This window comes from Actibacterium mucosum KCTC 23349 (genome assembly GCF_000647975.1).
Lineage (GTDB): Bacteria > Pseudomonadota > Alphaproteobacteria > Rhodobacterales > Rhodobacteraceae > Actibacterium > Actibacterium mucosum.
In genome coordinates this window covers 1-56,391 of the sequence record NZ_JFKE01000008.1, presented here as the reverse complement: position 1 = coordinate 56,391, position 56,391 = coordinate 1, and the positions used below count along the sequence as shown (strand labels likewise).

At 60.8% G+C, this 56,391-nt stretch carries 56 protein-coding genes and 1 riboswitch (1 of these 57 only partly in view); of the genes, 29 read left to right on the top strand and 27 right to left on the bottom strand.

The features are described from left to right. From ACMU_RS16285 to ACMU_RS16185, 22 genes are all read left to right on the top strand, one after another. A protein-coding gene (locus ACMU_RS16285) for an ABC transporter substrate-binding protein (protein ID WP_035261809.1) crosses the window boundary here: on the top strand, positions 1-439 show its 3' portion. Its footprint begins 821 nt before the window's first position; 439 of the gene's 1,260 nt are visible here — the last part of the coding sequence; its start codon lies off the left edge, out of view; its stop codon occupies positions 437-439. 67 nt (positions 440-506) lie between these two features. Continuing rightward, positions 507-1,418, top strand: coding sequence for a branched-chain amino acid ABC transporter permease (locus ACMU_RS16280; protein WP_035261688.1), 912 nt, complete (start codon positions 507-509; stop codon positions 1,416-1,418). Continuing rightward, positions 1,415-2,410 (top strand): branched-chain amino acid ABC transporter permease, encoded by a 996-nt coding sequence (locus tag ACMU_RS16275; protein WP_035261685.1) that lies wholly within the window; start codon positions 1,415-1,417, stop codon positions 2,408-2,410. The genes ACMU_RS16280 and ACMU_RS16275 overlap by 4 nt, the downstream gene beginning before the upstream one ends. Then, positions 2,397-3,161, top strand: coding sequence for an ABC transporter ATP-binding protein (locus ACMU_RS16270; RefSeq protein WP_035261683.1), 765 nt, complete (start codon positions 2,397-2,399; stop codon positions 3,159-3,161). Before ACMU_RS16275 ends, ACMU_RS16270 begins: the two co-directional genes overlap by 14 nt. Continuing rightward, positions 3,158-3,871: an ABC transporter ATP-binding protein gene (locus tag ACMU_RS16265; RefSeq protein ID WP_035261680.1), complete on the top strand. Its 714-nt coding sequence runs from the start codon at positions 3,158-3,160 to the stop codon at positions 3,869-3,871. The genes ACMU_RS16270 and ACMU_RS16265 overlap by 4 nt, the downstream gene beginning before the upstream one ends. Positions 3,872-3,880: 9 nt before the next feature. After that, on the top strand, positions 3,881-4,894 hold the full coding sequence (locus tag ACMU_RS16260; protein ID WP_035261677.1) for an NAD(P)H-quinone oxidoreductase: 1,014 nt from the start codon (positions 3,881-3,883) through the stop codon (positions 4,892-4,894). Between the two features lie 85 nt (positions 4,895-4,979). Continuing rightward, positions 4,980-6,023, top strand: coding sequence for a phosphotransferase family protein (locus ACMU_RS16255; RefSeq protein ID WP_035261806.1), 1,044 nt, complete (start codon positions 4,980-4,982; stop codon positions 6,021-6,023). A gap of 1 nt (position 6,024) precedes the next feature. Further along, positions 6,025-7,203: an acyl-CoA dehydrogenase family protein gene (locus tag ACMU_RS16250; protein ID WP_035261804.1), complete on the top strand. Its 1,179-nt coding sequence runs from the start codon at positions 6,025-6,027 to the stop codon at positions 7,201-7,203. A 2-nt stretch (positions 7,204-7,205) separates the two neighbouring features. Further along, positions 7,206-7,952, top strand: a complete 747-nt coding sequence (locus ACMU_RS16245) for an SDR family NAD(P)-dependent oxidoreductase (RefSeq protein WP_035261675.1) — start codon at positions 7,206-7,208, stop codon at positions 7,950-7,952. Then, entirely contained in the window at positions 7,949-9,139 is a 1,191-nt protein-coding gene (locus ACMU_RS16240; protein WP_035261673.1) for a CaiB/BaiF CoA transferase family protein, read from the top strand. Before ACMU_RS16245 ends, ACMU_RS16240 begins: the two co-directional genes overlap by 4 nt. 10 nt (positions 9,140-9,149) lie before the next feature. Continuing rightward, complete coding sequence (locus ACMU_RS16235) at positions 9,150-10,751, top strand: acyl-CoA synthetase (protein ID WP_035261670.1); 1,602 nt, start codon at positions 9,150-9,152, stop codon at positions 10,749-10,751. Then, positions 10,744-11,502, top strand: a complete 759-nt coding sequence (locus ACMU_RS16230) for a FadR/GntR family transcriptional regulator (RefSeq protein ID WP_035261668.1) — start codon at positions 10,744-10,746, stop codon at positions 11,500-11,502. Before ACMU_RS16235 ends, ACMU_RS16230 begins: the two co-directional genes overlap by 8 nt. A gap of 1 nt (position 11,503) precedes the next feature. Next, entirely contained in the window at positions 11,504-12,220 is a 717-nt protein-coding gene (locus tag ACMU_RS16225; RefSeq protein ID WP_152544655.1) for a nitroreductase, read from the top strand. Then, positions 12,217-12,996, top strand: coding sequence for an enoyl-CoA hydratase-related protein (locus ACMU_RS16220; RefSeq protein WP_035261665.1), 780 nt, complete (start codon positions 12,217-12,219; stop codon positions 12,994-12,996). Before ACMU_RS16225 ends, ACMU_RS16220 begins: the two co-directional genes overlap by 4 nt. After that, positions 12,993-13,760 (top strand): SDR family NAD(P)-dependent oxidoreductase, encoded by a 768-nt coding sequence (locus ACMU_RS16215; RefSeq protein ID WP_035261663.1) that lies wholly within the window; start codon positions 12,993-12,995, stop codon positions 13,758-13,760. Before ACMU_RS16220 ends, ACMU_RS16215 begins: the two co-directional genes overlap by 4 nt. Positions 13,761-13,961: 201 nt before the next feature. After that, positions 13,962-14,074, top strand: a riboswitch (guanidine-I (ykkC/yxkD leader). Positions 14,075-14,161: 87 nt separating this feature from the next. Then, positions 14,162-15,214, top strand: coding sequence for a putative urea ABC transporter substrate-binding protein (locus tag ACMU_RS16210; protein ID WP_035261801.1), 1,053 nt, complete (start codon positions 14,162-14,164; stop codon positions 15,212-15,214). Between the two features lie 42 nt (positions 15,215-15,256). Beyond that, a complete protein-coding gene (locus tag ACMU_RS16205) occupies positions 15,257-16,069 on the top strand; it encodes an ABC transporter permease (protein ID WP_035261661.1) in 813 nt (270 codons plus the stop codon). Continuing rightward, positions 16,066-16,833, top strand: coding sequence for an ABC transporter ATP-binding protein (locus tag ACMU_RS16200; RefSeq protein WP_035261658.1), 768 nt, complete (start codon positions 16,066-16,068; stop codon positions 16,831-16,833). Before ACMU_RS16205 ends, ACMU_RS16200 begins: the two co-directional genes overlap by 4 nt. Then, positions 16,814-18,058 carry an agmatinase family protein gene (locus ACMU_RS16195; RefSeq protein ID WP_035261655.1) on the top strand — a complete coding sequence of 415 codons (1,245 nt, stop codon included), beginning with the start codon at positions 16,814-16,816 and terminating at the stop codon, positions 18,056-18,058. The genes ACMU_RS16200 and ACMU_RS16195 overlap by 20 nt, the downstream gene beginning before the upstream one ends. Further along, entirely contained in the window at positions 18,048-18,476 is a 429-nt protein-coding gene (locus ACMU_RS16190) for a hypothetical protein (RefSeq protein ID WP_035261651.1), read from the top strand. The genes ACMU_RS16195 and ACMU_RS16190 overlap by 11 nt, the downstream gene beginning before the upstream one ends. Further along, positions 18,473-18,634 (top strand): peptidase M23, encoded by a 162-nt coding sequence (locus ACMU_RS19365; protein ID WP_152544653.1) that lies wholly within the window; start codon positions 18,473-18,475, stop codon positions 18,632-18,634. The genes ACMU_RS16190 and ACMU_RS19365 overlap by 4 nt, the downstream gene beginning before the upstream one ends. A gap of 65 nt (positions 18,635-18,699) precedes the next feature. Beyond that, positions 18,700-19,653, top strand: a complete 954-nt coding sequence (locus tag ACMU_RS16185) for an aminotransferase class IV (RefSeq protein ID WP_035261648.1) — start codon at positions 18,700-18,702, stop codon at positions 19,651-19,653. A gap of 97 nt (positions 19,654-19,750) precedes the next feature. Here the strand turns inward: ACMU_RS16185 and ACMU_RS16180 are convergent, their stop codons facing one another. The 8 genes from ACMU_RS16180 to ACMU_RS16145 form a co-directional block, all read right to left on the bottom strand. Further along, the gene (locus ACMU_RS16180; RefSeq protein ID WP_081805567.1) at positions 19,751-20,821 is read right to left on the bottom strand and encodes a DUF1513 domain-containing protein; all 1,071 of its coding nucleotides are present in this window, start codon (positions 20,819-20,821) and stop codon (positions 19,751-19,753) included. Beyond that, entirely contained in the window at positions 20,811-21,884 is a 1,074-nt protein-coding gene (locus ACMU_RS16175; RefSeq protein WP_035261642.1) for an imelysin family protein, read from the bottom strand. Before ACMU_RS16175 ends, ACMU_RS16180 begins: the two co-directional genes overlap by 11 nt. After that, positions 21,885-23,411 (bottom strand): di-heme oxidoreductase family protein, encoded by a 1,527-nt coding sequence (locus ACMU_RS16170; RefSeq protein WP_035261640.1) that lies wholly within the window; start codon positions 23,409-23,411, stop codon positions 21,885-21,887. A 6-nt stretch (positions 23,412-23,417) separates the two neighbouring features. Then, positions 23,418-24,662: an imelysin family protein gene (locus ACMU_RS16165; RefSeq protein ID WP_035261639.1), complete on the bottom strand. Its 1,245-nt coding sequence runs from the start codon at positions 24,660-24,662 to the stop codon at positions 23,418-23,420. A gap of 215 nt (positions 24,663-24,877) precedes the next feature. Beyond that, positions 24,878-26,443: a PhoX family protein gene (locus ACMU_RS16160; RefSeq protein WP_035261637.1), complete on the bottom strand. Its 1,566-nt coding sequence runs from the start codon at positions 26,441-26,443 to the stop codon at positions 24,878-24,880. A gap of 164 nt (positions 26,444-26,607) precedes the next feature. Then, positions 26,608-26,889, bottom strand: a complete 282-nt coding sequence (locus ACMU_RS16155; protein ID WP_035261635.1) for a c-type cytochrome — start codon at positions 26,887-26,889, stop codon at positions 26,608-26,610. A 104-nt stretch (positions 26,890-26,993) separates the two neighbouring features. Next, entirely contained in the window at positions 26,994-29,171 is a 2,178-nt protein-coding gene (locus ACMU_RS16150; protein WP_035261632.1) for a xanthine dehydrogenase family protein molybdopterin-binding subunit, read from the bottom strand. A gap of 3 nt (positions 29,172-29,174) precedes the next feature. Further along, a complete protein-coding gene (locus tag ACMU_RS16145; RefSeq protein WP_035261629.1) occupies positions 29,175-29,639 on the bottom strand; it encodes a (2Fe-2S)-binding protein in 465 nt (154 codons plus the stop codon). Between the two features lie 374 nt (positions 29,640-30,013). Between ACMU_RS16145 and ACMU_RS16140 the strand changes: the two genes are divergently transcribed. Beyond that, positions 30,014-30,907, top strand: coding sequence for an AraC family transcriptional regulator (locus ACMU_RS16140; protein WP_035261791.1), 894 nt, complete (start codon positions 30,014-30,016; stop codon positions 30,905-30,907). Positions 30,908-31,030: 123 nt separating this feature from the next. Continuing rightward, positions 31,031-31,915 (top strand): MBL fold metallo-hydrolase, encoded by an 885-nt coding sequence (locus ACMU_RS16135; RefSeq protein ID WP_081805566.1) that lies wholly within the window; start codon positions 31,031-31,033, stop codon positions 31,913-31,915. A 2-nt stretch (positions 31,916-31,917) separates the two neighbouring features. Here ACMU_RS16135 and ACMU_RS16130 read toward each other — a convergent pair whose 3' ends face one another. The 5 genes from ACMU_RS16130 to ACMU_RS16110 form a co-directional block, all read right to left on the bottom strand. Then, a complete protein-coding gene (locus tag ACMU_RS16130; protein WP_035261626.1) occupies positions 31,918-32,727 on the bottom strand; it encodes an ABC transporter permease in 810 nt (269 codons plus the stop codon). Then, entirely contained in the window at positions 32,720-33,487 is a 768-nt protein-coding gene (locus ACMU_RS16125) for an ABC transporter ATP-binding protein (RefSeq protein WP_035261624.1), read from the bottom strand. The genes ACMU_RS16130 and ACMU_RS16125 overlap by 8 nt, the downstream gene beginning before the upstream one ends. Before the next feature lie 57 nt (positions 33,488-33,544). Next, positions 33,545-34,555, bottom strand: coding sequence for an ABC transporter substrate-binding protein (locus ACMU_RS16120; protein ID WP_035261622.1), 1,011 nt, complete (start codon positions 34,553-34,555; stop codon positions 33,545-33,547). 23 nt (positions 34,556-34,578) lie between these two features. Next, on the bottom strand, positions 34,579-35,262 hold the full coding sequence (locus tag ACMU_RS16115; protein WP_035261619.1) for a GntR family transcriptional regulator: 684 nt from the start codon (positions 35,260-35,262) through the stop codon (positions 34,579-34,581). A 62-nt stretch (positions 35,263-35,324) separates the two neighbouring features. Beyond that, positions 35,325-36,701, bottom strand: a complete 1,377-nt coding sequence (locus tag ACMU_RS16110; protein ID WP_035261616.1) for an aminotransferase-like domain-containing protein — start codon at positions 36,699-36,701, stop codon at positions 35,325-35,327. A gap of 300 nt (positions 36,702-37,001) precedes the next feature. On the opposite strand from ACMU_RS16110, the gene ACMU_RS16105 reads away from it, so the two are divergent. Next, on the top strand, positions 37,002-37,841 hold the full coding sequence (locus ACMU_RS16105; protein WP_035261613.1) for a cysteine hydrolase: 840 nt from the start codon (positions 37,002-37,004) through the stop codon (positions 37,839-37,841). Positions 37,842-37,874: 33 nt separating this feature from the next. Then, positions 37,875-38,360: a YHS domain-containing (seleno)protein gene (locus ACMU_RS16100; RefSeq protein ID WP_035261611.1), complete on the top strand. Its 486-nt coding sequence runs from the start codon at positions 37,875-37,877 to the stop codon at positions 38,358-38,360. Positions 38,361-38,681: 321 nt separating this feature from the next. Here ACMU_RS16100 and ACMU_RS16095 read toward each other — a convergent pair whose 3' ends face one another. The 4 genes from ACMU_RS16095 to ACMU_RS16085 are packed head-to-tail and all read right to left on the bottom strand — an operon-like array spanning position 38,682 to position 40,932. Next, positions 38,682-39,227: an anthrone oxygenase family protein gene (locus ACMU_RS16095; RefSeq protein WP_236626285.1), complete on the bottom strand. Its 546-nt coding sequence runs from the start codon at positions 39,225-39,227 to the stop codon at positions 38,682-38,684. Between the two features lie 51 nt (positions 39,228-39,278). Further along, positions 39,279-39,422 carry a hypothetical protein gene (locus ACMU_RS19535; RefSeq protein ID WP_161635696.1) on the bottom strand — a complete coding sequence of 48 codons (144 nt, stop codon included), beginning with the start codon at positions 39,420-39,422 and terminating at the stop codon, positions 39,279-39,281. Continuing rightward, positions 39,412-40,038 (bottom strand): isochorismatase family protein, encoded by a 627-nt coding sequence (locus ACMU_RS16090; RefSeq protein WP_035261608.1) that lies wholly within the window; start codon positions 40,036-40,038, stop codon positions 39,412-39,414. Before ACMU_RS16090 ends, ACMU_RS19535 begins: the two co-directional genes overlap by 11 nt. A 27-nt stretch (positions 40,039-40,065) precedes the next feature. Continuing rightward, positions 40,066-40,932, bottom strand: a complete 867-nt coding sequence (locus ACMU_RS16085) for a pirin family protein (protein ID WP_035261785.1) — start codon at positions 40,930-40,932, stop codon at positions 40,066-40,068. 109 nt (positions 40,933-41,041) lie between these two features. Between ACMU_RS16085 and ACMU_RS16080 the strand changes: the two genes are divergently transcribed. Together ACMU_RS16080 and ACMU_RS16075 are read left to right on the top strand one after the other, a co-directional pair. Further along, a complete protein-coding gene (locus ACMU_RS16080) occupies positions 41,042-41,944 on the top strand; it encodes a LysR substrate-binding domain-containing protein (RefSeq protein WP_035261604.1) in 903 nt (300 codons plus the stop codon). Positions 41,945-42,231: 287 nt separating this feature from the next. Next, positions 42,232-42,516, top strand: a complete 285-nt coding sequence (locus ACMU_RS16075; RefSeq protein ID WP_035261601.1) for a hypothetical protein — start codon at positions 42,232-42,234, stop codon at positions 42,514-42,516. Here ACMU_RS16075 and ACMU_RS16070 read toward each other — a convergent pair. From ACMU_RS16070 to ACMU_RS16020, 10 genes are all read right to left on the bottom strand, one after another. After that, positions 42,495-43,436 carry a dimethyl sulfoxide reductase anchor subunit family protein gene (locus ACMU_RS16070; RefSeq protein ID WP_035261598.1) on the bottom strand — a complete coding sequence of 314 codons (942 nt, stop codon included), beginning with the start codon at positions 43,434-43,436 and terminating at the stop codon, positions 42,495-42,497. The genes ACMU_RS16075 and ACMU_RS16070 overlap by 22 nt on opposite strands. A 13-nt stretch (positions 43,437-43,449) precedes the next feature. Then, entirely contained in the window at positions 43,450-44,190 is a 741-nt protein-coding gene (locus tag ACMU_RS16065; RefSeq protein WP_035261595.1) for a 4Fe-4S dicluster domain-containing protein, read from the bottom strand. Further along, on the bottom strand, positions 44,187-47,045 hold the full coding sequence (locus ACMU_RS16060; protein ID WP_035261592.1) for a molybdopterin oxidoreductase family protein: 2,859 nt from the start codon (positions 47,043-47,045) through the stop codon (positions 44,187-44,189). Before ACMU_RS16060 ends, ACMU_RS16065 begins: the two co-directional genes overlap by 4 nt. 273 nt (positions 47,046-47,318) lie before the next feature. Then, positions 47,319-48,842, bottom strand: coding sequence for a tripartite tricarboxylate transporter permease (locus ACMU_RS16050; protein WP_035261585.1), 1,524 nt, complete (start codon positions 48,840-48,842; stop codon positions 47,319-47,321). A 6-nt stretch (positions 48,843-48,848) separates the two neighbouring features. Then, positions 48,849-49,424, bottom strand: a complete 576-nt coding sequence (locus ACMU_RS16045; protein ID WP_035261584.1) for a tripartite tricarboxylate transporter TctB family protein — start codon at positions 49,422-49,424, stop codon at positions 48,849-48,851. An 83-nt stretch (positions 49,425-49,507) separates the two neighbouring features. Continuing rightward, on the bottom strand, positions 49,508-50,506 hold the full coding sequence (locus ACMU_RS16040) for a tripartite tricarboxylate transporter substrate binding protein (protein WP_051588407.1): 999 nt from the start codon (positions 50,504-50,506) through the stop codon (positions 49,508-49,510). Positions 50,507-50,613: 107 nt separating this feature from the next. Next, positions 50,614-51,369, bottom strand: a complete 756-nt coding sequence (locus ACMU_RS16035) for an enoyl-CoA hydratase/isomerase family protein (protein WP_051588396.1) — start codon at positions 51,367-51,369, stop codon at positions 50,614-50,616. Between the two features lie 13 nt (positions 51,370-51,382). Then, entirely contained in the window at positions 51,383-52,534 is a 1,152-nt protein-coding gene (locus ACMU_RS16030; RefSeq protein ID WP_035261581.1) for a CaiB/BaiF CoA transferase family protein, read from the bottom strand. 33 nt (positions 52,535-52,567) lie between these two features. After that, positions 52,568-53,368: an IclR family transcriptional regulator gene (locus ACMU_RS16025; RefSeq protein ID WP_081805565.1), complete on the bottom strand. Its 801-nt coding sequence runs from the start codon at positions 53,366-53,368 to the stop codon at positions 52,568-52,570. Positions 53,369-54,153: 785 nt separating this feature from the next. Further along, a complete protein-coding gene (locus tag ACMU_RS16020) occupies positions 54,154-55,050 on the bottom strand; it encodes a LysR substrate-binding domain-containing protein (RefSeq protein ID WP_268870880.1) in 897 nt (298 codons plus the stop codon). A gap of 596 nt (positions 55,051-55,646) precedes the next feature. Here ACMU_RS16020 and ACMU_RS19360 point away from each other — a divergent pair. Further along, the coding region (locus ACMU_RS19360) for a GNAT family N-acetyltransferase (RefSeq protein ID WP_152544652.1) at positions 55,647-56,391 on the top strand (745 nt) is incomplete at its 3' end.

The following is a 56,391-nucleotide window of genomic DNA, read 5'->3' as shown; positions in this document are numbered from 1 at the left end:
CGACTATCCGGTGCTAACTGCGGTTGAGCAACTGCCCAACGGCATGCGCTCGGGCAGCCGCTACAACAAGGTTGTGCCGAACACGCCCGAGAACAACGCCTTCTACGACGCTTATGTGGCCAAATTTGGCACCCTACCGACCAACTGGTCGTGGGAGAACGCCACCGCCGCCACCTTTGTCATCGAGGCTCTGAAAGACGTGGGCACCGACGATCCGGTCAAGCTGGCCGAGGCCATCCGCGGCCGCACGATCGCCTCGCCCTTTGGTGTGGACGGCACGCTGACGATGCGCGCCGAGGACCACACCCTGACCGGTTACGCAGTGGGCTATGGTGTGACCACTGCCGAAGAGCCGTTCATGAAAGACTTTCACACCTCCTCCTGGGAGCAGATCCTGGAACTTGAAGCCGACTGGAAGAAACGCCAGGGCTTCGCCTGATCCAACCCAGACTGCCGGGATGCGTTCGCGCATCCCGGCCCCTTTTTACCAATAAAGCGAGAGGCTTATGGAACCCGCAGCCTTGCTCGACTGCCTGACATCTTTGTCCTGCGTCGTCACCCAAACCACCAGCGGCCTGATCATCGGCATGCTGTTCTTTCTGGTCGCCGCCGGGCTGACGCTGATTTTCGGCGTGCTGGGCATCGTGAACTTTGCCCACGGGGCATTCTATATGGTCGGGGCCTATCTGGCCTATTCTGCCTATCAGGTGACCGGCAGCTATCTGGTGGCCGTGCTGGCCGGCGGGTTCGGCGCCGCGATCCTGGGCGTATTGTTCGAGCGCTTTGCAATCCGGCGGGTCTATGGCGAGAACGTGCTGTTGCAGCTTTTGGTCTGCTATGGCTTCGTTCTGGTGGCCGATGACCTGGTGCAGATCATCTGGGGCTCGGAATACCTGTCGATGGGGATGCCGCAGGCGTTCCGTCTGCCGCCGGTCTTTATCGCAGGTGGCATTGTGCCGCCGTTCTATATCTTCATCATCACGGTGGCGGCTGTCTTTGCCGCGGTGCTGTGGTTCATCATCGAGCGCACCCAATACGGCCGCATCATCCGCGCCACCGCGGTGAACCCGACGATGGTGTCGGCGCTGGGGATCCCCACGCCGCTGATCTATCTGTCGGTCTTTGCGCTGGGCATGTTCCTGGCGGGTATGGCCGGGGGGCTGGCCGCGCCGATCCGGGCGCTGACGCCGGGCATGGGCTTTTCGGTCTTGATCGTGTCCTTCGTGGTCACCGTCATCGGCGGCATGGGCTCGGTCACCGGGGCGCTGGTGGCGTCGATCCTGATCGGGCTGGTGCGGTCCTATGGCTCCATCGGGTTCCCGTTATTCGTCGACGGGCTGATGTACGTGATGATGGGCCTTGTCCTTGTTTTGAAACCCAACGGCCTGTTGGGCCGTCAAGAAGCGAGCCGTCCATGACCCGTTCAACCACACGCAACGCGCTGATCGCGCTGGCCGCATTGGTGGTGCTATTGGCGCTGCCGCATCTGGGCGGTGGCGAGAAGCTGGCCGATTACATCATCTTCGCCGCGGCCTGGGGCCTGTTGGCCACCGGTCTGAACCTGCTGATCGGCTATACCGGGCTGATCTCGTTCGGCCATGCGATGTTCTTTGCCTCGGGCGCCTATTCCTTTGGCGCGATCATGCAGGCGCAGATCATGCCGGTGCCGCTGGCCATTGTGGCGGCGCTGATCATCACCGGGGCCATCGCGGCCCTGATCGGCGCCATCTGTGTCCGCCTGAGCGAGATCTATTTCGCCTTTCTGACGCTGGCGTTTCAGATGTTCTTTCACTCGATCCTGCTCAGCTGGGTGGATGTGACCGGCGGCGATAACGGCTTGTTGGGTGGCATCCCGACGCCGGTCTTTTTCGGCGTGGATCTGAACCAGCCCGAACATCTTTATGCCTTTTGCGTCACGGTCACGGTTCTGGCGATGTATTTGATGCACCGCATCGTGTCGTCGCCCTTTGGCTTTACCCTGCGCATGATCCGCGACAATGAGCGTCGCGCCATCTTCCTGGGCGTGAACGTCTTTGCCGTCAAGCTGACCTGTTTCGTGCTGTCGGCGGTGTTCTCGTCGGTGGGCGGCATCATCCTGGCGCTGTTCATCTCGGGCGCGTATCCCGACTTTGCCTTCTGGACCACCTCGGGCGAGGCGATCTTTATGGTGATGCTGGGCGGGTTGACCAACTTCTTTGGCCCGATCCTCGGGGCGCTGATCCTGACCGGTCTGAACGACATCGTGGTGACCTATACCGACCATTACGGGCTGTTTTTGGGAGGCATCATCCTGCTGTTCTCGCTGGGTCTGCGCAAAGGTGTGCTGGATTTCGTGAAACCCGGCGGGCGCAAGTCGACCCCCGCCCAACCCACCGCCGACGCAAAGGAGGCAACCCATGCTGACGCTTGATGCCGTGCACAAGAACTTTGGCGGGATCAAGGCCACGCGCGACGTGTCGCTGGATTTCCCCAAAGGCAGCCTGTCGGCGATCATCGGGCCAAACGGGGCGGGCAAGACCACCCTGTTCAACCTGATCAGCGCGCAGATCGCACCCAGCGAAGGGGCGATCACACTGGATGGCGCGTCGATCGTCGGGCGCTCGCGCACCGAGATCGTGCGCGCCGGCGTGGTGCGTGCCTTTCAGGTGGCCAGCCTGTTCCCCACCCTGACCGCGATGCAGGCGATGACCGCGGCGCGGGTGTCGTATCTGGGCAAAAGCTTTGGCATGTGGCGCCCGTTTGACGCCACGCTGCCGCCCGAACGCGCGATGGAGATCCTGGCCCTGCTGGATCTGGGCCACGCCGCCAATACCCAGGTCAGCGCCCTTTCGCATGGCGACCAGAAGCTGCTGGATATCGGGCTGGCGCTGGCGATGGAGCCGCGGGTGCTGTTGCTGGACGAACCCACCGCCGGGCTGGGCCCGCAGGAACGCTGGTCGATGATCGAACAGATCAAAGAAATCTGGCGCGCGCTTGGGCTGACCATCGTCTTTATCGAACACGACATGGATATCGTCTTTGCCACGGCCCAGCAGATTCACGTTCTGGTCAGCGGCGCAGTACTGGCCAGCGGCACACCCGATCAGGTGCGCGGCGACCAGCGCGTGATCGACGCCTATCTGGGCACCGCGCTGGACGAAGAAAAGGAGGCCGCGCAATGACCACAACCATGCTGAGCGCCCAGGGCCTGTGCAGCTATTACGGGCTGAGCCAGGTGCTGTTTGACATGTCGCTGTCGGTTGAGCGTGGCGAGACGCTGGCGCTGCTGGGGCGCAACGGGGCGGGCAAGTCCACCACGATGAAATCGTTGATGGGCGTGCTGAAACCGGCCCGCGGCGCCACGCAGTACGGCGGCAAAACCATCAGCGGCTGGCGGCCCGAACGGGTGGCGCGCGCAGGCGTTGGCTATGTGCCCGAAGACCGGCAGGTCTTTGCCGAGCTGACCGTCGAAGACAACCTGCTGATGGGCGCCAAGGCGGGCACCAAGGGTCAACGCGATTGGACGCTGGAGCGGATCTACGACACGTTCCCGATGCTGACCCCGCTGAAGTCGCGGCAGGCCGGGCTGTTGTCGGGCGGCGAACAGCAGATGCTGTCGCTGGCGCGCACGCTGATGGGCAACCCCGACCTGTTGCTGCTGGACGAACCGTCCGAGGGGCTGGCCCCGCTGATCGTCGAACAGATCGGGCACGTGCTGAAGGACCTGCGCGCCGGTGGGCTGACCATTGTTCTGGCGGAACAGAACATGCGGTTCTGCCTGGACCTGGCCACCAATGCGGTGGTGATCGACCACGGCACCGCGGTGTTCAGCGGCGCCATCGACGCGCTGATGGCCGATCAGGCGCTGATCGACAAATACCTCTCGGTTTAGGACGCTGTTATGACCCAAGATCTGCCCCAATCCATGCGCGTGATCTCGGCCCGGCTGGGCGGCGATGCGCACAGCCTGCTGCTGGAAACCCGCCCGGTGCCGCGCCCCGGCCCCGGGCAGGTGCTGATCCGGGTGGCCGCGGCCGGGCTGAACCGCGGCGACATCCTGCAACGCGACCGCAGCTATCCCGCCCCGCCGGGCACCGAATACGACGTGCTGGGGCTGGAAGTGTCGGGCTGGGTGGCCGAGACCGGCGACGGGGTGACCGGACTGACCGCTGGCGCGCCGGTCTGCGCGCTGCTGAAGGAAGGCGGCTATGGCGAATACGTGCTGGCCGACGCCACGCTGGTGCTGCCGGTGCCCGAGGGTGTGGCGGTGGTCGATGCCGCCGCGCTGCCGGAAACCTTTTTCACCGTGTGGGCCAACCTCTTTCAGCGCGGCGGGCTGCATACCGGGCAGACGGTGCTGATCCATGGCGGGTCCAGCGGCATCGGCGTGACCGCCATTCAGCTGGCCCGCGCCTTTGGCGCGCGCGTGCTGTGCACCGCCGGCAGCCCTGCCAAATGCGATGCCTGCCTGCGGCTGGGGGCCGATGCGGCGATCAATTACCGTGACCGCGATTTCGTCGCCGAGGTGATGGCCGAGACCGGCGGCCAGGGCGTGGACCTGATCCTGGACATGGTTGCCGGCAGCTATCTGCAACGCAACCTGGACGCGCTGGCGCTGGAAGGGACGGTGGTGATGATCGGCCTGATGGAGGGGATGGAAACCGCGTTCAATATCGGCAAACTGCTGACCCGGCGGTTGACGATCACCGGGTCAACCCTGTGGGCGCGCACGCCCGCGCAGAAAGCCGCCATCGGGGCCGAGCTGCGCACCGAGGTCTGGCCGCTCTTTGCCCAGGGCCGCCTGCAGCCGGTGGTTCAGGCCCGGTATCCGCTGGACCGCGCCGCCGACGCGCATATCGCGCTGCAACAGGGCGACCATATCGGCAAGCTGCTGCTGACGATGGGGGCGGAATGATGTTCAGCCCAACCAAACTGTGGCTGGTCGTGCGCGGAACTTTGGTCCAAGGTGTTTCAACGTGAATATGGTCGGACAGAATAATATGACGAAGCCCTTTGAACTGGATACCGAAATCCTGGCCCGGTATTTGGCCGAACAGGGTCTGACGCTGGACCGCGACGTGGCGCCCAAGCGCTGTGCCGGCGGGTTGGCGAACCTGAATTTCGAGCTGTCTGTGGATGGTCAGCGCGCCATTCTGCGCCGCGCGCCGTCGGGGCCATTGCCCAAAGGCGCCCATGACATGGCGCGCGAACACCGGGTGCTGTCGCGCCTGTCGGCGCATCTGCCGCTGGCGCCGCGCAGTTTCCACCTGTGCGAAGACGCCGCGGTTCTGGGCGCGCCGTTCCAACTGATCGAATTTCGGCAGGGCCGCGTTTTTCGCGGCGACGATTTGTCGGCGATGAACCCGGGCGAGGATATGGCCGCGGCCCTGCCCGGCCTTCTGGCCGGCGCGATGGCCGACCTGCACGCGGTGGACCCGGCGGCATGCGGGCTGGACACGCTGGGCCGGCCGGCGGGGTTTGTGCCGCGCAACGCCGCGCGCTGGTCGGGTGCCGTGGTCACCATGTCAGACGGCACACCCCACGCGGGGCTGGCGCGCGAGGCCGCCGATCTGGTGCAGGCGCGGTTTGATGGCTGGGCCGATGGCGACGTGACGCTGCTGCATTGCGACATCAAGCTGGACAACCTGATCCTGGCCGATGACGGGCTGCGCGCCGTGGCGCTGCTGGATTGGGACATGGCGACGCTGGGCGACCCGATCTATGATCTGGCGACGCTGCTGAGCTATTGGACCGAGCCGGGTGATCCCGAAGGCATGCAGCGGCTGCGCCAGATGCCCACGGGCCATGCCGGATTTCCCAGCCGCGACGACATGGCCGCCGCCTATGGCCGCGCCACGGGCCGGTCGCTGGACACGTTGGGCGCGATGCGCGCCCTGTGCCAGCTGAAACTTGCGGTGATTTTCCTGCAATTGCACGCGCGCTGGGTCGATGGCGCGCTGGGCGATGACCGCTATGCCGAATTTGGCACCCTGGGTGTCGAGCTGTTGGAATATGCGCGCGACGTGGCGCGTTTGGGAGGATAAATTGGACTTTTCGCACAGCCCTGAGATCACCGAACTGGCCGCCCGCACGCGGGCCTTTGTCGAACAGCAGGTGATCCCTTACGAGGATGACCCGCGCTGGGGCACCCATGGCCCCACCGACGAGCTGCGGGTCGAACTGAACGCGCTGGGCCGCGCGGCGGGTCTGTTTGCCCCGCACGCGCCCAAGGAATTTGGCGGGCTGGGCCTGAACCAGGTGGACCGGTCGGTGGTGTTCGAGGCCGCCGGATATTCGTTGCTGGGCATCGCCGCGCTGCATTGCGCTGCGCCGGACGAGGGCAATTTGCACCTGCTGGACATGGTCGCCAATGACGCGCAGCGCGCCGCCTATCTGGCGCCGCTGGCGCGCGGCGCGCGGTCGTGCTTTGCCATGACCGAGCCCGATGGCGCCGGCGCTGACCCGTCGATGATGCAGACCACCGCCGAGAAAACCGCCGATGGCTATGTGATCAACGGCACAAAGTGGCTGATCACCGGGGCGCGCGGGGCCAGTTTCTGTATCATCATGGCCCGCAATGTGGGCGGCGACCACGATGGCGGCGCCACGATGTTCCTGACCCCCCTGCCCCGCGACGGCATTTCGATCGACCGCGACATGGACACCATGGACAGCAGCTTTGCCGGCGGCCACTCGGTGATGCGCTTTGAAAACCTTGTGCTGCAAGAGGACGACATCCTGGGCGCCGCGGGCGAAGGGTTCAAATACGCGCAGGTCCGTCTGGCGCCCGCGCGTCTGACCCATTGCATGCGCTGGCTGGGGGCCGCGCAGCGCGCCCATGACGTGGCCGCGCGCTATGCCACCACGCGCCACGCATTTGGCAAGGCGCTGGGCGAGCACGAGGGCGTGGGCTTTATGCTGGCCGATAACGAGATCGAGATGCGCGGCGCGCGGTTGTCGCTGCAACAGGCGGCCTGGGTGCTGGACCAGGGCGGGCGCGGCACCACCGAAAGCTCGATGGCCAAGGTGCAATGCTCCGAGGTGATCTGGAACGTGGTGGACCGGTCGATGCAGATCCTGGGTGGGCGCGGCATCACCAGCGAAACGCCGGTGGAACGCATTTTCCGCGAGGTGCGCGGCTTTCGCATCTATGACGGCCCGTCCGAGGTGCACCGCTGGTCGCTGGCGCGCAAGGTGCTGAAGAAAGCAGGGGTAAATCAGTGAACATGCTTGACTTAAGCGGAAAAAACGCCGTCGTGACCGGCGGCAGCCGGGGCATTGGCCTGGCCATCGCAACGGCGCTGGCCGAGGCGGGCGCGCGCGTGATGATCACCGGGCGCAGCCTCGACAGCCTGTCAAAAGCGCTTGAAAGCATGCCGAAAGGCACGTTGAGCTACGCCGGCGACATTGCCGAGGCCGAGGCCGTACAGGCACTGGTATCCCACGCCGAAACCGCATTGGGGCCGGTGGACGTGCTGGTGAACAATGCGGGCGTGAACCCGTATTACAAGCCGCTGGAACGCACCACGGATCAGGAATGGAACCACATCGTTGACGTGAACCTGACCGGCACGTTTCTGTGCATTCGCGGGTTCGGGCAAAAGATGCTGGACCGCGCCCATGGCTCGATCATCAACATCACCTCGGTGGCGGCCAAAACCGGGCTGGCACGCACCGGCGCCTACTGCGCCGCCAAGGCCGGGGTCGAGGCCTTGTCGCGGTCGCTGGCCAAGGATTGGGGGGCCAAGGGCGTGCGGGTGAACAACGTGGCCCCGGGCTATGTGAAAACCGACCTGACCGCCGGGCTGTCGGCCAATGACGGCCTACGCAGCATGGTCGAAGACCGCACCCCGGCGGGCCGTCTGGCCGAACCGGCCGAGATGGCGGGCGCAGTGGTGTTTCTGGCCTCTGATGCGGCCAGCTATGTGACCGGCGCCACCATCGCCGCCGACGGGGGGTGGACAGCCACATGAGTATTCCTGCCAAAGGCGCGCTGGACGGGCTGCGCGTGCTGGACCTGACCCGCCTTTTGCCCGGCGCGTTTTGCACGCAGCTGCTGGCCGATATGGGCGCCGAGGTCATCAAGATCGAAGAACCCGGCCGTGGCGATTACAACCGCGAATTTGTGCCGATCAACGTGAAGGAAAGCGGCTCGTTCCTGCTGTTGAACCGCAACAAGAAAAGCGTGACGCTGAACCTGAAGTCAGACGAGGGCAAGGCGCTGTTCCTCAAACTGGTGGCCGGTGCCGACATCGTGGTCGAAGGGTTCCGGCCCGGCGTGATGGACCGGCTGAACCTGGGCTATGACCGGCTGGCGGCGGAAAATCCGGGCCTGATCTATTGCGCGATTTCGGGGTTCGGACAGACCGGCCCCTATCGGCTGATGCCGGGGCACGACCTGAACTATCTGTCGCTGGCCGGCGGTGCGCGGCTGTTTGCCGGGCGCGACGGGCGCCCGATTGTGCCGGGGCTTTCCATCGCCGATGTGGGCGGCGGCAGCCAGATGGCGGCCACCGGCATTCTGGCCGCGGTGATCGCGCGCGGGCGCGACGGGGCGGGCCAGTTCATCGACATCTCGATGACCGATGGCGCGTTCTCGTGGCTGGCCTATCACGGGGCGGATTGGCTGTTTGCAGGCGACAACCCGCGCGGTGGCCAGCGGCCGTTTATCGGCTCGGCCCCCTGCTATAACATCTATGAATGCGCCGATGGCGGCTTTGTCGCGCTGGGCATTATCGAGGCGCATTTCTGGGAACGCTTCTGCACCGCCGTGGGCATGGAGGACCTGATCGCCGATCAATGGCCCGACGACGATGCCGCCGAGGTGCAGTTCAACCGGCTGAACGCGCTGTTCCTGACCAAACCGCGCGACGTCTGGGTGGCCGAACTGGAACCCGCCGACATCCCGTTCTCGGCCGTTTATGACGTGGGCGAGGCATTTGACGACCCGCAGCTGAAAGCGCGCGACATGATGCTGAGCGTCGATCATCCGGTCGAGGGCACGATCCCGCAGCTGGGCTTTCCGATCAAGCTGTCGGGCACGCCCTGCGCAATCACCGCGCCGCCGCCAACGCTGGGCCAGCATAATGCCGAGCTGCTGGGCGATCTGGGGCTTGACGATGCCGACATCGCCCGGCTTGCCGAAACCAACGTGATCTGAGGGAACCGTCATGCAAAAACCGTTCGACGATTTTCAGTGGGACATCCCCGCGCAGTTCAACTTTGCCACCGATGTGGTGGACCATTGGGCCGCCAAAACCGACGATCTGTGCCTGATCTGGGAAAACGGCGCGGGCGCGCGGCGGGTCTTTACCTATGGTGACATGTCGCGGCTGACCAAGCGGCTGGCCTATGCGCTGCAAGAGGCGGGCGTGGTCAAGGGCGACCGGGTGATGATCATCATGCCACGCATCCCCGAATGGCAGATCGCCGTGGTTGCCGCGTTGCGCCTCGGCGCGGTGCCGATCCCGTGCATCGAGATGCTGACGGCGAAAGAGGTGCAATACCGCGCCGACAACGCCGAGGCCAAGGCGGTGATCTGCCGGGCCGAACAGGTGGACCGGGTGGGCGATGGGCTGGCCGATGTGCCGGTGAAATTCGCGGTGGGCGCGCGCGCGGGCTGGCGCTCGGTCGCCGAGGCGCTGAACCAATCCAACGAGGCCGCGGCGGCGGTGGTCGAGGCCGAGGATCCGGTGCTGCTGTATTACACCTCAGGGTCGACCGGGAACCCCAAGGGGGTGCTGCATTCGGCGCGCGGGCTTTACACCTGGCGCTATTCGGCGCGGCACTGGCTGGATGTAAAGTCGGGTGACCGGATCTGGTGCACGGCCGATACCGGCTGGTCCAAGGCGGGCACGTCGGTCCTGTTTGGGCCATGGTCCGAGGGTGGCTGCGCGTTTTTCTATGACGGCCCGTTTGACCCGGCCGAGCGGCTGCGCCTTTTGGCGCGCAACCGGGTGTCGATCTATTGCGCCCCGGCGACCGAGCTGTATCGCGTGGTTGCAGAAGACGTCGCCGCGCACGATCTGGGCGCGCTGCGGCGCACCGTGTCGTCGGGCGAGGCGATGAACCCCGAGGTCGCCGGCCAGTGGAAGGCCGCCACCGGTCTGGACGTGGCCGAGGCCTATGGGCAGACCGAAACCCTGATGACAGCGCTGACGCTGAAAGGGTTGGACGTGCAGGTTGGCTCGATGGGCGTGTCGGCCCCGGGCAGCGATCTGGTGATCGTCGACGACACCGGCGCCGAGCTGCCCAATGGTCAGATCGGCCACGTGGCGCTGCGCCTGCCCAACCCGCAGATGATGCTGGGCTATTGGAAAGCGCCGGAAAAAACCGCCGAGGCCATCCTGGACGGCCCGCAAGGCAAGGTGTTCGTCACCGGCGATCTGGGCCAGCGCGACGATAACGGGTTCTTCTGGTACGCCAGCCGGTCCGATGACGTGATCAACTCGGCCGGTTATCGCATTGGCCCGGTCGAGGTGGAGAACGCCCTGCTGGAACACCCCGCGGTGCTGGAATGCGCCGTTGTCGCCTCGCCCCACCCCGAACGCGGCGAGGTGGTGAAGGCGTTCATCGTGCTGGCCAATGGCTTTGCAGCCTCGGACGCGCTGGTGGCCGAGATTCAGACCCATGTCAAATCTGTCGCCTCGCCGTATAAATACCCGCGACGGGTCGAATTTCGCACGGCCCTGCCCAAAGGCCCCACCGGCAAATTGCTGCGCCGGGCGCTGCGGGACGAGGAAATGGCAAAAAAGGCTGTCGCCCATGATTGATGAAAACGTTCTGCAACCGCTGCACACCGAACCGGCCTACAAGCTGGCCGCGCGCACCATGCGCGAGCGTATCCTGAACGGCGACATCAAGGTGGGCGAGGTGCTGCCCTCGGAGCTGGCGCTGGCCGATCTGTTGCAGGTCAACCGGTCCACCGTGCGCGAGGCGATCCGCCTGCTGGAGGAAAACGGCATCGTGTCGCGCAAACCCGGCGGCAAAAAGCTGTTTGTGTCGATCCCCAAATCCACCGACCTGTCGGGGCCGATCACCGGCGCGATGATCCTGCAAAAGGTCACGTTGAACGAGCTGTTTCGCACCATGCACGTGCTGGAACCCGCCATCGCGCGCGACGCGGCACTTTACGCCAGCCCCGAACAGATCGCGGCACTGGAGGCCAACCTGGCCCAGACCGAGGCGCAGGCGGGTGATGACGCGATGCTGTCCGAGCTGGACATCGCCTTTCACAACCTGATGTCCGAGGCCTGCAACAACCGCGCCATCCTGCTGAGCCGCCAACCGATCAGCGAGCTGTTTTATCCCGCCTTCGACGCGGTGATGAAGCGGCTGAATGCCGGCGAACGGATGCTGGCTGCGCACCGCCATATTGTCGATGCGATCCGCGCCCGCGACCCCAAAACCGCCGAGGATTGGATGCGCCGCCATATCGAGGATTTCCGCCGCGGGTACGAGCTGGCCAACCTCGATATCGACCTGCCCATCGCCCGCCTGCCCCGCAGCGGCACCGAGGATTGAGATGACCGACATGACCCCCGCAACCCGCCGCGCGGCTGCCGCAACGGTGACCGAGGCGCTGCAAACCCGCCAATCCATGCGCGCCTTCCTGCCTGACCCGGTGGATGACGCGATAATTGCCGAAATTCTGCAAAACGCCGCCCGCGCGCCCAGCGGCACCAACACGCAGCCCTGGCATGTCTATGTGGTGCGCGGCCAGCAGCGCGAAGAGTTGAGCGCCGAGATTCTGGCCGCCTTCAACGCCGGCGAGCAGCCCGCGTTTGAGTACAGCTATTACCCCGAAACCTGGCGCGACCCCTATCTGGCGCGGCGCCGCGCCAATGGCTGGGGCCTGTACGGCGCCCTGGGCATCGAAAAGGGCCAGCGCGACAAGATGCAAGCCCAGCACGGCCGCAACTATCTGTTCTTTGACGCGCCGGTGGGGCTGATGTTCACCATCGACCGCGACCTGGAAATTGGCTCGTGGCTGGATTACGGCATGTTCCTGCAATCGGTCATGGTGGCCGCGCGCGGCTATGGGCTGGATACCTGCGCACAGCAGGCCTTTGCCCAGTATCACGCGATCATCGGGCGTCGCCTGTCGATCCCGGCCGACCAGATGATCATCTGCGGTATGGCGCTGGGATATGCCGACATGACCGCCCCCGAAAACCACTATCGCACCCCCCGCGAACCGCTGGACGTGTTCGCCACCTTTGTTCAGGAGCTGGCCCCATGAATGTTGTCGATGTCACCACCGAAGGCCGCGTGGGGGTCCTGACGCTGAACCGCCCGGGCGCGCTGAACGCGCTGAACATGCAAATGCTGGACGAGATCACCGTCGCGCTGGACCGGTTCGAGGCCGACCCCCGCATCGGCGCGGTGCTGGTGCGCGGCTCGGCCCGCGCCTTTTCCGCCGGGGCTGATATCAAGGAAAGCCAGCCGCGGCGCTTTCCGCAGGTTTTTGTCGAGAACTGGCAGGCCGGCTGGTCGCGGGTCGCAGATTGCCGGCTGCCGATGGTGGCCGCGGTCAATGGCTATGCGCTGGGCGGCGGGTGCGAATTGGCGATGAGCTGCGATCTGGTGATCGCCGGGCAAACCGCCAAGTTCGGCCAGCCCGAGGTGACGCTGGGCGTGATCCCCGGTATGGGCGGCACGCAGCGCCTGACCCGCGCGGTGGGCAAGGCCAAGGCCGCCGATCTGCTGATGACCGCCCGGATGATGGACGCGGACGAGGCCGAACGCGCCGGGCTGGTCAGCCGCATCGTCCCCGACGCGCAGGTGGACGACACCGCGATGGCCGCCGCCCAAACCATTGCCGGGTTTGGCCGCACCACGATGCAATTGCTGAAGGAAACGCTGAACGCCGCGTTCGAGACGCCGCTGGCCGAGGGGCTGCGGGTTGAAAAACTGGCCTTTCACAGCTGCTTTGCCACGCCTGAACAGGCCGAAGGCATGGCCGCCTTTGCCGCCAAGCGCGCGGCAAACTTTCATCACGAGGAGACCGAGGCATGAAATGGACAAACGATATCGCGGCGGTGGTGACCGGCGGCGGCTCGGGGCTGGGCGCGGCGACGGCCCGGCGGCTGGCCGGGCTGGGGGCCAAGGTTGCCCTATTTGACCTGAACGCCGAGGCCGGCGCGGCTGTCGCCGACGAGATCGGCGGGCTGTTTTGCAATGTTGACGTGACCTCGACCGACAGCCTGGCCGAGGGCTTTGCCGCCGCGCGCGCTGCCCATGGGCAGGAACGTATCCTGGTGGCCTGCGCCGGCATCGCGCCCGGCCAGAAAACCGTGTCGCGCGGCGTAGCGCACGACCCCGGCCTGTTCGCCAAGACGCTGGCCATCAACCTGGGCGGCACGTTCAATGCCGCCGCGCAGTCGGCTGCCGGCATCGCGACGCTGGACAGCGTCGACGCCGATGGCAGCCGCGGGGTGATTGTGATGACAGCCTCGGTTGCGGGGATCGAGGGCCAGGTCGGTCAGGCTGCCTATGCCGCGTCCAAGGGCGGGGTGATCGGGCTGACCCTGCCCATGGCGCGCGATCTGGCGGATAAGGGGATCCGCGTGGTGACCATCGCGCCCGGCCTGTTTGAAACCCCGATGATGGCCGGGCTGCCCGACGATGTGCGCGACGCCCTTGGCGGGCTGGCCCCGTTCCCCGCACGGCTGGCCAAACCAGACGAATACGCCCAGATGGTGCAGCAGATCGTCGAAAACGACATGCTGAACGGCACGGTCATCCGGCTGGACGGCGCCATCCGCCTGCCGCCGCGTTAACGCGATCCTGCAAATATGGCGCTCCCGGCATCTTTTGCCGGGAGATTTCTTTTTCGAATTGCCTCAGAAATTCACCAAAAATCGCCGATGCCAAGAGCAAATGTGGCCATGTTCGCCCAAATTTGCAGCAACTCGTCGCCAATCCTTATTTCAAACTTTCCAAAACCTAGAGGATTCGCCCCCTCGTGCGTCACGCTGATTATGCAGGGTGCCTAGGGTTCCGCCGGTTCATTTCAAACCGGGACTGGTCCGAGAGGTGCCGCCGATCCGGCAAATTCCGGACCGGTACACGGCGGGAAAAAATCCCGGGAGAACACTGCGCCGGCTTGTCCGTGCCTGTTCTCATTGTTCCGCCAGCGGACAGGCAGCGACCCTTGGTGGAACAAGACAGGGAAGATGCGATGCTGAAGAAAACTCTCCTTTCTGCCGCGATCCTTGGGGCCGTTCTGGGTGCCCCGGCGATGGCCGAACAGAAATCCGAATTTAAAGTGGCTTGGTCAATTTACGTGGGGTGGATGCCCTGGGGGTACCTCGAAACCTCGGGCATTATGGACAAGTGGGCCGACAAGTACGAGATCGATGTCGAGATCGTGCAAATCAACGACTATATCGAGTCGATCAACCAATACACTGCCGGTGCCTTTGACGGCGTGTCGGCCACCAATATGGACACGCTTTCGATCCCGTCGGGTGGCGGCGTCGATACCACCGCCTTGCTGGTGGGCGACTATTCCAACGGCAATGACGCGGTCATCATCAAGGGTGAAGGCGGGCTGGAAAGCCTGAAGGGAAAGCCGGTGAACCTGGTTGAATTGTCGGTCAGCCACTATCTGCTGGCGCGCGGTCTGGACTCGGTGGGCCTGTCCGAGGCTGATCTGGCCGGTGTCATCAACACATCCGATGCCGACATGATTGCCGCCTATGCCACCGATGACGTCGAGGCGGTTGTGACTTGGAACCCGCTGGTCTCGACCATTTTGGAAGAGCCAACCGCGACCAAGGTCTATGATAGCGCGGACATTCCGGGCGAAATCATCGACATCATGTTCGTGAACACCGACACGCTGGCCGACAACCCGGCCTTCGGCAAGGCGCTGACCGGCGCATGGTACGAGGTTCTGGGCCTGATGGCGGCCGGCGACGAAGAGGCCCTGACGGCCATGGCCGAGGCTTCGGGCACCGATCTTGCGGGTTACAAGGCACAGCTGGCCTCGACCCAGATGTTCTATGACCCGGCCGAGGCCATCGCCTTCACCGAGGGCGAGGCGTTGAAGGAAACCATGGTGAATGTCGCCGAGTTCCTGTTCGACAAGGGCATTCTTGGCGAAGGCGCGCCCAGTGCCGATTTCGTTGGCGTGGCCTATCCTGACGGCGCAACCACCGGCGACGCGAACAACGTTCAGTTCCGCTACGACACCACCTACATGCAGATGGCCGCCGACGGCGCGCTGTAACCCAAAGGGGCCCCGGCGTCTTAGACCGGGGCCATTTATCCCATGCGGCTGATCAACCAAAAACCCGGGCGGGTGCTGGCGCTGTTCCTGGCGATCCTGCCATTCCTCGCCGTGCTTCTGGCCTATAAAATGGGCTCGGACGCGCGACTGGCGGTGAACCCGTCGGACAAATTGTTGCCTGCAATCTCAACCATCGTGGACACGGCCGAACGGCTGTTCACACAGCCCGACCGCCGGTCCGGTCGCATCTTGTTGTGGCATGACACCGCGATCAGCCTGCAACGGCTGGCGCTGGGAACGGGCATCGCGGCCCTTGGCGGGTTGGCCTTTGGTCTGGCCATCGGGTTGCTGCCGCATGCACGCTCCACTTTGTCGGGGTTTGTCTCGGTTGCCTCGATGGTGCCGCCACTGGCGATCCTGCCGATCCTGTTCATTGTGTTCGGGTTGGGCGAAACCTCGAAAGTCATGCTGATCGTCATCGGCATCATGCCGTTTCTGATCCGCGACCTGTCCCAACGGGTGCTGGACATCCCGCATGAACAGATCATCAAGGCCCAGACACTGGGCGCCTCGACCGGGGTGATTGCCCTGCGCGTAGCCCTGCCCCAGCTGATGCCGAACCTCATTCAATCCGTGCGCCTGTCGCTGGGTCCGGCATGGCTGTTCCTGATCGCGGCCGAGGCCATCGCCAGCGACCTTGGCCTGGGCTATCGCATCTTTCTGGTGCGCCGCTACCTGGCGATGGATGTGATCCTGACCTACGTCATCTGGATCACGCTTCTGGCCTTCGTCATCGACTGGGCGTTGAAACAGACCGCCCGCAAGGCGTTCCCCTGGTCCGGAGAAGCGCTATGAGTTTCGTGACCATCGACAATATCTTCCAAAGCTACGGCCCGCGCCCCATCCTGGAACGTGTCAGCACAAGCGTGGACGAGGGTGAGTTTATCTCGATCGTCGGCGCATCGGGCTGTGGCAAATCCACCTTTCTGCGCCTGCTTCTGGCCGAGGAACAGCCCACCCGCGGTGAGATCCGTATCGACGGCAACCCGCCAGCCCGCGAACCGGGGATCGAACGGGGCGTGGTGTTTCAACGCTATTCGGTCTTTCCGCATATGACGGTTATGGACAATGTTCTGGCCGCCGAAAGCTTTGGCACGCGGTTCGGGTTTCTGCCGCGTAAGGCCCGCAAGGGCGCGCGTGATCGCGCCATGGCAACGCTTGACCGGATCGGCCTTGCCCACGCCGCCGATCTTTACCCCACGGCGCTGTCCGGCGGCATGCAACAGCGTCTTGCCATTGGACAGGCCCTGACCGCAACGCCGCGCATCCTGCTACTGGACGAACCCTTTGGCGCGCTGGATCCCGGAACCCGCCTGCAAATGCATGATTTCCTTATGGAGTTACGCGAAGAGACCGGCATGACCGTGTTCATGGTCACCCACGACCTGGACGAAGGGTTCAAGCTGGGCGACCGCGTTCTGGTCTTTGACAAACCCCGCTGGGATCCCACCGATCCCGACATCATCGGGGCCACAATCACGTATGATTTCGATGCCCGAAATGGGGGCATCCCCTTCCAGACGATCAAGGAGGAAACCCATGTTCTTCACCCCGCCTGAGCGCACGCGCTCGCACCACCCGGCGGATCGGCGCCTGCCGCAGGCCCGCGCCCACCATCCCGACCTGACCAAGCTGGGCGGATGGAAGGCCATGCAGGCCGAGGCCGACATTCCCGAAGGCCGCGCCGACGAGGAACGCCGCTGGGCATTGCGCATGGGTCTGACCGGCGCCGACAGCATCGACGACAAGTCGATCCCCACCTTCGCACGGGGCGAACTGCCCCATTACGCCGGCATCAACACTTTCCTCAAGGCCCCCTATGCCGAGGATGTTTTGGAGGTTGCCAATTACGACGCCACCGTTCTGGGCATCCCGTTTGACGGCGGCACCACCTATCGGCCCGGCACCCGGTTTGGCCCGCAGGGCCTGCGCAAGATCTCGGCGCTTTATACGCCTTATAACTATGAGCTCGGCGTTGATCTGCGCGAACAGATGACCATGTGCGATGCCGGCGACGTCTTCACTATCCCGGCCAATCTGGAAAAGAGCTTTGACCAGATCAGCCGCGCCGTCAGCCACGTGTTCAGCTCGGGCAGCCTGCCGATCATGATCGGCGGCGACCATTCGATCGGCTTCCCCTGCGTGCGGGGCATCGCCGAATGCACGTCCAAGAAAATTGGCATCGTGCATTTCGACCGCCACGCCGACATTCAGGAGAAAGACCTGGATGAACGCATGCACACAACCCCCTGGTTCCACTCGACAAACCTGCCCAACGTTCCGGCCAAGAACCTTGTTCAGGTCGGCATCGGTGGCTGGCAGGTCCCGCGCGAGGCGGTAAAGGTCGCACGCGAGCGTGAAACGAACATCATCACCATGGCCGATATGGAGCGGATGGGCGTCGACAAAACCGCCGAGATGGCGCTGGAAATGGCGTGGGACGGTGTGGACATGGTCTATATGTCCTTTGACATCGACAGCATCGATTGCGGTTTTGTGCCCGGCACCGGCTGGCCCGAACCCGGCGGGTTCCTGCCGCGTGAGGCGCTGGCGCTGGCCAGCAAGGTCGCGGCGCAGGGTATCTGCGGCATGGAGTTGGTCGAGGTCTCGCCGCCCTATGACACCTCGGACATCACCGCCCTGATGGGCACCCGCGTGATTGTCGACGTGTTGGGCGCGATGGTCAGCAACGGCACGTTGGGCAAACACAAGGTTCATATCGACAAGCCGGTTGAAATCCCGCATGGCGAGTTTCAGGGCAAGAGGTGGTCAAATGCCACATGACATCGTGAACGGCCATATTGGCCACAATCATCACCATGATGGGGACCACCTGCACAGCCATATGCTCCCCGAGGACGAGGCCGCCGACCTGCAGGTTCTGGCCACGCAATTCATCGACGGGTTCGTCAAGGCCGCAGACAAGTCCAGCTACCTGAAGCTGGCCGGTGTGCCGTTTGAACGTCCCGGTGTGGGCGGTGACAAAGCGCTGAAGCTTGTGGATGTGGAACTGACGACCGACTGGCAGGTCGGCACCGCCAGCCCGTCCTTTGGCAGCCGCGAGCTGAGCTATCTGCCCTTTCCCGCCGAAATGGTGCGTGAACGAACCAATATGGGCCTTGTCTATGTCTCGATCGACGAAAAATCGGTCTGGGACATCCGTGAATTTCTGTCCGCTCGTAAAAAGGAGATTGAGGGATGAAAACTGTTCTTGCTGTGTTGGCCGCGGGCCTGACCGCCCTGCCCGCACTGGCACATACCGGTGAACATGTCCACGCGCACCCGCATGGTTCCGAAGGCGCCATCGCGTTGATGGTGTTGGCGCTGGCCGGGCTGGGATACGCCGCGCTGCGTCGTTGATCATCTTGACAAGATCGCCGCGGGCGTGACGATGGCGCCAAACCATCGCACGCCCGAGGCCCCCCATGACAACCGAAAACGCCCCCACCACGCACGACGCCGAAGACGATCCGCGCAATGCCGATTTGAAGATCTGGGTCAACGGCGCGCTTGTCCACAAGGACGAGGCCGTGGTGTCGGTTTACGACAGTGGCTTCATGCTGGGCGACGGCATGTGGGAAGGCATGCGGCTTTACGATGGCGAATGGGCGTTTTTCGACGACCACATGGACCGGCTGTTCAATTCGTTGAAGGCCGTGTCGCTGGAAATCGACGAAACGCCGGACGATATTCGCGATCTTCTGGACGCAACAGCCAAGGCCAACGGCATGACCGGCGACGCGCATTGCCGTCTGATGATCACACGCGGACGCAAGGTGAAACCGTTTCAGCACCCTTCGCTCAGCCGGTCCGGGCCGACCATCGTCGCGATCTTGGAGCATTCCAAACCGGCCGAGCACCTGGCCGAAAAAGGCATTCGTCTTGCCAGCGTGCCGCAAGTCCGCGGCCTGCCCCATTCCCAGGATGCCAAGTTCAACAGCCATTCCAAGCTGAATTGCGTGATCGCGTGCCTGCAGGCCGAACAAGCCGGGGCGGACGAGGCCCTGATGCTGGACCCGCACGGGTTCGTAAACACAACAAACGCCTGCAATTTTTTCATCGTCAGAAAGGACGAGGTTTGGACGTCGACCGGCGACTATTGCATGAACGGTGTGACCCGTCAGAAGGTCATCGATCTGTGTCGAGACAACGGTATTCCTGTGCGGGAAAAGAACTATTCGCTCTACGAAGCTTATAGTGCAGACGAAGCGTTCCTGACCGGCACATTCGGCGCGCAGACACCTGTCGCAAGCATTGATGGCAAGGTCGTGGGAAGCGGTGATCGGCCGGTGATGACCCGCATACGTGCGCTTTATAAGCAACTGATCGCCAAAGATATTGCCGGTCAAAAGCAACGACGGACGGCTGCGCACCAGTAACCGTACCGTGTTCGCACAACCGGCCGGTACAGGCATTCAGCGTTGGCGACGACATGTGCGGTTGATGGTGCTGTCATCCCGCGGGATGTAAGGGCTGTTACAGGCGCACGAGGTGATTGTCCCAGACGCCGTCGACCTTGCCCGCAAGTTGGGTTTTTGCCTCTGCCGTCATCGCGGCAATACCCGAGCTTGAGCTGATTGCGACGCCCGACCCAAAGGTCGCGACACCGCTGGCCAACGGCATGTCATAGGCCGCAAGTGGCGCGCCGCTGTCCATGTCAAACGACAGAACGCTGTCGCCTTTCGGACCGGTCACAAAGAAGCTCTGACCATTTCCGGCGATCGCGACGGAGCCGCCATAATGCTTGAGCCGCATCGTGGCCGGATGTTCGAGATAGGTCAGGCCCTGCTCATTGAGCATCGCTGCCACCGGGGCGCGCTTTCGCGGGTCGCCCTGCCATTGAAGTGCGATGGCAATGCGCCCGACTGCATCTGCATCGATATGACGGATGGAGTTCTGCCTCTGGGTATCAGGGGCTTCGACCACATTCGAGATTGCGCCCCATGGGTCCAGAAACGCAAGATTGGTGCGCATGGTTGGCACGTTCAGCCGTGTGCGACCGCTGTTGGGGTGGGTTTGAATCCCGCCGTTGGCGACCGCGAAACCTCCATTGGGCAGGCGCAGAATTTCATGGGGGCCCACACCGCCGGACGGAAGGTCATCCAACCGTTTGAACCTGTCGCCGGCATCCCAAACGCCAATGCGGCCTTGACCGTCGTCAAACGCGTTTTCTGTGGTCAGAAGGTATCGGCCATCTTCGGTGAACGCGCCATGGCCATAGAAATGGCGACCTTCTGGCGCGCTCAAACGCGCGGCTTCGACACCTTCGGCACAGTCGATGACGACGGCGAAACGCCCGGGACGGCGGGCAAACGCAACGGCGACAGGACGCGACGGATGAGCCGCCGCCGCGTGTCCACGGCCCGGAATCGGCAAACGGAAGGTCACCGTGCCAGAGCGCGTCAAGCCAACCAGCCACGCATTGTTATTGGTATCGTTCAGCGCAGATAGCAACGCAGGCGACCCGGCATTGGCCCAGGTTGGTTGCGCCACAACGCTGGCAACCGCGCCTGCAAGGAACCCGCGCCGCCGCATGTCAGTCGCCATCCGCCGGGCTGAACCCGGTATCGACACCTAATCCGGGCCCAATGTCCTCGGCCAGCGAAAGGCGCAGCGCGTCGACCTTTTGCTTCAGAACTTCCACCCGGACGCGGGATACGGGATCTGCAACGGCATCGGAAATGGGCAACGCAACGCGGTCCAGTCGGGTTTGAGTTTGGCCGATAACCTTCAGGACCCAGGCCCGGTCCGGGTCGCGGATGTCGCCGGCAAAACCCTCGCGGATCATCGCCGCCACACCGTCCAGCTGCGCGCCGATAATCGCGTTGCTCAGGCCGGACCGCCAAGCCTCGGCGCGGGTTGGAAAGCTGCGATCAAACGTACCCAACGGGCGGCCCAGCCTTTGTTCGGATATCCGGATCAGCCCAAAATCAAGCGCGGTATACAGCGTCTTCGTGAACTCTTCTGCAGACAAGTAAACCGGATTGTCGGGGCCCGCAGCACGCGCCAGATCGGCCCAGCCGTCGGGGCCGAACCAATCATCGTAAAGCCGCTGGGCCATCTGGGCCAGAAAGCCCGAGACGCCGGTTATTGCCGGGCATTCAGGTGCCTCGGTGAACAGCAGCATTTCTATCGCGGGCAGCCCCTGTACTGCGGCCGAGGCCGCCGCAATCGTGGCCGGGTCCCTTTGCGATTGCAGGGGTTGTTTCAGAAGCCCGGCCAATGCGCGGCCTGTAAAGTTCTTCTTGTCTGGCCAGAAATTGACCGACAGTACCGCGCCGTTGAACTCGACCGGGCCAAATTGATAGCTGTCCAACGGCGCCCATGCCAACCAAGCGGCGCGAAACGCTGTCACCACGTCCTCACGCGGCGCGTCGGCGTCGCAATAGGCTATAGCGCTGTCGTGCAGCTCTTCGCTTGCTACAACAAAGGCGCTGTATTGCCGCTCTAACACGTTCAGTGAACGGCGACGCAGCGCGTCGTGATCTACCTCACCGCGGCCCGGCGCCCAATAAGGCAGGCCCAGTTCCTTGGATATTTCCGTGCCGGTCTGTGCCTTGACCGGCAGGACCAAAAGCAGGGACATCAGCAAAACAATGGCGCGGATCATTCAAAGCGACTCCAGAAAGGCGATCAGTGCAGCACGATCAACGGCAGGCATCTGTCGCACGGTTTCGCGGGCGGCCTCGGCCTCGCCTCCGTGCCACAGGATGGCCTCCAACATGTTGCGCGCGCGGCCGTCATGCAGGAAAAAGCTGTGCTCGCTGACCGTTTTTGTCATCCCGATTCCCCAAAGAGGCGGCGTGCGCCATTCGCGGCCATCAGCCAGCCATTCGCGGCGGTTGTCGGCCAGCCCTTCCCCCATATCGTGCAACAGCATATCGGTATAGGGCCAGATCAACTGAAAGCTCTGCTCGGGTTGATCCGTCAGGCGGTGGGTCACAAATTTCGGCCGGTGGCAGGACTGGCAGCCCGCATCAGAAAAAAGCTGTTTGCCCCGCAAAACTTGCGGCGCGTCCAGATCACGGCGGGCCGGAACGGCCAGATTGCGCGAATAGAAGGTGACCAGGTCCAGTACCTGCGCCGAAACCTCAACATGTTCAGGCGCGTCGCTGCCATCGGGCGCAGCCCGACAATCGGTCTGCACGGCCGAGCATTCGCCCCAAGCGTCCGGATGCAGCGGGGTCGACAGGCCCATATCGCCGCTGAACGCACCGGCAGATTGCGCACGGATTGTCGGCGCACCCGCCTTCAGACCGAACCGCCCCAGCATCCATTGCTGGTATTCCTCTGACCAGACGCGGTTTGCTTTGCCCGAGATCCCATCGCCATTGGCATCTTCCGGGTCGGCAAGGGCCATGATGTCAGCTTCGGGGATAGCTTCCAGCAGGCCCAGCCCGATCATCTGCGGCGCCACGCGCGGGCTGAGGCGCGCCTGTGGATGCAGGGGGCCATAAGCCGGATCGCCCAGTTGATACGTGGGTTTGCGCAGGGTCACCTGCGTACCGTCACCCAAGGTGACCACCTCGGGTTCATAGGTGACCTGCATGCGCCCCTCGGCCGGGACACCTGCGATCGACTTGTCTTGTATCTGCGTGCCATAAGTCGGCTCAGGCACGTTTGCCAGATAGCTCAACGCCTCGGCGTTCAGCCCGCTGACCTCGTCAGGGATCGACACGCGCAGGAACATTGACACACCCGCGTCATCACCGTCCTCGGGCGGATGACCGCGCCCGTCTTTTATATGGCAACGCTGACAAGCGCGGGCGTTGTAGATCGGGCCCAACCCGTCGCTGCTGACGGTCGACGCAGGAGCCGTCACCCAAAGCTTGCGGAAGAAACCGTTCCCGACCTTGAAGTCCAGCTCGCGCTCGAACGACATATTCGCACTGGCGAAAGAGAACGCATTGCGGTTCAGGGCGTCAAACTTGGTGGCCTTACCCGCCGGGTGGGTTTCAAAGGGTTCGGGTGCATCAAACCGGGTCGTCGGGGCCGTCACGGCGGCAATCCGCGCGGCCTCGGCCTCGGTGCGGGGAATGATCGACAGGTGGGGCTCCCCCCACCCGTTGGCATGCAATGGCAACGCGCAAGACCAGAAAGCCGCGGCCAAGATTACGGTGTTGCGCGTTGTCGTCATGAGGGCTTACTCGAACACCGCCGAAACGTTGTCCAGCGAGTCCGACCCCTCGACGGTCACACCTTTCAGCCCCGCCACCTGTACCGCGCGTTCGATATTGCGGGTCTGGGCCACCAACGCCTCAATTGCGTTTTGGATCAAAGCGTTACCTGCCTCATTTCCAGCGGCCAGCATCTGATCGTAGGCGGTGCCAGCTTCGGCCGTCGACTTGATTGCGCCCAGCGCAATCATGGTGCGGTCCATGTCAGCCAACAGGTTGTCGGCCAAAGCTGCGTCGCGTTCGGCGACGAAGTCATAAAGCGACGGCCCCTCGACCACGGAACCATCAATGCGCACATATCGGCCGGTATAGACGTTTCGGACGCCCAGACCGTCATAATAGTGGCTGTTATGGGTGTTGTCCGAGAAGCAATCATGCTCTTCCTCGGGGTCGTGCAGCAGCAGGCCAAGTTTCATCCGCTCGCCCGCCTGTTCGCCATAGCTGAGCGATCCAAGGCCGGTGAAGGCCATGACCAGCGGGTCGCCTGCAGCCAGATCAACGCGGGCCTGTCCGCCGGCGGACCACAGCGCGACGGCATCCATCAGATCGGCAATCAGCAGATCAGTGGCTGCGGTCAGGTACTGCCCGCGACGATCACAATGTCCGCCGGTGCAATCTGTAACGTCGAAATCCGAAGCCGGACGGTTGCCAGCTCCGGCATCCGTGCCGTTAAGGTCTTGACCCCAAAGCAGAAATTCGATGGCGTGGTACCCGGTTGCAACATTGGCCTCGATCCCGTCAAACTCGTGCAGATCCTGCAAAACGGCGGGGGTGATGGTGGTGGCGTCCAGCACCTTACCCGACAATTCAAGCGTCGGGTTCGCGATGATATTGGCCAGTGCGAACGGGTTTTCGTCGTTGCCGCCAAAGAGCGGATCGACGTAGTCAATCAACCCTTCGTCCAGCGGCCAGGCATTCACTTTGCCTTCCCAGTCGTCCACCGAAGGGTTGCCAAAACGAAACGCCTCGGTCTGCTGATAAGGCACACGGGCAGCCAGCCAAGCGGTTTTGGCGGCCTCCAGCGTGGCGTCCGACGGGGCGGCGACCAGCGCGTCGACGGCGGATTTAAGCGCCTTGGCCAAGGTCAGGCTGTCTTCGTACCCGGCCAGGGCAATGTCGGCATAGGTCTGGGTGACGGCGGCTTTGTCGGCGGCAAGGGCCGGTCCGGTCACTGCGGCCGTCATGGCGAAAGTTACAAGAGTTCTTTTCATTTTCACGCTGTCCCGTTCAGCAAAGTTGCAAGTTTTGAACCGCCCACCGCGCCTTTTGAAGCGCCTGGACCTGGCTGGGGCCGTAATCTGGCCTTGCCGAACAATTAACCCAAGTAAAATTGTCAGACAATATATCCGACAAAAATACTTGGATATAATCTCTGGTATCGAAAAGGGGCCCGAAGGCCCCTTTCCCAAGCTCTGAATTCAGACGCTTACTTGCGCCAGATCCACATTGCGTTGTTTTCGTGTTTGCTGGTGTCTTCGCCGATCACGACGGCACCGTCAGCCAGAACGATCAGGTTGTCCGGGTTCGAGATCGAGTCGACCGGGCAAGCGTTTGCTTCGTTCTCTTTGTTGTAGCCGTGGCCAGCAACAACCGGGCTCATGCGCGACACGTTGAAGTTGGCGTCCAGACGCATTTCGTAAACAACACCACACTTGTTTTCGGTAACCGAGATGTCGCCTTCGTCATCCGACATGCCCTTGGAGATTTCCGACATGGCCATGTACATGAAGGGGAAGCCGTTCTCGATGGCAGCAGCGCTGATGTTCACGCCTTCCATCTTGCGGAACTCGGCGGTTGCGCCCTTGGCAACAGCGGCTTTGCGCGATTCCAGGAAGGCAACGCGGTTGTCAGCAGCTTCGCCGCGGGCCCATTCCAGAACGTCCTCGTCCGAGATGTAGCTGGTTTCGCCAGCAACATAGGCATCCATGCCGATGCCGTCATAGTCGCGGATCCAGGCGCCGATCTCGTCGTTGGTGCCGTGGGCCAGTTCGATCCACGAGATGTTGAAGGCGGTGGTGGCAGCATCCGAACCGAAGGCAGCTTCTTGCGTCATCTTGGCGGCAAACAGGGTGCCCGACGACAGGTCGCCAGCGGTGTCAGCAACGAACTTGTAGAAAACAACATCCGTACCGTCATCCGACAGGTAAGCGGTTTTCTCGTCCGGCATCACAACCGAGTTCTCGTGGCTGAAACGGCCCATGGTGAAGTGCTTGACCGGGGTTGCCGAACCGGCGGGATCGGTGATCTCGACGATATAGCCATAGTCATAGGGGTTCGGGTACTTGTCTTCGCCCAGGTATTTGGCCAGCAGCAGGTTATCTTCGATATACTTGTACTCGGCGTTGTTCCAGTCAGCGGTATTGTCGAAATACAGCTCTTCCGAGGTCAGCGGAGTGTTCCACGGCGACATGGTGCCAAAGCAGTTCACCCAGGTCCCATTGACCGACGAGAAGTCGATCATGTCGGTGGCGTCCATATCAACGCTCCAGCTGCCGTCTTCGGCGCGGTTCAGCAGGGCGCGCGACATGCCACCGGGGCGGTTTTCCCAGTTGGTGAACAGGTAGCCGGTGTTGTCGCCGGTGGGCAGGAACGCGTTAAAGTCGGGGTCGTTCGATACGATCAGGTCTTCGCCGGCAACCGACTGGATCACACCGATTTTGCCTGCGTCACCTTCCTGCAGCAGCACCTGGAAGTCGCCCAGGGTCGACAGAACGTCAGCTTTGCCAGCGGCATCGGTCGGGGCGGCCAGTTCGCCGGCGTTCCAGTTAACGTTCGAAATCACGCCAACCGAAGCTTTGGCATAGGTGTTGCCCAGGTCTGCGTCGGGGTGCTGAATGTTGAAGAACAGGTCGTTGCCGAACTCGTACATGCCGGTAATCTCGGCTTTCAGCGGTACGGTGGCCACGCGGGTCAGGGTTTCGGCAGCCGCAGCCGACACGAAACAGGTCGAGCTGAGCAAAACGGCGGCGAGGGAAAAGCGCTTGGTGTTCATCGAACATCTCCAATGTGAACAGGTCTGGCTACGGCAAATCGCTGGAGCCTGCCCGGCCCTTTTGCGAGGCCAAGATCACAGTTCTGCAACGGTTGTTTGAAGGTTTCTGTTACATTCGCCTGCCGCGCAACGCGTCGGCAAAAAGGTGCTGCCCTTTGCCCGGTTCAGTCCGCCACGGTGGACAGATATTCGGCAAGCGCGCGCACCTGACTTTCAGAAAAAGCAAATGATGGCATACGGTTAAGACCGCCAAAGGCGCGACTGAGGGCCGTCACACCTGCGCCGCGAATGTCTGGCTCGGCCGCGTCGCCTCCCGCGCCTTCGGCACCGTGGCAGCGGGCACAGTTTTGTTGAAACAACGCGGCGCCAACCGGATCTGCCCCTGCGGGATGGGTCGTCAGAACGGTGACAATAAGGGCAAGGGGGAACGGAACAATACGGGTCATGCCGGCCGGTTTAGTGGCGGTTTGTCGACCTTTTGCGACAAGCCGCACAAAAAGAAACCCACCGCGCAGAACGCGGTGGGTTGAACGTGTTTTTGGGGCCGGTCTTATGCGAAGTAGACGCCGTTTTCCGTCATCGGCAGCTCGGCCACGCGCAGGTCAAGCTGTGCGATCGCGTTGGCCAATGCCGGGGCCGATGGCGGCGTACCGGGCTCGCCGATACCTGTGGGCGCTTCGGTCGAGGCGACGATATGGGTCTCGATCGCCTGAATGTCCGAGATGCGCAGCGGCTCGTAATCGGGGAAGTTGTACTGCTCCACCGCGCCGTCGGCCAACGTGATCTGGTCGCGCATGGCGTGGCCGATCCCGTACCCGATACCGCCTTCGATCTGGGCCTTGATGACGTCGGGGTTGACCGCGATACCGCAATCCACGGCGGCGGTGACTTTCTCGATCCGGATGCCGTCATCCAGGTTGCCCGAAATCTCGACCACTTCAGCCACGTAGGAGCCGAAGGATTTATGCACAGCTATGCCTTGCACATTGCCCGGCGCGGGGTTGCCCCAATTGCCCTTCTCGGCCGCCAGTTTCAGAACGCCAGCCTTGCGCGCCTGATCCTTTTCGCCCTGCAGGTATTCGAGGCGGAACGCGACCGGATCCTTGCCCGCAGCCTTGGCAGCCATGTCCATCATGACCTCCATTACATAGGCCGTGTGCGTGTGCCCGACCGACCGCCACCACAGCAGCGATGTGGCCTTTTGCGTGTCGGTCAGACCCAGCGACATGGACGGGATCATATAGGGCCCGTCTGCCGTGCCTTCGACCGACGAATGGTCTATCCCTTCCTGCACGGCCATGGCTTCGAACGGCGTGCCTTTCATGATCGACTGTGCGGCGACGTGATGGTCCCAGCCGACGATCTTGCCACTTTCGTCCAGACCAATGCGCACCTTGTGACCTGCCGCGGGCCGGTAGTAACCGCCGCGAATGTCATCCTCGCGCGTCCAGACCAGTTTCACCGGGCGCGAACGATCAGTCATGATAAAGGCCAGCGCGGCCTCGACCTGATAGTCGGCATCCGGTGTGGCGCGGCGCCCGAACGAGCCCCCCGCCAGCATCGTGTTGATCTCGATCATCTCAGCCGGCAGACCAAAGATCTGCTGATAGGCCATGTGGGGCCCGGTGGGCGCCTGACACCCATCATGCAACACAATCTTACCTTCGGCGGTCTGTTCGATGGTGCAGTTCAGCGGCTCCATCGGGGCGTGGGCCAGAAGGGGGAAGTAGAAGGTCTTTTCCACCACCTGCGCCGCGCCATCAACGGCGGCCTTCACCGCAGCCTGATCGGCCTTGTTGACGTTATAGGTCGGCGCGGCGTTCAGGGCGGTCAGGATCTCGTCGCGGATTTCCTGCGAAGAGCGCGCCTCGGCCCCGGACATGTCCCATTCCACGCTCAGCATATCGCGCGCCTGGATCGCGGCCCATGTGTCTTCGGCATAAACCACGACGCCGGCATTGTTCGGCAGGGTCTGCGCCATGATGAAGCCCTTGATCGTCTGCGCATCGGTGTCGTCGAACGACACCACCACGCCGCCGCGCGATTCCGGGCGGGCGATCATGGCGACCATCTGGTTGGGCAGGTGCAGGTCCATGGCGAATTGCGCCTTGCCGTTCACCTTGATCGGGCTGTCTTTGCGGCGGGTTGCCGGGTTGCCGATGATCTTCCATTCCGACGGCTCACGCAGACGCGGGTTTTCAGACGGCGCAAATTCGGCTGCGCCGGCAACAAAGTCACCCAGCGGCGCAGATTTACCGGCCCCCGTAACCATGCCTTCCTGAATGTCCAGAGCGCCGGCATCCACGCCCCATTCGGCGGCGGCGGCCTTGATCAGCATCTCGCGCGCATTGGCGCCGGCCTGACGGTATTGCATGAACGAGTTCGCCATGGCGGTTGATCCGCCCGTGCCCTGAAAACCCCCAAAGAACGTGTTGGCGTAAAGCGCCGGATTTGACGGGGCAAACTCGTAACCGATCTGATCCATGGTCACGCCCAGCTCTTCGGCAATCAGCGAGGTCAGACCCGTGGCAGGCCCCTGCCCTTTTTCGAAGTGCTTGACGATGGCAAAGATATTGCCGTCGCTGTCGATCTTGACGAACGGCGTCAACATCGCGTCGGCCGAACCTGCGGCCGCGGCCGCGCCCTGGGCGCTGGCACCGACATAAAGAAACGCGGTGGTGGTGGCGGCGGATTTCAGGAATCCGCGGCGGGACATTGTCGTGGTCATGACTTAAGCCTCCAGGATCTCTGCGGCGCGCTGAACACCGGCGCGGATACGCTGATAGGTGGCGCAGCGGCAGGCGTTGCCGTACATGTATTCGTCGATTTCCTCGACCGAGGGTTTGGCGTTTTCACGCAGCAGGCCCACGGCGTTCATGATCTGACCCGACTGGCAATAGCCACACTGAACAACGTCCAGTTCCAGCCATGCTTGTTGAACAGCGGCACCGATCTTGTCCTCTTCCATCACCTCGATCGTCGTGATCTCGGCGTCTTCGACATCTTCGATATAGGTCTGGCACGACCGGACAGGCTCGCCGTTCATATGCACGGTGCAGGCCCCGCACGACGCCACCCCGCACCCAAACTTGGTGCCGGTCAGTTTCAGTTCGTCACGGATCACCCACAAAAGCGGGGTGCCGGGTTCGGCATTCACCGTGTGGGTCTTGCCGTTCAGTTTCAGCGTGATTGCCATGGCTGAGGGATCTCCCTATTGGCTGGTGTTCGTTGTTTCTTGGTCCCGTCTGGGGCAACGGTGATCTTTCAGGGCGGTTGGTAATGGCAATGTCATTCGGCGCAACCGCGTCCCCTTTGGATCGATGGCACGTGACCGCAATTCCGGGCAGACCTTGGGACACGCGCAGTTTAGCCGATTTCCATGAACCGCCGTACAGCCCGTTACTTACGCGCCATCACCGGCAGGAAACCGCCTGAATCCAAGCTAGCATTCCGATGTCATATCCCCTTGCCTTATCCTCCAAATCATCTGCCCAATTCTCCACCGCGTGACGGTTAGGCATTTTCCTGCGCACCGATTTGCTTATGTTTGTTGGACAAGGAGGGGTTGCGATGGTGCCCGAAAATCTGATTCAGGACGTTTTCGACCATGTGGCGGCGCAGGGCGCGCTGGACGTCGGATGCCCGTTGGGGGTCGAGGGGTTCTATGCCGTGGCCAACCAGCAGGTAACCGACTGCACGGCGCAGATTTACGAACCGATCATGGTTCTGGTGCTGCAAGGATCAAAAGAGGCGCAGTTCGGCGACCGCATGATCCGTTACAGCGCCGGCGACACTCTGATTGTCAGCCACGCGGTGCCGGTAGAGGCCGCGGTGGTCGAGGCGAGCGCCGAAATGCCCTATGTCGCGCTGGTACTGTTGCTGGATACGGCGTTGCTGCGCACGCTGATCGGCGAGATCGACAGTGTCGCGCAAGACCTCGAAGCCTCGCATGCGCTGGACGTGGATGCCGCCGACATGGCGCTTGTGGACGCCGTTGCGCGCCTGTTCCAAATCTCGACCGACCCGGTAGAAGCGCGCGCGCTGGCCCCGCTTGTCCTGCGCGAGATCCATTTCCGCCTGCTGCGTCAGCGCCATGGCGGGATGCTGCGGCAATTGATGGAACTGGACAGCCCCGCCAGTCGGATCTCCAAAACGCTGTCCACCATCCGCGCCAACTACAAGGCCACGATCCCGGTTGCCGATCTGGCGGCCGAGACGGGGATGAGCCTTTCGGCGTTCCATGAGCACTTCAAATTGGTGACCGCCACGACACCGTTGCAATACCAAAAGGAACTGCGCCTGCTTGAGGCGCGGCGGCTGCTGCTGACCGGCAAGATGTCCGTTGCGTCGACCGCATACGAGGTTGGCTATGAAAGCCCCACGCAGTTCAGTCGCGAGTATTCGCGCAAGTTTGGCCTGTCGCCCAGCAGCCAGAAACCCGCAACGGCCCAGGCTGCGCGCTGAGCAGTTTGGCCTTGCCAAGATTTCGCGCTGGACCTGCCGTGGTTCGTGCTATCCTTCCGGCAAACCGAACACGGGCGGCGCCGCGGCCCCGCCAACACGCATTGCTACCGGAGGAGAACGATCATGGGCTTCGCCGCACTGGACATGGGCACAAGCCCCGCGGTTGAGGGTTTCTTTGACGAGGCCAGCAACACGATCTCTTACATCGTGGCCGACCCCGGCACCGGCGCCTGCGCCATTATCGACAGTGTGCTGGACATCGACTATGCCGCCGGGCGCATAACCTATGACAGCGCAGACCGCCTGATCGCGGCCGTTCGCGAACGCGGGCTGACGCTGCAATGGATCATCGAGACGCATGTGCATGCCGACCACCTGTCGGCGGCGCCCTATATTCAGGACAAGCTGGGCGGAAAAATCGGCGTTGGCGCCCGGATCGTCGAGGTGCAGGAGACCTTTGGCAAGGTCTTCAACGAAGGCACCGCGTTTCAGCGCGACGGCTCGCAATTTGATGCCCTGTTCGAAGATGGCGACACGTATCAGATTGGAAACATGACCGGTTTTGCCATCGCCACGCCGGGACATACGCCGGCCTGCATGGTGCATGTGATCGGCGATGCGGCATTTGCCGGTGACACGCTGTTCATGCCTGATGGCGGCTCAGCCCGCGCTGACTTTCCGGGCGGCGACGCCGGCGCGCTGTACGACAGCATTCAGCGGGTGCTGACCCTGCCCGACGCGATGCGCCTGTTCATCTGTCATGACTATGGCCCCAACGGGCGCGCCATCGCCTGGGAAACCACGATCGGCCAGCAGAAAGCGGACAACATCCATGTTGGGGGCGGCAAGACCCGCGAGGAATTCGTAAAGTTTCGCACCGAGCGCGACGCGCAGCTGGCCATGCCCAAGCTGATCATCCCGTCCTTGCAGGTGAACATGCGCGCCGGTGAAATTCCGCAGGACGACAGTGGTGTGCCGATGCTGAAGGTTCCCGTAAACGGGTTATAGCGTTACGTGCGCCACCCCAGCAACTGGCGTTCGATGACCCCGATGATCGCACTGACGATGACGCCCAGCAGCGACAGGATGACAACCCCGGCGAAAAGCCTCTCCAGATCATAAAGCGAGCCGGCCTCCAGGATATAGGCCCCGATGCCGTATTCCGCACCCAGCATTTCGGCCGCGACCAGCAGGATAATGGCGATGGCCAGTGAAATGCGCAGACCCGACAGGATGCCGGGCATCGCGCCGGGCAACACGATCTTGCGCACGATCGACCACCATGACAGGCCAAAGCTTTGCCCCATGCGGATCAGCGTGCGGTCTACGTTGTCGACCGCGCCATAGGTGGCCACCACGGTGGGGGTGAAGGTGCCAAAGGCGATCAGCGCGTATTTGGAACCTTCGCCAATGCCGAACCAGATCACGAACAGCGGCAACAGCGCGATTTTCGGGATCGGGAAGATGGCCGCGACCAAGGGAACAAGGCCCGAGCGGATATAGGAGAACAACCCGATCAATACGCCGACGCTGATCCCGATGCTGACGCCGATAATGGCCCCCACAACCAGACGGCTGAGCGAGGGCGCCAGATGCTGAAACAACAGCCCGCTTTCGTATAGCTGTCTGAAAGTGTCCAGAACATCGGACGGGCGCGGCAATGTCAGCGCCGAGATCCACCCGGTCCGCGTGCCCCATTCGGCAATTGCAATCAGCAGGACAAAGACAAGGACGCCGACCCATCGGCGCGGTTTCGGGGCAAACCCGCCACCGCGAAAAGCCACGGCTTTGCTGTCGGGGGTGCGTGGGTTGTCAGACATGCAACAACTCCGCATCGGCGGCGCGGGCCTCGTCGCGCATCAGCTTCCACAATTGGTCATGTTTGGCCTGACAGACCTTGTCGCCCCAACTGCGTTCCGAAATCGGGGTGTCGATCTCGATCACCTCGCGGATACGGCCCGGACGGCGCGACAGCACCACGATGCGATGGCCAAGGCGCACCGCCTCTTGCAGGTTGTGGGTGACATAGACCGAGGTAAAGGGCTGACGTTGCCACAACGCCACAAGGTCATCCATCAGCAATTCCCGCGTCTGCGCATCCAGCGCCGACAGCGGCTCGTCCATCAGCATCACGGCGGGGTTCACCGCCAGCGCACGGGCGATGGCGACCCGCTGTTTCATCCCGCCCGACAGCTGTTTCGGCAGGGCGCGGGCAAAATCCGACAGCTTGGTACGGTCCAGAACATCGGCAATGATCGCCTTGGCGGCCTCGCCCCGGATGCCGTGATCTTCCAGCACAAGCGAGATATTGCCCGACACGCTGCGCCACGGCAGCAGGGCAAAATCCTGAAAGATATAGGTAAGCGGGTTCAGACAGCCCGCCGGCACGTCGCCCACCTGTAACACGCGGCCAATCTGCGGCCGTTCCAGCCCGCCGATAAAGCGCAGAAGTGTGGATTTGCCGCAGCCCGACGGGCCGACGATACAGACAATCTGCCCGGACGGGATGTCCAGCGTGATGTCGCGCATCACCTCGAAATCGTCATAGGAATGGCCAATGCCATCCAACCTGATATCCATGAATGCTCGTGTCCTTTGGTTGGGGCAGGCGCCGGGCCCACCCCAACAATAGCACCCTCAGGCGCCGGTGGTTTCCACGTAAGAGCTGTCGACCAGCGTATCCAGCGTGATATCGGCATCGACCAGCCCCTCGGACTGGAACCAGCTCAGCTGATCCTGAACCGACCCGATGTTCAGCGCGGCGTTCTGCGCAAGGCGCATGGTGCCGTTGATGATCGACGGGGCCGCCTTTTCGCGCGGGCGATCCGTGTAGACATATTTGTGGATCAGATCGACCATCACATCCTGATCCGCCGTGCCATCGATCATGGCCGCGGCGTAATCGTCGACCCCGCGTGAGAAGCCGTTCAGGAAGCTTTCGGTCATTCCGCGCTCGTTCGCGGCATTGTCGGCCGAGGTGAAAACGGTGGTCACCTGATAGTCGGGGATATAGTCCGACACCTTGCCAACGACGTGCCACGCGCCGGCTGCGGCCAGCGGCTTGGCGATATGCGGCACGATCGACCAGCCATCGACCTGACCGGATTTCATTGCGCCGATGATCGCGCCAACCTTTTGCAAAGGCGTGAACGACAGCGAGATCCCCTCGGCCGCAGCCATCTTGGCGCCCATATAGTGGAAGGACGAGCCCGCCTGCGTGACCGCGTATTTCTTGCCATCAAGGTCTTTCAGCGTCTTGGTGCCCGCCTGATAGGACGCGTCCGAGATCAGATAGGATTGACCGTCGATGCCTTCCTCTTCCTTCAACGCTCCACCGATCACCTTGATCGCGCCTTTGTCGGCAAGGCTGATCAGGCCGCCCGAGATCGCGGTCACCGCATAGTCGATGTCACCCGATGCGATGGCCACGGCCATGGGTTGCGCGGCCTGGAAGAACTCGAATTCCACATCCAGACCTGCATCGGCGAAATAGCCCCGCTCATATGCAACGAAATTGCCCGAATGCGAGGTAAAGCGCAGCGCGCCGACCTTGATTTTCTTGTTCATGGCAAGGGCGGGCGTGGCCAGCGTGCTGGCAGCGGTGCCTCCCATCAGGGCCAGTGCCCCGCGGCGATTAAGCTTGATCATGTTTTCCTCCCTATGATCGAAATTTAGGTGCCTGTTTTCAGGTCTGCTTCGATTTCCCGTTCAATCAACGTCAAAGCGGTCGCCACATCGCGCGCCAGAACGGCGTTCAACAACGCACGCTGCCGATCCTTGCGCGCGGCAAAATCCAACCGTCCCTCGCGCAGCAATGCCAGCCGGAACCGGCGGCTTTGGTCGAAAAGGCGGCGTTGCATTTCAATCAGGCGCGGGCTTTCGCAGGCTTCGATCATGGCGGCCGAGAAGGCCCGGCAGGCTTCGTCCCATTCCAGTGCCGTCAAATCATCCGAGCTGTCTGCAACAGCGGCCTCGGATTTTTGCAGCGTGTGGTGGGCGGCGATCACGCGCCCCTCCCACGCGATGTCACCTTTGTCCAGCGCCAGGGTCAGCGCGATCTTTTCAACTTCGCCGCGCACCAGGGCAATGTCGCGCATGTCGTCCTCGGTGGCCGAGGTCACGCGGAAACCGCGTTGGGACGTCGCTTCGACAAGGCCCTCGGACGCAAGAATGCGCAGCGTTTCCCGCATGGAGTGGTTCGAACCGCCATAGCGGCTGCGCAGTTCGTTGATCTTCAGTTTCTGGTCGGGACGCAGCGCACCAAAAGAAATGTCACGCCGCAAGGCCGAAGCCAGCATGCTGACAATCGTGTCATCCTGACTGTTGTCGCGCCGAAAAATCGCCCTATCCCCCATTCGCGTAAATGTTGGATATTTCTGGCATCACCCAACGAAGGCGTCAAGTTCCGCAAATGTCGTCAGCCGCTCCAGTCGTTTTGCATCAACGCAGCCCGCAAGTTGATCAAGCCATCTTCCAGCGCGCTTTCGGTCAAGGGACCGCCAAGGCAGACACGCAGAAATTCGCCCGGCGCCACGCCCACGGTAAACACGTCGCTGGGCACGATTCCGATCGGCCCGCCGGCTGTGCGCGCCAGAACCTCGGCCCGGCTGAGGCCAAGCGGCGGCTGCATCCAGATGTTGAACGCCTCGGGCTGGGATTCGAAAGTGACGTCGGGCAACACCCGCGCGGCAAGGTCTTGCCGGCGCCGGGCGACACGCCGGGTTTCGGCGACCACGGCGTCGGCGGTGCCCTGTTCGATCCAGGTGCTTAACAAGGCGAGGTTCAGGGGCGAGGTCATGACACTGGTGGTGCGAATGACCTGCACAAAGGCCGAAAGCTGCGCGCGATCAGGGGCCGTGGCATAGGCAAGCCGCAGCCCTGCGCCAAACGCCTTGGACACGCCCAGGATGTGCCATGCGAGATCGGGGATCATGTCCGAAATCGGAATGGGCGTGTCCGAGACCACCAGACCATAAGCGTCATCTTCGATCAGCTGCATGCCAAGGCTGCGCAGCGTGTCGGCGATCTCCATCCGGCGGTCGTTCGGAATGGTGTGCGTGGTTGGGTTGCGCAGCGTTGGGTTCAGGTACAGAACGGCATGGGGATGCTGTGCGGCGGCATCGATTATGGCCGCGGGCAACACGCCTTTCTCGTCCTCTTCCAGCGCGATCAGCGGTATCGAGAGCTGCGCCGCAATGGCACGGATGCCCGGATAGGTGACCGGTTCGCACAGGATCACCGTTTCCGGCTTGCGGATCACCATCAGCGCCGCCTGAATCGCGGCATGCGCCCCCGGGGTGATCGTCAGGGTGTTGGGCGACACACGGCGCCCATTTGATTGCATCCAATCTATCGACACCTCACGATCTTTTTTGCCCCCTGTTGCAGATTGATAGCGCAGCAAAGGCACGATGTTCGATGCAACATGATCCAGGCCGCGTTGCATCCGTTCGATCAGGGCCGCGTCCTCGATCTCGGGCGGCATGTTCATCCGCGGGTCTTCTTCCAGCACGCGCTGCGGGTCGGGGCCCTCGTGATGGGGCTTTGCCTCGCTGACAAACGTGCCACGCCCCACGTGGCTTTGCACGAATCCACGGCGCGCGGCCTCGGCATAGGACCTTGAAATAAGGGATATATCTACCCCCATTGCCTCGGCAATCCTGCGTTGCGGCGGCAGGCGCTGTCCGGGCTTCAACCGCCCGGCTGCAATATCTTCACCAATTGCGATCGCCAACTCGATGTATTTCGGCTGTCCGGTATCGCGAATTTTCGGCAGCCATACCTCTTTACTCATCGTTTCGATGCCTTGTTCTTCTGTGCTCCATTGAGATCACATGATCGTGCAACGGCAAAAAAATTGCAATTACCGGAATTGCAGCATTGACTTATTATTGCATGCAAACAATATCGGAATTGACTGAAGACAAGCTTACTCTGTTTCGCCAAATGCGGAGCTGAAGACTGAACCGGGAACCGCGTTCAGATCCCGTGGAACCGCAGGTCCGCGAACAGAGAAGGTGTGTTCAGCAGTCACGCCGACCTTCCACGAGGTGCGCCTGCCCGTGCCTCACAACCTGACTGAAAGGAAACCGACATGACCAACGAAAACGATCACCAGAAAGATGCAATCGACCAAGACCGCCGCCGCGTGATGACGGGCGTAGCTGGCGCAGCTGCTGCCGGTGCCACTGTGATGGCTGGCTCGGCCACTTCTGCCGCCACCCCGGAAGCCATGGAATATTATGCAGACCCCGAGACCCCCGGCCTGCCCGATATGGACATGGACATCGACCCCGAACGCACGGCGCTGGTTGTCGTTGACCCGCAGGTCGACTTTCTGGACCCCAACGGCGTTGCCTGGGGCGTGGTTGGCGAAAGCGTGACCGAACAGGGTGTGGTCGACAACCTGGAGCGCCTGTTCATCGCCGCCAAGGCCGCAGACATGCCGGTTGTGGTTTCGCCGCACTATTACTTCCCGCAGGACCACAAGTGGAAGTTCGAAGGCACGCTGGAACGCGTCATGCACTCGATCCACATGTTCGACCGCAACGGGCCGCTGAACCTGGAAGGCTTCGAAGGTTCGGGCGCTGACTGGATGCCGCAGTACAAGAAGTACATCAATGACGGCAAAACCATCGTCTGTTCGCCCCACAAAGTTTACGGCCCGGAGCAGAATGACCTGGTGCTGCAGCTGCGCAAAATCGGCGTGGACAAGGTGATCCTGGCCGGTATGTCGGCGAACCTCTGCGTGGAAAGCCACATGCGTGAGCTGCTGGAAACCGGGTTCGAAGTGGCCGTTGTACGCGACGCAACCGCCGGCGCGAAAGTACCCGAAGGTGACGGTTACCTGGCCGCCCTGATCAACTTCCGCATGATCGCAAACGCGGTTTGGTGGACCGACGAAGCCGTCCAGCGCATCGCCAAAGGCGCCTGATCTTTCTTCCCCTTCTATTCAAAGGATAAACTGATGAAACTGAACGTAGTTCTGCCCACGCTGGCAACCGCCGCCGCCCTGACCCTGTCGACCGCTGCTTTTGCTGCCGACGAGTACAACGTCGCCAACGGCCTGACCCTGAACGGTCAGCCGCTGGGCCTGCATGGCACCGATCCGGTGTCAATGTTCAACGGTGCAGCCCCGGTTCTGGGCGATGCGACCTACACCTCGTCGTTCGACGGTGTGGACTATTACTTTGCCTCGGTCGAAGCCCAGGCCAAGTTTGACGCCGACCCCGAAGCCTTCCTGCCGCAATTCGGTGGCTTCTGCGCCTTTGGTGTGTTCGTTGGCAAAAAGCTGGACGGCGACGTGCGTTATGCCGACATCGTGGATGGCAAGCTGTACCTGTTCGTCAACGCCGCGATCTTCGAAAAATACCTCGAAGACCGTGAGGGTGTGATCGCCGGTGCCAACGCCAAATGGGCCGACATCGTGAACACGCCGATCCGCGACCTGTAAGCGGATCAGCGCGGCGGCCCGTTACCGACTTCGGGCCGCCGCAACTCAAAGCAATTTTGCCAAAAAAGATACAGACGCGAAACGCGCAGCATTCCAATTTGCGAGGAACAGATGCCAATTCATTTGAACGACACTGTCGCACCGATTATCCAAACACGCCTGCACCGGTTTGATGCCATCGCCTGGTATGTCCGCCAAGGGCTGATACGCACGCATTTTCATTTCCGATGCTGGTTGATCAGGCCGTTCCGGGCTTCGGCCACCTGCTGAGCATCGGTCCGACGCATCGCAGGTGGCGGTTGGCTGTGCGGAAGAATGCGCCTAGCCGGCCGGGACAAAGCCCTGGTGCATCCAGATCTGCCCGTACAGCAACAGCGCCGCGGACAAGGCACAGGCAAGCGTTCGCACCGAATTCCAGAACGTCCAGCGCGGCAGGTAGGTTTGCACCCAATAATCCCGCGCAGATGCACCGGTCGTTTCCAATTCGGCCAGGGCATTGTTCATGGGGACGTTGAAAACAATCGTTACCCCAAAGCAGCCGATCAGGTAGACCAGCCCGGAGAGCATGATCAGGGTGCCGCCCGTCCCTGTCAGAGCAAACCCGCCATAGGCGGCGATGGCCACCGATCCGGCGGCCATGCCCAGAAACAGAGGCATAAAGATCCAGCGGAAAACCTCGCGGTTGATTTTTTGCATGGCGTCAACACCTCCATGTCCGCTCGTCAACGCCAACGCGCGCATGACGAAGTCAGAAAATGCCAGGAACACGCCACCTACAAAGGCATAGGCGAGCGTGGCAAAGGGGATCAGGAAAAGCGTCGTAATGTGCATTTGGGTCCATCCTTTTGTCTGTGCGGGCTCGATCATTCTTTGATCCGGAATGTTGATCGAGCCCCGGGTTTGTGGCGGGTGCGGCCCTTAAAGGAACAAGGCCGCGGCCCATCCCGTCGCCGTCAGGCAGAAAAGCGACGAGAAATAGATCAGGTAGAACTGAAGCCGGAAACCCCGGCACGGGTATCGCATATGCCCAAGATGCCCGGCCAGATCCCGCTCAAACGCCATGACGGGCGCTTTCGCGGACTTGGCCGACCAGAACCGACCAATCCATACCCAGTGCACCGTAAACTGGCCCGGCATCGACGCTGGCGTTGTCGGCAAGGATTTCGATCATCAGACTTGCCCCATCCGCAACAACGACACCCGCCTGCGTCAAACGCACCAGCGCGGTTTCGCGTTTGGTTGCGTTGAACGTCCCGCTGGCGTCGACCGCAACATAAGCTTCGAAGCCTTCGCGCACGGCGCGCATTGCCGGGAACGCCGCGCAAACCTCCAACGAGAGGCCCGCGAAAATCAGTTTTGTCCGACCGGTTGCACGGATGGCCTCTTCGACACGCGGATCGTCCCAGGCATTGACGGTTGTGCGATCGATAAAGGTCTGATCCGGCAAGGCCTCGGTCAGTTCTGGGATGGCCGGCCCCCAAAGGGTCTGGGACGAGGTGGTTGTGGTGACAATCGGTAGTCCAAGCGCCTGCGCAGCCTTGGCCAGGCCAACGATATTGTGCTTGAGCTCGGCAATGGGATAGTCGCGGACGCCGGTCATCAGACCGACCTGATTGTCGACAAGCACCAATGCGGCGTTGTCACGTGTCAGCGGGGTGGGATTGTAGGAATTTGTCATAGAATTCTCCTGTGTTGGGATTGGTTTTCAGTCAATTGATCCAAGCCGACCGGCGCGGTATTCGGCTTCGACGGCGTCAAGCTGTGCAGCGGTGTCCATGACAAACGGGCCGCGTTGCACAAAGGCTTGGCGAAGGGGTTGGCCCCGAAAGAGGACCACGTGCGCACCGCGCCCGGATGACAGTGCAATGTCATCGGCACCGGCCACGGCGATGGCTTTTCCCGGTTCAACGTCGATCGATGCGCTGCGCCAGGTCACCGTGGCGCTGCCTTTGATGCCAAGAAGCCAGGCGTGCTGACCTGCGTCGCCGTGATGCGTGAAGTGGCCGCCGGGCTGAATGGTGAGATCCAGCAGGCTCAGCGGGATATCGGGTGCGGCTGCCCCCGAAACACCATTGGCCTGCCCCAACACGACCCTTGCCGAGGATCGCTCGCCCATGACGGATGGGATGTCGCTGGCACGCAGGTGAAAAGCGCTGGGTGCATCATGGCGTTTGTCGCCGGGCAGGTTCACGAAGACCTGCAGCGCATGGGTCGTGGCCCCCGGTCGCGGCGCTTCGTTGTGAATCGCCCCCCGGGCTGCCTTGAACCAGTACAAGTCGCCCGGTGCCAGATCTATGTCGTTACCCAACGAGTCGCGGTTGCGAAACGCGCCTTTGCTGTCTTCGAAAACAACGGTGACAGCGGACATGCCCGCATGTGCGTGGGTTCCAAAAGTGGGCTGGGTCATCACAAAGTGATCCACCATGATCAACGGGTCCATCAGCCCCTGAAACTCTGAATGCTGAAAGCTTTTGGCAGAAAACCCGTCGCCGATCGCGACCGCTCTGCCGTCGCTTTGCGCGTAGGTTTCGCAAGGGATGCCTGCAAGTTTGTCTATGGGGTGGCTGTTCATCTTGGTCTCTCGCTTCTGTTGAACCAACAATATGAGCGAGACAATCAGCGGAAAATCCGGCAATATCAGAACCTATCGTTCTATAGATGGGACAATAAGGAAAAACAGGATGGACCTTAACGACGCGTTCTATTTCGTGCAGGTGGTTGAAAAGGGAGGGTTTTCGGCTGCCGCCCGCACGCTGGGCATCCCGAAATCGCGGCTGAGCCGGCGTGTGCGGCAATTGGAAGACGATCTGGGCGTGCGTTTGCTGCAACGTACATCGCGCGTTGTTACCCCGACCGAGTTGGGGGCAGAGTATTTCCGCCATGCGCAAGAGGCCCTGAGCAGGTTCGACGATGCAGAGACAGCCATGCGCCGCAAAGCCAACAACATCGAGGGCACGGTGACCGTGTCGTGCTCGGTTGGGATGGCGCAATTTGGCCTTGACCAGGTCTTGCCGCGTTTCTTGCAGGAAAACCCCGGAGTAAGCGTGGTGCAGAGGGCCTCGAACCAGATGGAGGACCTGATCAAGGGCGGGATCGACGTGGCCATTCGCGGGCATTTGGACACGCTGCCGGATTCAAGCCTGATACAAACGCGATTGGCGCAGGTAGAGTGGCACCTGTTTTGCGCCCCCGATTACCGCAAGGGGCAAAGCCTGTCCGACGATCCTTCGGCGCTTGCCGGTCAACCCGCGCTGGTCCTTGGGCGTCCCCGCGAGATGCATCAATGGCTGCTGTCAGACATCAGCGGGCAGACGGCCTCGGTGCCATGCCACGTGCGACTAGCCAGCGACGACATGACAACGCTTAAACGCGCGGCAGCTTTGTCGTTGGGCATCGTGGCACTGCCGTCCTATGTGTGTCGCCACGAGGTCGAAGACGGAACGCTTGTACGACTTTTACCCGGCTGGACCGCCGGCCAACCGCAAATCAGCCTGATCATGCCGTCGAAACGCGGCCTGTTGCCCGCATTCGAAGCGTTTCTTGGGCACCTGAAACAAGAGCTTCCGGCAGTGTTGAGCGCCTGAGCGTGTTCTGGTTGGGCTGACAATCGGGTTCACTCAAAGGTGCCCCGCCCGTCAGACGTTCCGCAGGGCAATCTTTGAGATCGGCGCGGGACAAGGGTGGTTCGGACTGTAATCCTCCATACAACAGAGAGGAATAGGGCCGCCGCTCCGACATTCTGCATGAAGGACGAAATGCTCCCACGACCGACGAAATCAGCACGACCATGCGGGGTTCCGTCGAACCACCGACCCGCGTGATACACACCGCGACCGCCCCAATGACGCCGGTTTTATCTCGGCCCGCGCCGATGACCATCACGGCGATGATCGCAATCACCGCATTGCTGCCAAAGCCGTTGAACGGCGTGTACACATCCACAGCGCTTTCGGACCGTGGCACCGACGCGTTGCAACCCAACGGCGCTAAAATTCCGATGGCCCTGACATCGACCCGGACCATTTCGGTCGCGAACAGACCCACGGTCAGGGCCAGAACCAATGGAAAGATCACTATTTCGGTCGTCAGACCAAACGATTCCGTAACGGCTGCATTCTTATCTGTATGGGTCGATCAGGCGCGGTTGGCGCCGTAGTAGAGTTGGCTGACATGCTCGGCTTCTGCGAAGAACAACCAACGTTCTGTCGCCACACCCCACCCGGCGGTCAAGGTCGCGATCAGGTAAAGTATTGCCGCCCCACCGGAGGCAAGAACCGCAATGAGCACGGCGACTATCGGGACCGCAAACAGCGCGATGACGGATAGGCGCCGCAGACGGCGCGTGTGTTTACGGGCGACCTGATAGCCCATCTCGCGCATCACGAAGTTGGGTTTGGTATGGGGTGGGTCCAGAGGTCGGACAGAGCCGCCCTCGCCGCCCAGACCGGTGGCCATTTCGGTGGTGTATTGGCCTGGATCCGCGTCGATCTGGCGCCAATAGGCCAGCTTTGTTGCGCCGGCGGCCACCAGCGACATCAAAGTGACAACCCCGACCCAATCAGCGGCTGCGCCGAAGATAGACATCATGGCTCCAAGCAACAGCGCGCCGGTTGCGCCCGCCAAGGCCAGGTAGACCACGGGTGTCAGCCCCTTGTTCCACTGTCGAATGGTCCTCAGCGATCCATAGATCATGCCCGTGCAATAGACTGTTGCGACCGCCCCGGTAGCTGACAGCAAGGCTAATAGCTTGGTCACCCCGGCCTCTGCCCCAATCAACCAGATCAGCGCCAAGAGCCCGGCCGGGATGTAGGTGGCGACGGCGGCCACGCCCTCGCGCGACAGCCACGACGATCGCCACTGCGAAAATGCTCCGATGGCGCGTTCCGGGTGGCCCAGGTGAAAGGTCGAAGACAACAGGCCCGCAGTGATCAAGACCAAGGCCAATGCGACGGCAATGAAAGCCATGGCTCCACCCGGCAATCGCCCGGCCATGTGGGCCAGCGACAGCCAGAACAACAGGCCGTAACCTGCGCCAGAGGATGTGGTGAAAAGGATAACGGAATAGGCTGGATGCATTTTTTCGGACCTCTTACCGCGACAGGGCTTTGTCAGCCCATGCGAACAGTTTCTCCAACCGGGACCCATCCGGGGCGGCAGGCTCTTCAGCCGCCGGGGCGGCCTGAACACTGTTGATGCGCGGGGGCAGGTATTTGTTCACCGGCTTGTAGCCGAATTCATCGAGCAGGTTGAAACCGTCGCGCGCGGCCACGGATTTGGACACGTCGCTGTCTGGATCCCCAAGGTCGCCGAACGCACGGGCGCCGGTTGGGCAGGCGCGGACACAGGCCGGAACACGGTCTTCTTCGGGGATGTTCTCGTTATAAATCCGGTCGACGCACAGGGTGCATTTCTTCATCACCCCATCGTCATAATCATACTCGCGCGCACCATAGGGGCAGGCCCACGAGCACAGTTTACAGCCGATACAGGTGTCCGGGTTGACCAGAACGATCCCGTCTTCCTCGCGCTTATAAGACGCACCGGTCGGGCAGACGGTGACACAGGCGGGTTCTTCGCAATGCAGGCAGGAGCGCGGGAAGTGGACAGTTTTCGACACGCCCTTTGCAGTCGTCGCCTCGAACGAGTGAATGCGGTTCAGCCAAGCGCCTGAAGGGTCAGCCCCATAGGGGTCGTGATCCGACAAAGGCGCGCTGTAGCCGCTGGTGTTCCACTCTTTGCAACTGGTTGCGCAGGCCTGGCAGCCGACGCAGATGTCCAGATCGATGACAAGGCCAAGCTTCTTGTCGGTCTGTTTGGGCAGGCAAGTCACAGGGCTTTCCTCCGAAACTCTGCGCCGAATGCGACTTTGTTGGGCGACGGTTTCTGAGTACTGGTGCCCAAAGGTTCAAAGAAGGGCTCGGTCTTTCCATCACCATCAGCCTTTTCAATCGACACACGCAGGTCGAACCACGCCGCCTGCCCGGTGATCGGGTCCGAGTTGGAATAGCGATAGCCACCCCCGCCCGCCGGCAACAGTTCCGAGATCAAGTGATTCAGCAAAAAGCCCTGATTGCTTTCCGGCGCGTCGTCCGACAGGCCCCAGGCCCCGCGACGTTTGCCAATGGCGTTCCATGTCCAGACCGTTTGCGGGTTGACCCCGTCCATCAGCTTGACCTGACATTTGACACGCCCCTGATGCGAGCTGAGCCAGACCCAGTCGTCATCTTTCGCCCCGATCCGTTCTCCGACCGAGCTGTGGATATACAGCCTGTTCTGGGCCGTGATCTGCCGCAGCCAGGCGTTCTGCGAGCCCCAGGAATGGTACATATGCATCGGCCGCTGCGTGATCGCGTGAAGCGAGAATTTCTCGGTATCGACCATGCTTTCTTCCATCGGTTCATACCAGAACGGTAACGGGTCAAAATACGTCCGAATACGGTCCCGGGCCCGTTCGGGTGGTTGGCGGTCGCCATGGCCTTCGGCGGCCAAACGGAACTTCTGAACGGGTTCCGAATACAGCTGAAAGATCGTTGCATCGGGGGTCAGGCGAATGCCCTTTTCAATCCCCCAGTCCAGATACCCACGGTTGGCGTGGCGGAAATAGGCGTGTTCGGGGTCGAACTTCTGCTCCCAGAAAGCCCCGTTCTCGATGTACCGTTTCAGCTGATCGGGGTTCTTTTCGCCCACACCGAACTTGGTGCCATCCTTGCCGCGGAACCCGGCCAGGGGACCGACACCCGGCTTACGCTCGTGGTTCACGATGTAATCGGGGTAGCCGCCGGGATACAGCGGCGCGCCGTTATCATCGACAAAACCGGGCAGACCCAGTCGCGCACCAAGGTCGATCAGAACGGTCTGGAAGCCACGCACATCGCGGTCGGGTTCCACAACCGGATAGCGGATAGAGTCCGCGAGTATTTCGGGTTCGGAAATTGGGCGATCCAGCAAAGAGATACAGTCGTAGCGTTCAAGATAAGTGGTATCCGGCAGGATCAGGTCGGCAAAGGGTACGGTCTCGGAGTAGTAGGCGTCCGAATAGATGATCTTGGGGATCACATAGTCGCCATTCTCGTCTGTTTTGGTCAATGCATCGATCGTCCCCGGCGTGTTCATCGAACTGTTCCACGCCATGTTGGCCATATACATGAACAGCACGTCGATCCCGTAGGGGTCTTTGTTCGCCGCATTGTTAATGACCATATGCATCAGACCATGCGCCGACATGGGCGCGTCCCAGCTAAACCCCTTGTCCAGCCGGTTTGGCCCACCATCCTCGTCTAGCAACAGATGATGCGGCCCGTGCGGGAAGCCCAGATGCGGGCCACCAAGGGGCATCTCGGGCTTTATGTCGCCAGATGCACCGTGCGGCAGCAGGTTCGGCGGGGTCTGCTTGGGGTATGGTGGTTTATAGCGGAAGCCGCCGGGACAATCGATCGAGCCCAGAAGGATTTGCAGGATATGGATCATCCGGCAGGTCTGGAACCCGTTGGAATGGGCCGAGATCCCGCGCATCGCATGCATCGAGATCGGGCGCCCGATCAGCTTGTCATGCTTACGGCCCCAGGCGTCTGTCCATTCGCGTTCAATGATGACCTCTTCCTTGAAGGCCACATGGGCCAGCTCCGACGCGATCTTGCGGATCTGTGTTGCCGGAACGCCTGTGCGCTCTTCCACCGCCTCGGGCGTGTAGTCGTCGCCCAGATAGCGTTCGGCCATCAGTTCGAACACGGTTCTTGCGGTCCGGCCATCGGGCAAGGTGCGGGTTCCGGTCAATGACGCAGACAAGTCACTAACCTTGCCGCTGCCAAAGCCCCCGGCCTCGTTCGACCAGACCAGCGGGTTGCCTTCTTCGTCTCGGGCGAACAACCCATGATCGGCCGCGCCGGGGTCCTGAATGACCAGCCACGGCGAATTCGTGTAGCGGATCAAGTAGTCCAGATCGATCTGTTGCGCGCGGAACAACTCGTGGATCAGTGCGCCTACAAACAGGGCATCGGTGCCCGGACGAATGCCAACCCACTCATCCGCCACGGCGTTATAGCCAGTGCGGACAGGGTTTACGGATACGAATTTGGCGCCGCGTTTCTTGATCTTGCCGATCCCCTTTTTAATCGGGTTCGAGGCATGATCCTCTGCCACACCGAAGAGCATGAAGTACCTGGTGTAGTCCCAATCCGGATCACCAAACTCCCAGAAGGCGCCGCCAAAGGTGTAGAGGCCACCAGCCGCCATATTGACTGAGCAAAACCCGCCATGGGCGGCAAAGTTCGGCGTCCCGTATTTCATCGCCCAGAGGCCTGTCAGAGACTGGCTTTGGTCGCGTCCGGTAAAGAACGCCAACTTCTTGGGATCGCTCTTGCGCACAGCGCCCAACCAATCGGTCGCTAGCTCCAGCGCCTCGTCCCAGGATATCTCTTCAAACTGGCCAGAACCCCGCGGCCCCACCCGTTTCATCGGGGCCTGCAACCGCGCCGGTGAATAGTGCTGCATGATGCCCGATGCACCTTTGCCGCAAATCACGCCTTTGTTCACCGGATGGTCCCGATTGCCTTCGATGTAGTTCACCTTGCCATCGCGCAGATGCACGTTGATCCCACAACGGCAGGCACACATGTAGCAGGTGGTCTGGCGGATCTCGTCCGAAACCTTTGGGGACGTATCCAGGATGGGTTGTTTATGCGCCATGTGCGTCAGTCTCCGCGGTTTGCAGTACAGCAACCTTACACAGCCGCAGGTCTCCAGCTTTGGAAAAGACAATCCAAGATGCAGATTGGCGATAAGCCTCGAAGTTTGAATCCAGTAAATTCACGTTAAAGACCTCTCTCTGGACCTTGGTGTTTGCTTCCGGGCGCTCGAAGCCCGGAAGCATCGTTCGGATGAAGGGGAGTAACCTCATCCGAAGCTTGGTGTGACGCAAAGGGCTTGGCCTTGGCGTCACACCACATAGGGATTGCCTCCTTAGTCTATCAGGGCTCTTTGCAGATGCCCTCCTCGAAGCTCACTCACGATGCTGGAGATTATGATGACCGCTGCCACGACAATCAGAACCGCAGAGATCGGGCGTTGCAGAAAGCCCAGCACGTTGTAGTCCATGAGCTGCATGGATTTGGCAAAAGCAGATTCGCCCAGTTTGCCAAGGATCAAACCAAGCACCACACCGGCGGCAGAGTACCCGGTTGTGCGCAGCATGTAGCCAACGATACCGGCGATGAACATGATCCAGACGTCGATGAACAGGTTGCGCAAAGCAAAGGCACCAACGACCGCAAGGATCAGGATGCCCGGTGCCAGCCACCGGAACGGGACACGCAGAATGTGAACCACCGTCTTTGTCTGCACCCAGCCGAGGAAAATGATCATCAGGTTCGCCCAGAACATCGCCGCAAAGGTAATCCAGACAAGATCGCCAGAGTTGATGAAAATCAGCGGGCCAGGCTCCATTCCGTGGATCTGGAAAATCCCCATAATCATCGCCGTCAATGCACCACCGGGCAGCCCCAGCGCCAGAAGTGGGATCATGGCGGCTCCGGTTGCGGCATTGTTGGCCGTCTCGCAGGCAACAACGCCTTCCAGCTCGCCTTTTCCAAAATTGTCACGGTTTTTCGACCAACGGTGCGCCTGACTATACCCAAGGAAAGCGGCAAGCGTTGCGCCAATGCCCGGAAGGATACCGGCGAAGAAGCCCACAAAAACCGATCGTACGATTGTCCAGCGAACGGCGAGGAACTCGGCGATCGTCGGGAATTCAATAGAGGCTTGTGGGCGACTGCGCGTGCCCTTCGCGATATTGACCGCCTGCGCCAGCACTTCGGACACCGCAAAGAAACCAAGGATCATCGGGATAAAGTGAATACCCGCCGACATGTAGTAGGACTGATACTCCAGGCCCAGGAATGACCCCTGGCTGAACCGGGGAATACCCCCAACCGGGTCAGATCCGATTGTTGCAATCATCAAACCTGCGAGAACCGAGAGCCACCCCTTCCAGAGCGTTGACGCACCAATAGATGCCGATACCGCAAGGCCAAACAGGATTAGCGCAAAGATCTCAGGGGGGCCAAAGGCGCGTACCGCGAAGCTTGCGACAATGCCCGTCGCCGTCATCATAATGATCGCCGAAACTGTGCCCCCAAGTGCAGAACAACTGACCGCAGCGCCGATGGCTTTGCCCGCCTCACCTTTTAGGGTCATTGGATAACCGTCGAGGCAGGTCGGTGCGTTTTCTGGAGCACCGGGAATGTTGAAAAGGATCGCTGTAATCGCGCCGCCAAACACCCCCGCACAGTAGATGACTGAAAACAGCATCACCGCATTCTGGGGGTCCATTGTAATTGTAAACGGCAGCAAAACAGCACCGAGCGTCAGCATGTTCACGCCCGGGATTGCGCCAAAGAGCATGCCTCCGAAAAGGCCGAGAAAGAAAATCATGATTGACGTGGTGTTGCCGAACAGGCTCAGCGTGCCTTGTATGAACAGGTCCATTGGATCTTACTTTCCGTATCTGGTGAATTCGATTACGGCGACATTCACATCATAGAAGAATGGCATGCTGCCAACCGGGAGAGCCACGTAGAAAAACCGTGTGAAAACAACAAGGAAAAGGCCAAACACGATGGCCACGACAAGAGCAATCGTCAGCGGTTTGCGAACCCCCAAGAGCAGCAACAATCCCAGGATAAACAGTGGCGCAGCCACGTAAAAGCCGATCGACGGAGCGGCATAGAGGAAGCAGAACGGGAAGCCGAATATCGCTAGATTCTGAGCCATTTGCAGCCAGTTTCGCTGTGCGGGCCCGTCACTGGGACCAACTCCTTCAGGAGCGCCACGGTGAATTGCCAACAAGCGCGTAATAAGCTGCCCCGTGGCGCCGATTGCCGCGGCAATGCACAATCCGCGCGGCCAACCTGTTGCGCCTAACCTGTAGTTCTGAAGGGTCTCGTCGAAAAAGCTTGTTTGCTGGGCGTAGAGCGCGACCAGCGCTATCCAGAATAGCCACTCCAGAACCGGACGGATGTATCGCGTGGCGTCCGTTGGTGGCACCCCTGCTAAAGCTGACTTTGTCATGATGCCTCCTCCGCAATCACGTGCTTAGTCCTGAGTCACGAAACGGAGGCAATCCACCGACTGCCCCCGGTCACGGACATGAGTTACTGGCCGATGCCCAGTTGTTCGTAGACCTCACGATAGACGCCGACGGTTTCATTGATCAGTTCAACAGCCCCTGCACGATCCCGGTAGCTTTGAACCAGGTTCATGTACTTGGCTTCGTTGAATTCTGCGAAACCGGGGTTTTCAAACCCTGCTGCGCAGGCGGCTTCCAAAAACTCGACACGGTCCGCTGCAACACCTTTCTTGACAAAGAAGCCGCGGAAACGAGTCAGGGCTTCAAAGTCCGCACCCACTTCGCGGTGCGTTGGCACGTCCGCAAAGACGCCCGGGCGTTCATTCAGGAATGTCAGGATCGGCTTCATTTGACCGCCGTCAAGGAAGCTCCTTACATCTCCGGGCTGCTCAAAGAGAATATCGACATGCCCGCCAATCAGCGATCCATAAGTCTCAGCGGGTTTGTCATAGTTGACCTGGCGAACTTTGAGACCAAGAGCGTCAGAGATTTGCTGCATGGTCACCAGCTCCATCGATCCGACCTTGCCCAAGATTCCGATCGACAGCTCGTCCGGGTGCGCGTCAATATAGGCCATCAGGCTTTCCCAATCCGTGTAACGGGTTTCATCAGGCCGGATGTAAATCTGTGAAAACGTGATCTGTGCAATGCAGATCGGGATCCAGTCTTCGGCCGGGTTTTCCCGGATATCGCCTTTGGCGTAGGCCGCAACCGCTGTGTCGATATGCTCCAAGATGGTGAACCCGTCGGGGGGAGAGATCATGAAATCGGGGATGGCCGCTGTGCCTCCACCACCTGGCTTGTTGACAACCTGAAAGCTAAGCCCGGTTTCTTCCTCAATTGCCTTTGCCATGGCCCGGGACAGTTGGTCTGATCCGCCCCCAGCGCCGTAGGGCACAATCATGGTCAAGGGTCGGTTGCCAAAGCCCCGCGGCATGTCCGGCATCGCTTTTTCGGCATAGGATGCCGTGCACGCCAGTGCGGCCAGCAGGCCCGCCAATGCTGTTTTCTTGAACGTCTTCATCTTGATATCCTCCATTTGCAAGATTCTGTTGGTTCGGCTTGTCTTTTCCTTCGTTTCGTTGGGTTTGGCCGGGCGGCCGGGTTGCCGCATACCAGGCGATCGGGTTGTCAGTTGGTCGGAGCTGGTTGTCGGCTTCGCATGACTCGGCTCCGGTAATTCTCAATGCGGTCTTTCAAGCCCGGTCGGGCGGCGGAACGCACAAGGGCTGCCAGATCGTGTTCAGTTCTGTCGGAACGGGTCAGCCCCATCAGTCTTGACGTCGCCTCCTGTGGCAGTGCGCCCGCGCGTACGGCCAATGCCGAAGCAAGCTCGCTCCAGCCCTCTTTGCCAACAAGGTCAGTCGCGAGCCCGATCGCCAGCGCCTGCTCCGCTGAAATGGGCTTGGTGTCGATCAGAAGGTCCCGCGCTGCATCTTGCCCGATCAGAGCGGCGAGCCGTCCTGTTCCAAGGGCCAGCTCGAAATTCCAACCAGGCATCTTGAGTTTGGAACCCGGCGCGACAACGCGACACCAGCAGGCAGCAAAAAGGTCCGCACCTGCGCCAACAATCTGTCCGTGTGCCAAGGCCACAATGGGGAATGGGCTGAGGTGTATCTTTTGCAGAAGAAGCTCGATCCTGACAAAGCGCCACAACAGGTCTCCGTCGGACAAATCGGCGATATCTGACAGGTCAAATCCGGCGCAGAAGTGTTTGCCTTCGCCCTGAATGATCGCCATCCGAACATCACCGGCCTGATCCAGCGCGGTGATCAACTCTTCCACCAGTTCAGGTGCCAAAGAATTGGCTTTGGATGCACGGTTCAATGTAAGGGTCAGTACATCTTCTTCGCGGCTGCAGATTAGGTTTGGTTCACCTGTTGACATCAAAGACCTCCCCCTATGCCTTAACGGCATCGCCGGCCAAGCTGGCCAAAACAGATTCGGTGTGCTCTCCAAGAGCAGGCGGGCCACTTGGAATTGGCTGGCACTCATCGTTGATCCTAAGAACCGGACCAAAAGTTTGAGTCTCGACGCCATTGGGCAACGTGATTGGCTGCACCCACCCCATGTGTTCAACCTGCTTGTCCTGCAGCGCATCGGCAAAACTGTTGATTGGACTACAAGGCACGCCTTTTTCCGCGAAAGCGGCAAGCCAGTGAGACACCGGCTGCGTCGCAAAAATCTCTTCCAGTAGGCCTTTTAACTCCACCTGATTGGCAGCGCGCAAAGTAGGCGATGAGAAACGCTCCACATCTTTCAGATCGGGCCTTCCGACGACATCGCACACGTGGTGCCACAAACTGTTGTTGCCAGCAGCCATGCCAAAGTAATCGTCTTTCGCCTTAAAGGCCTGATAAGGCGCATTTCGGGGGTGGGCAGACCCCAGTTTCTTGGGCGCCTTTCCGGTTCCGAAAAACTCGCTTGTCTGCAACGCGGCTACACCAAGCGTCGCCCCCAGCATCGACACATCGATATGCTGGCCTTGCCCGGTACGGTTTTTCTGAACCAACGCGGACACGAGGCCCATGGCACCGTATAGACCAGACACAAAGTCACACAATGGAACACCACATTTGACAGGGGCGCTCCCTGGTTCTCCGGTGATACTCATGACCCCTGACATGGCCTGCATCGTCAGGTCAAAACCACCTTCGCTGGTTCTTGGTCCGCTCTGACCAAATGCCGATATGGAGCAATAAATCAGATCGGGTTTTTCTGCGCTCAAGCTCTGGTAATCCAGACCATTGCGCTTCATCACACCTGGCCGGAAGTTCTCGATAACTGCATCGGCACTCAGGATAAGGCGGCGCGCATTCGCGACACCTTCGGGAGATTTCAGGTCCAGCACGACCGAACGTTTGCCACGGTTGATCGAAGCAAAGTTCTCACTATAGCCGTCATTCACTGGCGGCCAGGTGCGCATGGCGTCTCCTGAAGCGCGCTCAACTTTGATCACGTCGGCACCCATATCCGCAAGAAGCATGCCGCAATAAGGACCTGCTGCAATTTCGCAAAATTCAATAATTCTAACTCCGCTGAGCGAACTCATAGGATTTCCTTTCAGAGATTTTGAGAACAGGAACTACCGGCTCCGCCGTGCGCCTTCGGCTTCTTTGTTCAATTGCAGTGTGGCAAGAAATGACCGTGGACACCCAAGTTCCTGGGAAATATCGCGGGCATAACCAATGACGATTTCTGCATGACGTTCCATTTCCACGGCACTTATCCGGCTGGCCGGAGCTGACAATCCGATGGCGGCAACAACCTCTCCGGAACTGTCGGCGATGGGTGCCGCCAACCCGATAACGTCCGAACGCCATTCGCCCCGGTTTACGGCGTAACCGCGCTCTCGGTTTTCCGTGGCTTCGCGGCAGAATGCCTCGACATCCGTTATTGTGTGTGGCGTGAATTGATTGGCCGTTTGAAAACAGCGGCGGATATCCTTCTCGGGCAGATATGCCATCTGAATTTTCCCGGTCGCTACGCAGTAGGCGGGCGCCCGTCCGCCCAGTTGAGTATAAGTGCGAACCGGTTCCCTGCTCTCGATTTTCTCGACATAGACGACTTCAAACTCGTCCATCTCAGAAAGATGAACGGTTTCGTTTGTCAGATTCGACAGCTGGCGCATGTACGGCTTCGCGATATCGCGGAACGAAAAATTGGAGAAGATTTGGTGGCCCATCTCCCACATCCGAAGGGAAGCCACATAAGAGGACTCCGGGGTTTGGCGCGCGTACTTCAGCGAAATCAGAGTCTGTAGCAACCTGTGAACGTTGCTTTTCCCAAGACCAAGTCTTTCGGACAGCTCCGAAACCCCGAGAGGTCGATCACTTTGGGCAAGCTCTTCAAGAAGAGCAAAGGCTTTGGCAACGGTCTTGTCCATGTCTCTGTTCCAACATTTAGAATGATGTTCATATTATCAGAATCGCAGACGGTCCGTCAACAATTTCTAAATAACCGAAACCTATTCCAAATATCAGAACGTTTTGCCGGTGCTCGACAAAGTTCAGCCGCCTTGAGGGAGTGGACATTGGTGGAAGCGCAGTGACGGCAAACTTGTTCCGCGATCTGTGAATTGATCCCCCGACTTGCTGCGCAGCGTATTAACGGCTCCTATTCACATCGCGGCGCGGCAAAAATTATCAGGCCGTCGCACCAAAACTCGTGCAGCATGCGCACGCCGCGAGAATTTCAAATTCACTGGGGGGGGGCTCTTCGGTTCCCTTCTCTGCCCTGTGACTGAACGGCCGTTCAAGCGGTCGCGCAGCCGGTCTGGCGCTCTGCAGGTGGCCAGACGCTGGGGGGGGGGGGCGATCTTCACGAGCAAACCGCTTACCCGGCAGCAGGACGCTTGATTTCAATCTGTGATATCGCCTCTCAAAGCCGCCTCCATTGCCAAACTACTCTCGACAACGGACTCGCATATCAGGCAGCTATCGCGAAGGTGGGGGCAAAGCAGCGCTTACGGTATTCTGCCACAAAGGAGAGATGATATGGCATCACCAGCTGACATTCCTCACAGTATCTCCCTCCACCGGTCCCATAGCGCCACCATCAACGGCATCAAAACCAATGCTGTCATCACACAGCGAAAAGGCGACCGCATAGGGCTTAAATCCCTGATCTGTTAGGCCGTATACACTATCCACCATTAGCGACTGCCCCCGGCTACGCGCGGTAGCTCAAAGTCGCCGCCTCAATCCAGGATCGGAATTTCCGAATTTTTGGCGAATGCCTGTGGCTTTCTGGGAAAACCAGCCAATACCCAGTCCCATCATCCCCCAAGAGATCAAACGGCTGGACAAGTTGACCACGCGCCAGTTCGGCCTTGAAAAACGCGGGGGTGAGCATTGCAACGCCCTGGCCCGCAATAGCTGCATTGGCCTCCAAGATCTGGGGCCCAAATTGACGGTTAGGACGGCCACCCAAATCCTGGCTTTCCAGGCCCGAGGCCTTAAACCAAAGCTGCCACCAAGGATCTGAATGGGAGAGAATTGGAAGTTTCAATAGGTCGCCGGGCTCATTGATCCCACCGACACTTTCAGCCAGTTCTTTGCTCAACATAGGCGTGAATTGAGTTGGGATGAGCAAGTGGCTGTGAAGATCAGGCCAAGAGCCCTTGCCGCCGCGTATCGCGACATCGAATTCACCAGTTTCAAAATCGGTCAAGCCTTCGCTTACCTCGACACGTACTGCGATGCTGGGATTGGCCAGCTGAAATTCTCCCAGGTGTTGGGCCAAAAAATTGGTGCCGAAAGTGGGGATAACGCTCACGCACAGAGTGCCCTGAGACAGACCTTTTGCGTCGGCATAGGCATCGGCGAGAAGGTTTAACGCTTCAGTAGACCTCCGAGCAAACTTCTCACCTATTTCAGACAGGGCAACGCCACGCGCCTGCCGTATGAAGAGTTGCGCTCCTACGCGCTCTTCCAAGATCTTAATCTGATAGCTCACGGCTGCTTGGGTCATACCAAGCCGGTGGGCGGCCATTGTAAAGTTCTTAGATCGCGCGGCCTCTTCAAAAACTCTAATCGCCGCCAAGGGCGGCAGTTCCGTTCGAGCCACCAACAAAATCTCCTTATGAGCGATGCCTTATCATTGATTTGTTCCCCATCAAATAGGCTCGCATCCTAGGAAGCCATAAGCCCCCCCAATATCAGGAATTCAGTTGTGCTACTAGTAAGGATTTGTCGACTAATACAAAAACCAAAAGCTACAATGAGATGGAAGGAGTCTCAGACACCGTCGAGCCAAGATTTCCAATATTGGTCCCAGCATATGAAAAATGACATTGGCATGGGTGTAAGGCCGTCTCCAAAGGATTATACAGTGCCTCCAGATTTGCGACCGCAGCCAAGCAATTCGCGAAGATCGCGATGAACTCAACAACACAGTGGGCACAACCACGCAAACTCCGACCCACTTGCACAAGAGCCGGGTGCACATCCAGGATGGAACAATTGCGGATTTGCCGCCGCTGCCTGATGTCGAAGGAGGCTTTCCGTTTGAAAAAGACATACCGGTTGCACCTGATGTCGGTGATTTCAGAATGATGTAGACCACGGCGCTATTCGCACGCCCCCAATGAACCGCTTCGCCATTACATTTGTGAATAAAAAACGCCTCACCCCGAACCCCGAGACACCAGGGAATCTGAATGCATGGACTCTTATACATTGATCGCTTCAGCTGAATACCACACAGACGAGGAGCTTTGCGATGCTATGAACCGCTCGTTCTCGGACTACGCTCTGCCAATGAGGCTTTCAACAGAAGGTTTCGGTCACATGATGCGCCAACGGGGTTTGGAAAAGTCTGTCTCTCGGGTTGCCATCGAAGATGGTCGTATCATTGCGCTTTGGCTCGTCTCAATTCGTGAAACTGCATCTTATCTGATCTCGAGTGGCACAGATCCTTCACATAGACGCAAAGGTTTGGCACGGCGTCTCGCCGTGGCAAGTCTTGATGACCTCAAGGAAAGAGGTATCATCAGTTTTCAGACGGAGGTCCTTGTCGAAAATACCGGCGCGTATGAATTCTACAAGTCTTTGGGAATGCAGGTATCACGCACCCTGCGCTGCTACGATATCCCCGAGGCCAAGGCTGCTTCAATCTTGCCAGGGATTCTAGAAACCTCGTGGTCTGCTATCGCAGAAGAAGCCAAGTTGCTCCACGACGTTGAACCCTCATGGCAAAACAGCGCCACATCTATCGCCGCGATTGAAAATCGCGCAAGCTGCTTTGCCATCAGCGATACAAAAGGATTGGCAGGATACTCGGTCCTTCTGCGTGATACCGGAACTTTGGCGCAAGTTGCCGTGCGCCAAGATATGCAAAGAAAAGGGCTGGGACGATCCTTGGTTCGCGCATGTCAACAAGGCAGCCGTCTGCGTGTTATCAATGTCG

Excerpts from the sequence above, each read along its gene's own strand:
- ACMU_RS16280 (WP_035261688.1), top strand. The coding sequence starts at position 507 with ATGGAACCCGCAGCCTTGCTCGACTGCCTGACATCTTTGTCCTGCGTC.
- ACMU_RS16275 (WP_035261685.1), top strand. The coding sequence starts at position 1,415 with ATGACCCGTTCAACCACACGCAACGCGCTGATCGCGCTGGCCGCATTG.
- ACMU_RS16270 (WP_035261683.1), top strand. The coding sequence starts at position 2,397 with ATGCTGACGCTTGATGCCGTGCACAAGAACTTTGGCGGGATCAAGGCC.
- ACMU_RS16265 (WP_035261680.1), top strand. The coding sequence starts at position 3,158 with ATGACCACAACCATGCTGAGCGCCCAGGGCCTGTGCAGCTATTACGGG.
- ACMU_RS16260 (WP_035261677.1), top strand. The coding sequence starts at position 3,881 with ATGACCCAAGATCTGCCCCAATCCATGCGCGTGATCTCGGCCCGGCTG.
- ACMU_RS16255 (WP_035261806.1), top strand. The coding sequence starts at position 4,980 with ATGACGAAGCCCTTTGAACTGGATACCGAAATCCTGGCCCGGTATTTG.
- ACMU_RS16245 (WP_035261675.1), top strand. The coding sequence starts at position 7,206 with ATGCTTGACTTAAGCGGAAAAAACGCCGTCGTGACCGGCGGCAGCCGG.
- ACMU_RS16240 (WP_035261673.1), top strand. The coding sequence starts at position 7,949 with ATGAGTATTCCTGCCAAAGGCGCGCTGGACGGGCTGCGCGTGCTGGAC.
- ACMU_RS16235 (WP_035261670.1), top strand. The coding sequence starts at position 9,150 with ATGCAAAAACCGTTCGACGATTTTCAGTGGGACATCCCCGCGCAGTTC.
- ACMU_RS16230 (WP_035261668.1), top strand. The coding sequence starts at position 10,744 with ATGATTGATGAAAACGTTCTGCAACCGCTGCACACCGAACCGGCCTAC.
- ACMU_RS16225 (WP_152544655.1), top strand. The coding sequence starts at position 11,504 with ATGACCGACATGACCCCCGCAACCCGCCGCGCGGCTGCCGCAACGGTG.
- ACMU_RS16220 (WP_035261665.1), top strand. The coding sequence starts at position 12,217 with ATGAATGTTGTCGATGTCACCACCGAAGGCCGCGTGGGGGTCCTGACG.
- ACMU_RS16215 (WP_035261663.1), top strand. The coding sequence starts at position 12,993 with ATGAAATGGACAAACGATATCGCGGCGGTGGTGACCGGCGGCGGCTCG.
- ACMU_RS16210 (WP_035261801.1), top strand. The coding sequence starts at position 14,162 with ATGCTGAAGAAAACTCTCCTTTCTGCCGCGATCCTTGGGGCCGTTCTG.
- ACMU_RS16205 (WP_035261661.1), top strand. The coding sequence starts at position 15,257 with ATGCGGCTGATCAACCAAAAACCCGGGCGGGTGCTGGCGCTGTTCCTG.
- ACMU_RS16200 (WP_035261658.1), top strand. The coding sequence starts at position 16,066 with ATGAGTTTCGTGACCATCGACAATATCTTCCAAAGCTACGGCCCGCGC.
- ACMU_RS16195 (WP_035261655.1), top strand. The coding sequence starts at position 16,814 with ATGTTCTTCACCCCGCCTGAGCGCACGCGCTCGCACCACCCGGCGGAT.
- ACMU_RS16190 (WP_035261651.1), top strand. The coding sequence starts at position 18,048 with ATGCCACATGACATCGTGAACGGCCATATTGGCCACAATCATCACCAT.
- ACMU_RS19365 (WP_152544653.1), top strand. The coding sequence starts at position 18,473 with ATGAAAACTGTTCTTGCTGTGTTGGCCGCGGGCCTGACCGCCCTGCCC.
- ACMU_RS16185 (WP_035261648.1), top strand. The coding sequence starts at position 18,700 with ATGACAACCGAAAACGCCCCCACCACGCACGACGCCGAAGACGATCCG.
- ACMU_RS16180 (WP_081805567.1), bottom strand. The coding sequence starts at position 20,821 with ATGGCGACTGACATGCGGCGGCGCGGGTTCCTTGCAGGCGCGGTTGCC.
- ACMU_RS16175 (WP_035261642.1), bottom strand. The coding sequence starts at position 21,884 with ATGATCCGCGCCATTGTTTTGCTGATGTCCCTGCTTTTGGTCCTGCCG.
- ACMU_RS16170 (WP_035261640.1), bottom strand. The coding sequence starts at position 23,411 with ATGACGACAACGCGCAACACCGTAATCTTGGCCGCGGCTTTCTGGTCT.
- ACMU_RS16165 (WP_035261639.1), bottom strand. The coding sequence starts at position 24,662 with ATGAAAAGAACTCTTGTAACTTTCGCCATGACGGCCGCAGTGACCGGA.
- ACMU_RS16160 (WP_035261637.1), bottom strand. The coding sequence starts at position 26,443 with ATGAACACCAAGCGCTTTTCCCTCGCCGCCGTTTTGCTCAGCTCGACC.
- ACMU_RS16155 (WP_035261635.1), bottom strand. The coding sequence starts at position 26,889 with ATGACCCGTATTGTTCCGTTCCCCCTTGCCCTTATTGTCACCGTTCTG.
- ACMU_RS16150 (WP_035261632.1), bottom strand. The coding sequence starts at position 29,171 with ATGACCACGACAATGTCCCGCCGCGGATTCCTGAAATCCGCCGCCACC.
- ACMU_RS16145 (WP_035261629.1), bottom strand. The coding sequence starts at position 29,639 with ATGGCAATCACGCTGAAACTGAACGGCAAGACCCACACGGTGAATGCC.
- ACMU_RS16140 (WP_035261791.1), top strand. The coding sequence starts at position 30,014 with ATGGTGCCCGAAAATCTGATTCAGGACGTTTTCGACCATGTGGCGGCG.
- ACMU_RS16135 (WP_081805566.1), top strand. The coding sequence starts at position 31,031 with ATGGGCTTCGCCGCACTGGACATGGGCACAAGCCCCGCGGTTGAGGGT.
- ACMU_RS16130 (WP_035261626.1), bottom strand. The coding sequence starts at position 32,727 with ATGTCTGACAACCCACGCACCCCCGACAGCAAAGCCGTGGCTTTTCGC.
- ACMU_RS16125 (WP_035261624.1), bottom strand. The coding sequence starts at position 33,487 with ATGGATATCAGGTTGGATGGCATTGGCCATTCCTATGACGATTTCGAG.
- ACMU_RS16120 (WP_035261622.1), bottom strand. The coding sequence starts at position 34,555 with ATGATCAAGCTTAATCGCCGCGGGGCACTGGCCCTGATGGGAGGCACC.
- ACMU_RS16115 (WP_035261619.1), bottom strand. The coding sequence starts at position 35,262 with ATGGGGGATAGGGCGATTTTTCGGCGCGACAACAGTCAGGATGACACG.
- ACMU_RS16110 (WP_035261616.1), bottom strand. The coding sequence starts at position 36,701 with ATGAGTAAAGAGGTATGGCTGCCGAAAATTCGCGATACCGGACAGCCG.
- ACMU_RS16105 (WP_035261613.1), top strand. The coding sequence starts at position 37,002 with ATGACCAACGAAAACGATCACCAGAAAGATGCAATCGACCAAGACCGC.
- ACMU_RS16100 (WP_035261611.1), top strand. The coding sequence starts at position 37,875 with ATGAAACTGAACGTAGTTCTGCCCACGCTGGCAACCGCCGCCGCCCTG.
- ACMU_RS16095 (WP_236626285.1), bottom strand. The coding sequence starts at position 39,227 with ATGATCGAGCCCGCACAGACAAAAGGATGGACCCAAATGCACATTACG.
- ACMU_RS19535 (WP_161635696.1), bottom strand. The coding sequence starts at position 39,422 with ATGGCGTTTGAGCGGGATCTGGCCGGGCATCTTGGGCATATGCGATAC.
- ACMU_RS16090 (WP_035261608.1), bottom strand. The coding sequence starts at position 40,038 with ATGACAAATTCCTACAATCCCACCCCGCTGACACGTGACAACGCCGCA.
- ACMU_RS16085 (WP_035261785.1), bottom strand. The coding sequence starts at position 40,932 with ATGAACAGCCACCCCATAGACAAACTTGCAGGCATCCCTTGCGAAACC.
- ACMU_RS16080 (WP_035261604.1), top strand. The coding sequence starts at position 41,042 with ATGGACCTTAACGACGCGTTCTATTTCGTGCAGGTGGTTGAAAAGGGA.
- ACMU_RS16075 (WP_035261601.1), top strand. The coding sequence starts at position 42,232 with ATGACCATCACGGCGATGATCGCAATCACCGCATTGCTGCCAAAGCCG.
- ACMU_RS16070 (WP_035261598.1), bottom strand. The coding sequence starts at position 43,436 with ATGCATCCAGCCTATTCCGTTATCCTTTTCACCACATCCTCTGGCGCA.
- ACMU_RS16060 (WP_035261592.1), bottom strand. The coding sequence starts at position 47,045 with ATGGCGCATAAACAACCCATCCTGGATACGTCCCCAAAGGTTTCGGAC.
- ACMU_RS16050 (WP_035261585.1), bottom strand. The coding sequence starts at position 48,842 with ATGGACCTGTTCATACAAGGCACGCTGAGCCTGTTCGGCAACACCACG.
- ACMU_RS16045 (WP_035261584.1), bottom strand. The coding sequence starts at position 49,424 with ATGACAAAGTCAGCTTTAGCAGGGGTGCCACCAACGGACGCCACGCGA.
- ACMU_RS16040 (WP_051588407.1), bottom strand. The coding sequence starts at position 50,506 with ATGAAGACGTTCAAGAAAACAGCATTGGCGGGCCTGCTGGCCGCACTG.
- ACMU_RS16035 (WP_051588396.1), bottom strand. The coding sequence starts at position 51,369 with ATGTCAACAGGTGAACCAAACCTAATCTGCAGCCGCGAAGAAGATGTA.
- ACMU_RS16030 (WP_035261581.1), bottom strand. The coding sequence starts at position 52,534 with ATGAGTTCGCTCAGCGGAGTTAGAATTATTGAATTTTGCGAAATTGCA.
- ACMU_RS16025 (WP_081805565.1), bottom strand. The coding sequence starts at position 53,368 with ATGGACAAGACCGTTGCCAAAGCCTTTGCTCTTCTTGAAGAGCTTGCC.